Here is a 56962-nt window from a genome sequence, read left to right as displayed (position 1 = left end):
TTCTTGCCCTGGGGCTGGACCCAGAGCAGTTCGACATCGTGCGAGCCGGTGCCCGCGTACACATGGTTCTTGCCGACGGCCAGCGTCCCGGGCGCCAGTTCCGTACGGTCCGGCAGCAGCCCGAGCTGGATCAGTTTGAGCCGCTCCCCGCGGAAGACCGTCCAGGCGCCGGGCGCGGGGGTGCAGGCGCGGACGACGCGGTCGACGCGGAGGGCGGGTGCCGCCCAGTCCACCTGGGCGTCCTCGACGTTGATCTTGGGCGCGAGCGAGATGCCCTCGGCGGGCTGCGGCACGGGCTTGAGCGTGCCGTCCTCGATGCCGTCCATGGTCGCGACGAGCAGCCCCGCGCCCGCGAAGGCGAGCCTGGTCAGCAGATCGCCGCTGGTGTCGGTGGGCCGTACATGCTCGGTGAGCACCCCGTACACCGGCCCGGAGTCCAGCCCCTCCTCGATCTGGAAGGTGGCCGCGCCGGTCATCTCGTCCCCCGCCATGACCGCGTGCTGTACGGGTGCCGCGCCGCGCCAGGCCGGCAGCAGCGAGAAGTGCAGATTCACCCACCCGTGGACCGGGACATCGAGCGCGACCCTGGGCAGCAGCGCGCCGTACGCGACGACCGGGCAGCAGTCGGGCCCGATCTCCCGCAGCCGCGCCAGGAATTCCGCGTCCCGGGGCTTCGCCGGCTTGAGCACCTCGATCCCCGACTCCTCGGCGCGCTCGGCGACCGGGCTGGAGACGAGCCTGCGCCCGCGGCCCGACGGCGCGTCGGGCCGGGTGACGACGGCGACGACGTCATGCCGTTCCGAGGCGATGAGTGCGTCCAGGGCGGGTACGGCGACCTCGGGGGTGCCGGCGAAGACGAGCTTCATCGGTGGCTGACTGCCTCTCGTGCAGAAACGTGCGGTGACGAGCGACGCACCAGTCTATGGGCGTTGGCAGGCCTTGGGCGCAGGGGGCGTACGTCGGTGTGCGCGCCCCGCGCATATGCGCACACGCCCCCGCAGCGTGACCACAACGGCGGGTGGCGCGTTGTCAAGGGAGATTGACCAACGCGGGCCGCACCGGTGCGGCCCGGATCCTTTTCAACGCCGGTTCGAGAGGCTTGTTCATGGCCGACCACGCAACCCACGACGCACAAGCCCGTGCAAGTCTCCACCTGTTGGTGCGGGACATCGAGCGGGTCCGGCGGCAGGTGGACGCGCTGCGCACCCTCACCGCCCAGTTGGGCAACGTCTACCGCCCCCGCCGCTCCGGCCCGTCCACGGGCTTTGTCGTCTACGGCAGGGCCCCGGCGCCGACCGTCCGTCTCGCACAGGAGCTGCGGGACAGTGTCGAGACCCTGGTGACCGCGGCCGTGGACTTCGACCGCTCGCTGGGGTTCTCGTGGGACGCGGTGGGCTCCGCGCTGGGGGTCACGAAGCAGGCGGTGCACCGCCGTTACGGTACGCGCCGGGCCGCGCAGCAGCCGGGCTCGGCCGAGGCCGACCGTACGGACCGTACGCAGGAGACCGCGGCGGTGCCGACCGCCGTCACCGCGGTCCCCGCCGCGCGCTCCATGCCGCCACAGCCCGCGGCGGCTGCCGCTCCGGTGCTGCGCGAAGATCCCCGGCCATCGGCGTTCCCGGGGCCACGGGGCGGCTGAGGGGACCGAGAGGGCCGAGGGGGCTCGATGGCCGAGCGGCCGGGGCGGAACTTCGGAGCCTGCGGAGGCCTCGCAGGCTTCGGGGACTTCGGAGGCTTCGGAGCAGGGACCCCCGGCCGGGCTGCCGGGCCGCCGGGTCGGCATTGGCGCCGGCCGGAGGGGGTGGCGGCCGAAGCTATGCCACGCAGTATTCGTTGCCCTCCGGGTCCCGCATCACCCACCAGTGCCCGGCCGGCCCCTGGTCCACCTCTCGGACGCGGCTCGCGCCCAGGTCCACCAGCCGTGCCACCAGCTCCTCGCGCCCGCCGGGCTCGCTGTGCACATCGACATGCAGCCTGTTCTTGCCGGACTTGCCCTCGGGTACGTCCTGGAAGAGCAGCCGTCGGCCGCGCCCGATACCGCTGACCTCGTCGAACGGGTCCTCGGGGTGGCGGATCGCGGCGTACCCGCGGAAGATCCTGCGCCCGCGATGCTCGATGACCGCCTCTTCGCCGATCTGCCCGGCGGCCAGCAGGCGCTCGATCAGCGGGCTCGGGTCCTCCACCTCGTATCCCAGCGCCGCGGCCCAGAAGTCCGCGAGGGCGGGTGCGTTCGTACTGTCGATGACCAGCTTCCAGCTCAGTGCCATGTAACCACTTATATTGGTTACATGGATGCTGCCGCAACCACTTCCGTAGCCGCTTCCCCAACGAGGGGCCTGACGCTGCGCTCCCATACCGGCGTCACCTTCCGGTTCGACCCGGGAGCGCTGTGTCTGGAGCTGCTGACCACCGGCGGCCCCGGCCCCTACCGCCGGTACGAGGTGCTGCACGAGCCCGCCGATCTGGCGGACTGGGCGGACCGGTCGCGGCTGACACCGACACCCGCACTGGAGATCTCCGACAGCGAGGTGGCAGACGCGCGACGGCTGCGCGATGCGCTGTTCCGCCTGGTCATCGCCCACATTTCCGGCGAACCGCCCGAGCCCGGCCTGCTGCGGATCATCAATGAAGCCGCCGCCCACCCGTCACTGGCGCCCGCGATCGGGCCGGGCGGAGAACGACGGTGGACGGGGACCGCCACCGGCACCCATCTGCTCGCCACCGTCGCCCGGGACGCCGTCGAGCTGCTGACCGGGCCCTTCGCGCACCGTATCCGCACCTGCGCCTCCGACAACTGCCAACTCGTGTACGTCGACACCTCGCGCCCGGGCCGGCGCCGCTGGTGCTCCATGGAGCACTGCGGCAACCTCCACAAGGTACGGGCCCTGCGCGCCCGTACCTCCGACGAAGCCCACCCCTCCAAGGAGAGCTGACCGCGCCGGCGACGGCCGATGAACAAGGTCGCCTTCGGACACGCCCGAGGCTCGACTCTGAGACAGACCTTCCCGGTGCGCCGACGGCGTCAGCCGATGTCCGGCGGGTCGATCCGCACCCGTACGGGATCGCCGCCGCCCCGGGCCATGCGTGCCGCCTGCGCCGACTTCAGCGCGGACGCCAGAGCCGCGCCGCTCCCCGGGCGTACGCGCAGCAGCGCCCGCTCCCAGTGCTCCCCCGGCGGCGGGTCGCCCGGTCGGCGCGGCCGTCCCGGGTCGACGGGTGGAAGAGGTACAGGCCCCAGCACCTCGGCGTCCGGCGGGAGTCCGGCCGTGGCCAGGGCGGCCAGGAACGTACGGACCGCCTCCGCGCGGCCCGACACCGCGGCCATCCGGGACACCGGTGGGAACCCCAGCTCGGCCCGCTCCGCCAGCTCGCGCTGGGCGTGGCCCACCGGGTCCCAGCGCACCAGCGCCTGCACCGGCCGCAGGGTGGGTTCGGCGACCACGACCACCGTGCCGCCCTCCTCCTGCCCGCGTACCAGGGAGCCGGCGTGTATCCAGCGCCGCAGGGCCTCCTCGCCCGCCCGCAGATCCGGCCGTCCCAGCATCGCCCAGCCGTCGAGCAGCAGCGCGGCGGCGTAACCGCCCTCGGCCACCGGCTCGGCCCCGGGAGTACTGACCACCAGGGCGGGCCGGTCCGGTACGGAGTCGAGGACATGGTCCCGCCCGGACGTACGTACGGGAACGGCCGGGAAGGCCCGGCCCAGCTCCTCCGCCGTACGCCGCGCCCCCACGATCCGCGCCCGCAGCCGGACACTCCCGCACTCCGCGCACTGCCACCCCCCCGGTTCGTCCCGGCCGCACCAGCCGCAGCGCAACTCCCGCTCGCGGGGCGCCTCCAGCGGGCCCGCACACTGCCGGCAGCGGGCGGGTGTACGGCAGCGCTCGCACGCAAGCCGGGGCACATAGCCGCGCCGGGGCACCTGCACCAGCACCGGTCCGGTCTTCAGCCCGTCCCTGACGGCCTGCCAGGCGAGGCTGGGCAGCCGGGCCGCGCGGGCGGCCTCGTCCCGCGCCAGTTCGCCGTCGCCGACGGTACGGACGAGGGGCGCGGCGGTACGTATCCGCTCCCGGGTCGCCGTCAGGGGCAGCGCCCAGCCCGTCCCGACAAGCTGAGCCGCCTCGACCGTGCATGCCGTACCGCCCAGCAGAAAGCCGCACTTGTCGTGCGCGGCGCGCAGCAGCAGCACTTCGCGGGCGTGCGGCTGGGGCGCGTGCTGCTCGCTGTGGCTGTCGTCCCCGTCGTCCCAGATGGCCACCAGCCCCAGGTCATGGACCGGCGCGAACATGGCGGCGCGGGTCCCGACGACCGCCCGTACCGCACCGCGCCGTACGGCGAGCCACTCGCGATAGCGCTTCTCGGGCCCGGCCTCCGCCGTGAGCAGGGCATGCCGGCCGGTGCCCAGGAACGCCGTGAGCGCGGCATCGACCCGCGCGGCGGCCCTCCCGTCCGGTACGACGACAAGCGCGCCCCGCCCCGAGGCGAGCGCCGCCGCCACCGCCCGCGCCAGCTCGTCCGCCCAGTGCGGCCCGGGCAGCGCGGTCCACACGGCGCGCGGCGCACCGCCCCCGGCGAGCGCGTCCAGGAACGCCGCCCCGTTCGCGTACCGCTCCCATGTCCCCGCCTCCGGCGCGGCGGGCGGCGGCAACGGCTCGGGGGACGGCTTCGACTCGGCCCGCGCGTTCCTCGGTGGAATGGCGAGCTGGAGGACATCCGCGAGGCTCCCGGCGTACCGGTCGGCGACGGCCCGGGCGAGCCCGAGCAACTCGGCGCTGAGCACCGGCTCGGGCGACACCACATCGGCCAGCGCGGCCAGCGGCCCCTTGTAGTCGGACTCGGCCAGCCGCTCCACGACGAACCCGTCGATCAGCCGCCCGCCCTCGCGCCGCCCGCCCCGCACCTGATGCGCCCCGGCCCCGAACCGCACCCGCACCCGCACCCCGGGCCGCGCCGCCTCGTCCAGCTCCTCCGGCACGGCGTAGTCGAAGAACTGGTCGAGATGCAGCACCCCCTTGTTCACCACCACCCGCGCCACCGGCAACTCCCCCGCCAGCGCGGCCCCCCGCCACGTCCGCGGCTTCGCCCGCGGCACCTTCGCCTTCCGCACACTCTCCCGAATAAGCGCAAGCTGCTCCGGCTCCCCCTTCCCACCGGCCCTGTCATCGCTGCTCACAGCTCCATACCTACCAGACACCACCGACACACCCCCATGCCGAGAACCCTCGGCGACCGCGCGCATACGCAACGGCCCCGGACCGTCCTGCGGTCCGGGGCCGTTGTCAGCCGCTGTGGGGTGGGGCGGGTGGGTCAGAGGCCGGCGGCCTCGCGGAGGGCGTCTACGCGGTCCGTGGTCTCCCAGGTGAATTCGGGGAGCTCGCGGCCGAAGTGGCCATAGGCCGCCGTCTGGGAGTAGATCGGGCGGAGCAGGTCGAGGTCGCGGATGATCGCGGCCGGGCGGAGGTCGAAGACCTTGCCGATGGCCTGCTCGATCTTGTCCGTGTCGACCGTGGCGGTGCCGAAGGTCTCGACGAAGAGGCCGACCGGCTCGGCCTTGCCGATCGCGTATGCGACCTGGACCTCGCAGCGGGCGGCCAGGCCGGCCGCGACGACGTTCTTCGCGACCCAACGCATCGCGTACGCCGCCGAGCGGTCGACCTTCGACGGGTCCTTGCCGGAGAAGGCGCCGCCGCCGTGGCGGGCCATGCCGCCGTACGTGTCGATGATGATCTTGCGGCCGGTCAGACCGGCGTCGCCCATGGGGCCGCCGATCTCGAAGCGGCCGGTCGGGTTGACCAGCAGCCGGTAGCCCTCGGTCTCCAGCTTGATGCCGTCGTCGACCAGCTCCTGGAGGACATGCTCGACGACGAATTCGCGTACGTCGGGAGCGAGCAGTGAGTCCAGGTCGATGTCGGAGGCGTGCTGCGAGGAAACGACGACCGTGTCGAGACGGACGGCCTTGTCGCCGTCGTACTCGATGGTGACCTGCGTCTTGCCGTCGGGGCGCAGGTACGGGATGGTCCCGTTCTTGCGGACCTCGGAGAGGCGGCGCGAGAGGCGGTGCGCCAGGTGGATCGGGAGCGGCATCAGCTCGGGCGTCTCGTCGCAGGCGTAGCCGAACATCAGGCCCTGGTCGCCGGCGCCCTGCTTGTCCAGCTCGTCGTCCTGCTCACCGGTGGCCGCGCCCTCGACGCGCTTCTCGTACGCCGTGTCGACGCCCTGCGCGATGTCGGGCGACTGCGCGCCGATGGACACCGAGACGCCGCAGGACGCGCCGTCGAAGCCCTTCTTCGAGGAGTCGTAGCCGATCTCCAGGATCTTGTCCCGGACGAGCTGGGCGATCGGCGCGTACGCCTTGGTGGTGACCTCGCCGGCCACATGGACCTGGCCGGTGGTGATCAAGGTCTCCACGGCGACCCGGGAGGACGGGTCCTCCCGCAGGAGCGCGTCAAGAATGGTGTCGCTGATCTGGTCAGCGATCTTGTCGGGGTGACCTTCGGTCACTGACTCCGAGGTGAACAGACGGCGGGACACATCGCTCCCTGAGGTTGCAGCGGCTGCTGGCTGATCGTTGGCGGACCGACGGGGGGCTGCGCCCCGCGACGGTCCACGACCACTTTATCGGTCGTATGACGCCACGGGGCGAAGTGTCTCGTTCTGTGGGAGTCCCGTCGCCCGCGGCACTGCATTATGCGTTACGACGATCGACCCTGGCCAGAGCCCGCTACGCCGGATTAGAGCGGTTCTCTAGCGGCAATCAGGGCTGGTCCCGGGACCGCCACGGGATTCAAACGCGGTACGCGACGTGCAACAAAGAATTCACGCAAGCCCCGGTTCGGCCGCCCCGCCGCTCCGGATTCAGGCGCACCAGCCCGCCGGCCCGGGTGCCCCGCCGCTCCGGATTCAGGCGCACCGGCCCCCGACGCCGGGCGCCCTGCCGCTCCGGTCCCGCGCCCCGGCCTCCCCGCTCAGACTTCCGCCCCGGCGCCCGGCGTCCCGTCCAGTCTCGGTATCACCAGGTCCCAGACGACATCCGCGAGCGCCTCCTTCGGCCCGTACGGCACCGGCGTCTCCCCGCCGTCCGCGGCCAGCACCACCGCCTCGTTCTCCGCCGCCCCGAAGGCCTTGCGCTCCCCGACCTCGTTGACGACCAGCAGATCGCACCCCTTGCGCCGGAGCTTCTGCCGCCCATGGGCCAGGACATCGTCCGTCTCCGCCGCGAAGCCCACGATCACCTGCGCAGCGTGCGCGCGCTCGGCCGAGATCTCAGCGAGGATGTCCGGGTTACGGATCAGGGCCACCGGCGCGGGCTCCTCGCCGTCCTTCTTCTTGATCTTGCCTTCGGCGTACACCGCTGGTCTGAAGTCGGCGACCGCCGCCGCCATGACCACGGCGTCGGCCTCCGCCGCCGCCTTCAGGACGGCCTCCCTGAGCTGTACGGCCGTCCCCACATGGACCACATCGGCACCCGCCGGGTCCGCCATCCCCGTATTCGCCTCGATCAGGGTGACCCTGGCCCCGCGGGCCACCGCCGTACGCGCCAGGGCGTACCCCTGCTTCCCCGAGGACCGGTTGCCGAGATAGCGCACCGGGTCGAGCGGCTCGCGCGTACCGCCCGCGCTGACCACGACATGGCGGCCCGCCAGATCCGCTTCCCGTACCCCCCGTGCCAGGACGCGGCGGCAGATCTCGAAGATCTCCTCCGGGTCCGGCAGCCGGCCCTTGCCGGTGTCGACGCCGGTGAGCCGCCCCACCGCGGGCTCGATGACGACCGCCCCCCGGCGGCGCAGCGTCGCGACATTCTCCTGTGTGGCGGGGTGCTCCCACATCTCGGTGTGCATGGCCGGGGCGAAGACCACCGGGCAGCGTGCGGTCAGCAGGGTGTTGGTGAGCAGATCGTCGGCGAGCCCGTGCGCCGCCTTGGCCAGCAGATCCGCGGTGGCGGGGGCGACGACGACCAGATCGGCGGACTGCCCGATCCGTACATGCGGCACCTCGTGCACATCCGTCCAGACCTCGGTGGAGACGGGATGCCCGGACAGCGCCGACCAGGTCGCGGCCCCGACGAAGTGCAGCGCGGACGCGGTCGGCACGACCCGTACGTCATGGCCCGACTCGGTGAGCCTGCGCAGCAGCTCGCACGCCTTGTACGCGGCGATCCCGCCCGCGACCCCGAGCACGACCTTCGGCTTCTCCGCCTTCTCTTCCACCGCGTCCCCTCATCTCTCGTACGTATGACGCCCAAAGCGCCCGAACACCCGAGCCCCTGAACACCCGAGCACCGAGCCCCGAACACCCGCCCAAGGACATGACACACCACAGGCCCGGCAGCGCGCTGCCGGGCCTGTGGATAAAGCAGAGAAAGTACGACTTACCGGGTTACTGAGCCGGGCCCTCGATGGCCTCGGAGGTCAGAAGACCCGCGTTGATCTCGCGCAGGGCGATGGAGAGCGGCTTCTCGTGGACATGGGTGTCCACCAGCGGACCGACGTACTCCAGCAGGCCCTCACCGAGCTGCGAGTAGTACGCGTTGATCTGACGCGCGCGCTTGGCCGCATAGATCACGAGGCTGTACTTCGAGTCCGTGGCCTCGAGCAGCTCATCGATCGGCGGGTTGATGATGCCCTCGGGCGTCGTGATGGAAGAGGACACTCTCTAGCCTTCCGAAGAAAATTCAGGGAGAAAAACTCAGGGAGATCAGGGAAAAAGATCATTCAACTGCCATCAAGGCTAGCAGCTCACGCGCGACGTCCTCGACGGAGGTGTTGACCAGCGTCGTATCGAACTCCGACTCGGCGGCCAGTTCCACTTTGGCCGCCTCCAGCCGGCGTTCGATCACCTCGGGCGATTCGGTGCCCCGGCCGGTCAGCCGGCGCACCAGTTCGTCCCAGCTCGGCGGTGCCAGAAAGACCAGCCGGGAATCGGGCATCGATTCCTTGACCTGCCGGGCGCCCTGGAGATCGATCTCCAGCAGTACGGGCTCGCCCGCCGCCAGCCGGTCATGGACCTCGCGCCGCGGGGTTCCGTAGCGGTTGCCCGCGAACTCCGCCCATTCCAGCAGTTCACCGTTGGCGATCAGCTTGTCGAACTCCTCGTCCGAGACAAAGAAGTACTGGACGCCGTCGCGTTCACCGGGACGCGGTTTTCTGGTGGTGGCCGACACCGAGAGCCATACCTCGGGGTGGACCTTGCGCATATGCGCGACGACCGTGCTCTTGCCGACCCCTGAGGGGCCGGAGAGCACGGTCAGCCGCGGTCGTACTTCTGCTGCCATGCAGCGATTATCCAGGTTCCCGGGAGTCTCCGGGAACGTCAGGCGCCGGTGCCGCCGAACTCGCGCTCAAGGGAGGCGATCTGGTTGGAGCCGAGACCCCGGACACGCCGGCTCTCGGAGATGCCGAGCCGCTCCATGATCTGCTTGGCGCGGACCTTGCCCACACCGGGCAGGGATTCGAGCAGTGCGGAGACCTTCATCTTCCCGATGACGTCGTTCTCCTGACCCTGCTTGATCACGTCATGGAGGGAGGCGCCGGAGTGCTTGAGTCGATTCTTGACCTCGGCCCGCTCCCGGCGAGCCGCGGCGGCCTTTTCGAGCGCGGCTGCGCGCTGTTCAGGGGTAAGGGGCGGAAGAGCCACGCCTACGTCACCTCGGATGTCGAACTGTCGGATACGGACCGGTGAGGAACCTATTCGCCCCACACCAGGCGAGCAACGGGCAACGCACTGCACGTTGGCTCTCGACGGAGACTAGCGGCCAGGGCCGCTGGAGTCAGCGAGAACAGACGAAAAGTCCTGGTCAGCATCGATCAGGGGTGACATTTTGGGCATTTTGCCCAACTTTTTGGGCGGCGGGCGAGGTGAGCGGCCCGCCGCGGAGGCACGAGAGACCTGGCAGACAGGGCCTAGGCCGCCTCGACCGCGGTCCTCACCTCGTCCGCGAAGCGCTCCGCAGCCGCCCTAAGGGCACTGATGTCCGGACCGTGGCGCAGCACATCCCGGCTGACGCTCGGTACCACATTCCGGACCGAGGAGCCGAACAGAGCGGGCAGCCCGGCCGGGGTCGCACCCTGCGCGCCGATTCCGGGCGCGAGGAGCGGACCGTTGATCGCGAGGTCCGCACCGGCGTGGGCGAGAGTGGCGCCGATGACGGCACCGACCGAGCCGAGCGGCTCCGCGCCCGCGTTCTCGGCGGCCATGTGGTCGAGCATGAGCTGCGCCAGGGACCGGCCGTCGGGCGCGGTGGCGCGCTGCACCTCCGCGCCCTCCGGGTTGGAGGTGAGCGCGAGGACGAAGACGCCGGCGCCCGAGACCGCGGCGGCGTCCAGGGCGGGACGCAGGGATCCGAAACCGAGGTACGGGGAGACCGTGACGGCGTCCGAGAAGAGCGGCGAGTCCTTGTCGAGGTAGGTCGCCGCGTACGCGCCCATGGTCGAGCCGATGTCACCGCGCTTGGCGTCCATCAGGACCAGCGCCCCGGCCGCCCGCGCCTCCGCCACGGCCTTCTCCAGTACGGCGATTCCGCGCGACCCGAAGCGCTCGAAGAACGCGGACTGCGGTTTGAGCACGGCGACCCGGTCGGCCAGGGCCTCCACCGTCGTCCGGGTGAAGCGCTCCAGTCCCGCGACATCGTCGCCGAGGCCCCAGGCCCTGAGCAGCGAACCGTGCGGGTCGATACCGACGCAGAGCTGCCCGCGGGTGTCCATGGCGCGCCGAAGCCTGGCGCCGAAGGGTTCCTGAAGGTGTGCGCCGTACGGTCCCTCGGTCATGCGGTCACCTTCCGGGTGTCGGCGCCGACGGCCTCGGCGAGCGTGGCGTACGGGCTGGTCCTGAGCCGGGCCGCGAGCCCCTTGTGCAGGGAGCGGCTCCAGAACGGGCCCTCGTAGATGAAGGCGCTGAAGCCCTGGACCAGCGTGGCGCCGGCGAGGATGCGCTGCCAGGCGTCCTCCGCGTTCTCGATTCCGCCGACCCCGACCAGGGTGATCCGGTCGCCGACCCGCCCGTACAGCCTGCGCAGGACCTCCAGCGAGCGCGCCTTCAGGGGGGCGCCGGACAGTCCGCCGGTCTCGGCGACCAGCGCGGGGTCCGACACCAGGCCAAGTCCGTCGCGCGCGATGGTGGTGTTGGTGGCGATGATCCCGTCCAGGCCGAGTTCGACGGCGAGATCGGCCACCGCGTCGATGTCCTCGTCCGCGAGATCAGGCGCGATCTTGACCAGCAGGGGGACCCGGCGGCCGGTGACGGTACGGTCGGCCGCCTCCCGTACGGCGGTCAGCAGCGGCCGGAGGAGGCCGACGGCCTGGAGGGCACGCAGTCCGGGGGTGTTGGGCGAGCTGACATTGACCACGAGATAGTCGGCGTGACCGGCCAGCCGCTCGGTCGAGAGGACGTAGTCGGCGATCGCTTCATCCTCGGGGACGACCTTCGTCTTACCGATGTTGACGCCAACGACGGTCTTGAAGACCGCTCTGCGCGTTGCCAGCCGTGCCGCCACGGCGGCCGAGCCCTCGTTGTTGAAGCCCATCCGGTTGACCAGGGCGCGGTCGGCGACCAGCCGGAAGAGCCGTTGCCTGGGGTTTCCGGGCTGCGGCTCGCCGGTGACCGTACCGATCTCGACATGGTCGAAGCCGAGCATGGCCATGCCGTCGACGGCCACGGCGTTCTTGTCGAAGCCGGCGGCGAGCCCGAAGGGGCCGTGCATCCGCAGTCCGAACGCCTCGGTCCGCAGCTCCGGGAAGCGCGGCGCGAGGGCGGCGGCGACAAACGTATGCAGGACGGGGACCCGGGCCGCGAGCCGGATCCACCGGACGGCCAGATGATGGGCCCGCTCCGGGTCCATCCGCCGGAAGACCAGCCTGAAGAAGATCCTGTACACGGTTCAGTCCTCGCGCGCCGCGGTCAGGCGTTCCGCGTGCTCCTGGAGGGACCGGACACCGACCTCGCCATGGTTGAGCGCGTCAATGCCCTGCACCGCCGCGGCCAGCGCCTGGACCGTCGTCAAGCAGGGAACTCCGCGTGCCACAGCGGCCGTACGGATGTCATAGCCGTCCAACCGGCCGCCGGTGCCGTACGGAGTGTTGACGATCAGGTCGACCTCTCCGTCATGGATGAGCTGTACGACGGTCTTCTCGCCGGCCGGACCGACACCCTCGCTCTGCTTGCGCACCACGACGGCGCTTATGCCGTTGCGCTTGAGCACCTCGGCGGTGCCGGAAGTGGCGAAGAGTTCGAATCCATGGGCGACCAGCTCCCGCGCCGGGAAGATCATCGAGCGCTTGTCCCGGTTGGCCACGGAGATGAAGGCGCGGCCCTTGGTGGGCAGCGGCCCGTACGCCGCGGCCTGCGACTTGGCGTACGCCGTGCCGAAGGCCGAGTCGATGCCCATGACCTCGCCGGTGGAGCGCATCTCCGGGCCGAGGACGGTGTCCACCCCGCGCCCGTGGATGTCCCGGAAGCGCGACCACGGCATCACGGCCTCCTTGACGGAGATCGGCGCGTCCAGCGGCAGCGTGCCGCCGTCGCCATGGGCTGGCAGCAGTCCTTCGGCGCGCAGTTCCGCGACGGTGGCGCCCAGGGAGATTCGGGCCGCGGCCTTGGCGAGCGGTACGGCGGTCGCCTTGGAGGTGAAGGGAACCGTACGGGAGGCGCGCGGGTTGGCCTCCAGGACGTACAGGATGTCCCCGGCCATCGCGAACTGGATATTGATCAGCCCGCGCACCCCGACACCCTTGGCGATCGCCTCGGTCGAGGCCCGCAGCCGCTTGATGTCGAAGCCGCCGAGGGTGATGGGCGGCAGGGCGCACGCCGAGTCCCCGGAGTGGATCCCGGCTTCTTCGATGTGCTCCATCACTCCGCCGAGATACAGCTCCGTACCGTCGTAGAGCGCGTCCACGTCGATCTCGATGGCGTCGTCGAGGAAGCGGTCCACGAGGACCGGCCGGCTGGGGCTGAGCTCGGTGGACTCGGCGATGTACGAGGAGAGCCTGGCCTCGTCGTACACGATCTCCATGCCGCGCCCGCCCAGGACGTACGACGGACGGACCAGGACCGGGTAGCCGATCTCGTCGGCGATGGCCTTGGCCTCGGCGAAGGTGGTGGCGGTGCCGTGCTTGGGCGCGGGCAGTCCGGCCTCGGCGAGGACCCGGCCGAAGGCCCCGCGGTCCTCGGCGGCGTGGATCGCCTCGGGGGGCGTGCCCACGATCGGTACGCCGTTGTCCTTGAGTGCCTGTGCGAGACCGAGCGGGGTCTGTCCGCCGAGCTGTACGAGGACGCCCGCGACCGGGCCGGCCAGCGTCTCGACGTGCACGATCTCCAGGACGTCCTCCAGGGTGAGCGGCTCGAAGTAGAGCCGGTCGGAGGTGTCGTAGTCGGTGGAGACGGTCTCGGGATTGCAGTTGACCATCACGGTCTCGTAGCCGGCCTCGCTCAGCGCGAAGGAGGCGTGGACACAGGAGTAGTCGAACTCGATGCCCTGGCCGATCCGGTTGGGGCCCGAGCCGAGGATGATCACGGCGGGCCTGGTGCGCGGCGCGACCTCGTTCTCCTCGTCGTACGAGGAGTAGAAGTACGGCGTCTTCGCGGCGAATTCGGCGGCGCAGGTGTCGACCGTCTTGTAGACCGGGCGGATACCGAGGGCGTGCCTGACCTCGCGGACCACATCCTCGCGCAGCCCCCGGATCCCGGCGATCTGGGCGTCGGAGAAACCGTGCCGCTTGGCCTCGGCGAGCAGGTCCGGGGACAGCTCGGCGGCGCCGGCCAGCTCGTCCGCGTACTCCTTGATCAGGAAGAGCTGGTCGACGAACCAGGGGTCGATCCGCGTCGCCTCGAAGACCTCTTCGGGGGTGGCACCGGCGCGGATGGCCCGCATCACGGTGTTGATCCGCCCGTCGGTGGGCACCTTGGCGGTCTCCAGCAGGGCGTCCTTGGCGCCGGGGACGCGGAGGGCTGGGTCCTCGGCGAAGGAGAACTGGCTGCCCGCCTTCTCCAGCGAGCGCAGCGCCTTCTGGAGCGCCTCGGTGAAGTTGCGGCCGATGGCCATGGCCTCGCCGACCGACTTCATGGTGGTGGTGAGGCTGGCGTCGGCCGCCGGGAACTTCTCGAAGGCGAAGCGCGGCACCTTGACGACGACATAGTCGAGGGTGGGCTCGAAGGAGGCCGGGGTCTTCTCGGTGATGTCGTTGGGGATCTCGTCCAGGGTGTAACCGACGGCGAGCCGGGCGGCGATCTTCGCGATCGGGAAGCCGGTGGCCTTGGAGGCGAGCGCGGAGGAGCGGGAGACCCGGGGGTTCATCTCGATGACGATGACCCGGCCGTCCTCGGGGTTGACCGCGAACTGGATGTTGCAGCCGCCGGTGTCGACGCCGACCTCGCGGATCACCGCGATACCGATGTCCCGCAGGATCTGGTACTCGCGGTCGGTCAGGGTCATCGCGGGCGCCACGGTGATGGAGTCGCCGGTGTGCACACCCATGGGGTCGAAGTTCTCGATGGAGCAGACGACCACGACGTTGTCGTGCTTGTCGCGCATCAGCTCCAGCTCGTACTCCTTCCAGCCGAGGATGGACTCCTCAAGGAGCACCTCGGTGGTCGGCGAGAGCATCAGGCCCTGTCCGGCGATACGGCGCAGCTCGTCCTCGTCGTAAGCGAAGCCGGAGCCCGCGCCGCCCATGGTGAAGGAGGGCCGGACGACGACGGGATAGCCGCCGAGCGTCTCCACCCCCGCCACGGCCTCGTCCAGGGTGTGGCAGATCACCGAGCGCGCGGACTCGCCGTGACCGGTCTTGGCGTTGACGGATTCGACGACTTCTTTAAAGAGGTCGCGGTCTTCGCCCTTGTGAATGGCCTCGACCTTGGCGCCGATCAGTTCGACGCCGTACTTGTCGAGGGTGCCCGCGTCATGGAGCGCGATCGCGGTGTTCAGCGCGGTCTGGCCGCCGAGGGTGGGCAGCAGCGCGTCGGGGCGCTCCTTGGCGATGATCTTCTCGACGAAGTCGGGGGTGATCGGCTCGACATAGGTGGCGTCGGCGATCTCCGGGTCCGTCATGATCGTGGCGGGGTTGGAGTTCACCAGGATGACGCGCAGGCCCTCGGCCTTCAGAACGCGGCAGGCCTGGGTGCCGGAGTAGTCGAACTCGGCGGCCTGGCCGATGACGATCGGTCCTGAACCGATGACCAGGACGGACTGGATATCGGTGCGCTTAGGCACGCTGGTCCTCCATCAGGGATACGAAGCGGTCGAAGAGGTACGCGGCGTCATGCGGACCCGCGGCCGCCTCGGGGTGGTACTGGACGCTGAAGACCGGCCGGTCCAGCAGCCTGAGGCCCTCGACCACGTTGTCGTTGAGGCAGACGTGGGAGACCTCGGCGCGGCCGTAGGGGGTGTCGGAGACCCGGTCGAGCGGGGCGTCGACGGCGAAGCCGTGGTTGTGCGCGGTGACCTCGACCTTGCCGGTGGTCCGGTCCTGCACGGGCTGGTTGATGCCCCGGTGCCCGTACTTCAGCTTGTACGTGCCGAAGCCCAGCGCGCGCCCGAGGAGCTGGTTGCCGAAGCAGATCCCGAAGAGCGGGGTGCCGCGCTCCAGTACGCCCTTGACGACGGTGAGGTCGGCGGTGGCCGGGTCGCCCGGGCCGTTGGAGAGAAAGACCCCGTCGGGGGCGGTCGCGTACACCTCGTCGAGGGTCGCGGTGGCGGGCAGGACATGGACCTCGATGCCGCGCTCGGCCATCCGGTGCGGGGTCATGCCCTTGATGCCCAGGTCGAGCGCGGCGACGGTGAAGCGCTTGCGGCCTATGGCGGGCACGACGTACGTACGGTCGGTGGCGACCTCCGCGGACAGGTCGGCGCCGGTCATCTCCGGGCTCTGCCGGACCCGCGCGAGCAGGGCCTCCTCGTCCGCCAGCGCCTCGCCGGAGAAGATGCCGACGCGCATGGCGCCGCGCTCGCGCAGATGGCGGGTGAGGGCGCGGGTGTCGATGCCGCTGATGCCGACGACGCCCTGGGCGGTCAGTTCCTCGTCGAGCGAGCGCCGCGCGCGCCAGTTGGACGGGGTGCGCGCGGGGTCCCGTACGACATAGCCGGACACCCAGATCCGGCGGGACTCCGGGTCCTCGTCGTTGACGCCCGTGTTGCCGATGTGGGGGGCGGTCATCACGACGACCTGGCGGTGGTACGAGGGGTCGGTGAGGGTCTCCTGGTAGCCGGTCATGCCGGTGGAGAACACGGCCTCGCCGAAGGTCTCCCCCTCGGCCCCGTAGGCGCGGCCGCGGAAGCTGCGGCCGTCCTCCAGGACGAGTACGGCGGGAGACGCCTTGGCACGGGCGGTGCCCCGGGGGGAGGTGGTCATCGTGCGGGGCCTTCCGTCGGGGCGTGCGGGGCGGTGGTGGCGCCGGCCGGGGCCGTGACGCTCGGAACCTTCCGGCTCGGGGAGTCGACGCTCAGGGAGTTGACGGCCTCGACCCAGGCGGTGTGCTCGGCGGAGCGTTCGGAGCGGAAGCCCGAGTCGATCAGCCTGCCGCCGTGCTCCCAGGTGACGATCAGCAGACCGCCCTCGGCGAGGACCTTGCCCGCGATGCCCTTGTCGAGCCGGGCCTCACGGAGTTGCGCGGCCGGGATGAAGAAATCGTTCGCGCCGGGGCGTACGACATCGAGCCCCGCGTCCGTGAGCGTCAGCTCCGCCCGGCTGCGCGCGCCCAGGCCGTGCGCCACGATCCGGTCGAGCCACTGCCCCGCGGTCGTGGACCCGTGGTAGCGGCCCGCCGTCGTCAGCTTCGCCGTACCGAGGTCGTCGGGCGCGGTGGGCAGCTCGGGCAGATCGGACTGGAGGCTGCCGCGCCATTTCCAGCCCTGGCGCATCAGCCAGTACACCAGCGCGATGAAGAGCAGCAGCCCGGCGACCCAGCCGATCCGGGCGGCCCAGTCGGTCACCTCCGCCGACTTCTGCTCGGCGGCGAGCGGCCCGGCGAACGGCGCGGCCAACGGCCCGCTCAGAGGCAGCGAAACCCGGTGCGGGGAGAGGAGGTTCAGCATCGCAGTTGTCACACCAGATTCCCGTCGACGACCGTGGCGCGGCCCCGGAGGAAGGTGTGGGTGACGCGTCCTGGCAGCTCACGGCCCTGGTACGGGGTGTTGCGGCTGCGGGAGGCGAAGCCCGCCGGGTCCACGGGACCACGGTATGCCGGATCGACCAGAGTGAGGTTGGCGGGCTCGCCCACCGAGACGGGCCGCCCATGACCGGCGAGCCGGCCGATCCGCGCCGGACGGAACGACATCCGGTCGGCGACCCCCGCCCAGTCCAGCAGCCCGGTCTCCACCATGGTCTCCTGGACCACCGACAGCGCGGTCTCCAGACCGACCATCCCCATGGCGGCGGCGGCCCACTCGCAGTCCTTGTCCTCGTGCGGGTGCGGGGCGTGGTCGGTGGCGACACAGTCGATGGTGCCGTCGGCGAGGGCCGCGCGCAGCGCCTGGACGTCCGCCTCCGTCCGCAGCGGCGGGTTCACCTTGTAGACCGGGTCGTACGACCTGACCAGCTCGTCGGTGAGGAGGAGGTGGTGCGGGGTGACCTCGGCCGTGACGTTCCAGCCCTTGGACTTCGCCCAGCGCACCAGCTCCACCGAGCCCGCCGTCGAGAGATGGCAGATATGGACCCGGGAGCCGACATGGGCGGCGAGCAGCACGTCCCGCGCGATGATCGACTCCTCGGCGACGGCCGGCCAGCCGCCGAGGCCCAGCTCGGCGGAGACGACGCCCTCGTTCATCTGCGCGCCCTCGGTCAGCCGGGGCTCCTGGGCGTGCTGTGCGATCACCCCGTCGAAGGCCTTCACGTACTCCAGCGCCCGCCGCATGATCACCGCGTCGTCCACGCACTTGCCGTCGTCCGAGAAGACCCGTACCTGCGCGGCGGAGTCGTGCATGGCGCCCAGCTCGGCGAGGTTCTTGCCCTCAAGACCGACCGTCACGGCGCCGACGGGCTGCACATCGCAGTAGCCGGACTCCCGGCCCAGCCGCCAGACCTGTTCGACCACACCGGCCGTGTCGGCCACCGGGAAGGTGTTGGCCATGGCGTGGACGGCGGTGAAGCCGCCGACGGCGGCGGCGCGGGTGCCGGTGAGGACCGTCTCGGAGTCCTCGCGGCCCGGCTCCCGCAGATGGGTGTGCAGATCGACCAGACCGGGCAGCAGCACCCGCCCCTCGGCCGCCACGACCGTCGCGTCGCCCGCGTCCAGTCCGGTGCCGACCGCGCCGATGGTCTCCCCGTCGATCAGTACGTCCCGTACCTCGCCGCCGAGCACCCGCGCGCCCCGGATCAGGATCTTGCTCATGATTACTTGCTCTCCTCGGTACGGGAGTCGGTACGGGCGTATGAGTCGGTGCGCGCGTGCGTCTGGGAGTTGTGGGCCTGGGAGTTCTGGTTGACGGCGGGCTCGTTGCCGCCCAGCAGCAGATAGAGCACCGCCATCCGGATCGAGACCCCGTTGGCCACCTGCTCGACGGCCGTGCAGCGCTCCGAGTCGGCGACCTCCGCGGTGATCTCCATCCCCCGGTTCATCGGCCCGGGGTGCATCACGACGGAGTGCTCCGGCATCCGGGCCATCCGGTCGCCGCCGAGGCCGTAGCGGCGGGAGTACTCGCGCTCGGTCGGGAAGAACGCGGCGTTCATCCGCTCGCGCTGCACCCGCAGCATCATCACGGCGTCGGAGCCGGGCAGCACCCGGTCCAGGTCGTACGACACCTCGCACGGCCAGTGCTCGACGCCGATCGGTACGAGGGTGGGCGGGGCGACGAGGGTGACCCGGGCGCCCAGGGTGTGCAGCAGCAGGACGTTCGAGCGGGCGACCCTGCTGTGCAGGACGTCGCCGACGATGGTGACCCGCCGCCCTTCGAGGTCGCGCCCTATGCCCGTGTCCGCGCCGACCAGCCGGCGGCGCAGGGTGAAGGCGTCGAGCAGCGCCTGGGTGGGGTGTTCATGGGTGCCGTCCCCGGCGTTGACGACCGCGCCGTCGATCCAGCCGGAGGTGGCGAGCCGGTACGGCGCGCCGGACGCGGGGTGCCGGATGACGACGGCGTCGGCGCCCATCGCCTCCAGGGTCAGCGCGGTGTCCTTGAGGGACTCGCCCTTGGAGACGGACGAGCCCTTGGCGGAGAAGTTGATGACATCGGCCGACAGCCGCTTGGCGGCGGCCTCGAAGGAGATCCGGGTGCGGGTCGAGTCCTCGAAGAAGAGATTGACGACGGTACGGCCGCGCAGCGTCGGAAGCTTCTTGATGGGCCGGTCGGCGACCCGGGCCAGCTCCTCCGCGGTGTCGAGTATCAGGACGGCGTCGTCGCGGCTGAGGTCGGCCGCCGAGATCAGATGGCCGGGTGTGCGGGGGCTTGCCCCTGGCAGGCGCAGCATCGGGAGAGTGCTCCGGTCTTCGGGTGTGCGGGCGTACGGACGCGCCGGGGCGTCCGTACGGGGTCGGTACGAGCCGGAGGCGTCCTACTGCTCGCCGGACGCGGCAGGCCGCTGGAGGCCCAGCAGCACGGTGTCCCGGCCGTCCTCCTCGGCGAGCTGGACCTTGACCGTCTCCCGCAGGGAGGTGGGGATGTTCTTGCCGACGTAGTCGGCGCGGATCGGCAGCTCGCGGTGGCCCCGGTCGACGAGGACGGCGAGCTGGACGGCCCTGGGGCGGCCGAGATCGCCGAGCGCGTCGAGGGCGGCGCGGATGGTGCGGCCGGAGAAGAGCACGTCGTCGACGAGGACCACGAGGCGCCCGTCGACCCCGTCGCCCGGGATGTCGGTACGGGCCAGCGCGCGGGTGGGCCGCAGGCGCAGGTCGTCGCGGTACATCGTGATGTCGAGGGAGCCGACCGGGACCGGGCGTCCGGTGATACCGGCGAGTTTTTCGGCCAGCCGGCGGGCCAGGAAGACCCCGCGGGTCGGAATGCCGAGCAGCACCACGTCGTCGGCGCCCTTGGCGCGCTCGACGATCTCGTGGGCGATACGGGTCAGGGCCCGCGCGATGTCGGGTGCCTCCAGAACGGGGCGTGCCGCGCCCGGGCTGTCGGCCGTAGAGTCGGTCGTACCGGTGTCCATACGAAACGGACCTCCTTCTCCGCCTCACGGGACGGACTTTAAAGGACGTCGGAATTACGCCACTCAGGCTAGCAGGGCGTCCGCGGAACTCCTGGTGGCACCCCCTCGGAAGGCAGTCAGGAGGCGGCGGGAGGCCCCGCTCCGACCAGGGCCGGGGTCCCTCGGCTTGACGCATCCAAGTAACTCTGCGTAACCTCACAGTGAGTTACCAGACTTCGTCCGGGGAGCTATATGTCCAGCGAATACGCAAAGCAGCTCGGGGCCAAACTCCGCGCCATCCGCACCCAGCAGGGCCTCTCGCTCCATGGCGTGGAGGAGAAGTCCCAGGGCCGCTGGAAGGCCGTGGTGGTCGGTTCGTACGAGCGTGGCGACCGTGCCGTGACGGTGCAGCGCCTCGCCGAGCTGGCGGATTTCTACGGGGTCCCCGTGCAGGAACTGCTTCCTGGCACGACGCCCGGCGGAGCCGCCGAGCCGCCGCCGAAGCTCGTCCTCGACCTGGAGCGGCTGGCCCATGTGCCGCAGGAGAAGGCGGGCCCGCTCCAGCGTTATGCGGCGACGATCCAGAGCCAGCGCGGTGACTACAACGGCAAGGTGCTGTCGATCCGCCAGGACGACCTGCGCACGCTGGCCGTGATCTACGACCAGTCGCCGTCGGTCCTGACCGAGCAGCTCATCAGTTGGGGTGTCCTCGACGCGGACGCCCGCCGGGCGGTGGCCCACGAAGAGGGCTGACAAACCCGGCACATACCAGCAGAAACGTCACCTCCGGGGGGTGGGTCCGTATGCGCGTACGGACCCACCCCCCGGTGCGTCCGGCACGCCCGTACCCGGCACGCCCGTACCCTCAAGCGCCGGACGGGCCGCTGAGCCCGTCCGGCGCTTGAGGACACAGCACAGCGGTCCGCCTCACCTGTCCGGGGCTTCGACGCGGCGCAGACCCGGCTTGAGGTCCTTGAACCGGCCGAGCAGGCCGTTGACGAAGGACGGCGAGTCGTCGGTGGAGAACTCCTTGGCGAGCTGTACCGCCTCGTCGATCACGACCGCGTCCGGGGTGCCGTCCACCCACACCAGCTCATAGGTGCCGAGCCGTACGATGTTCCGGTCGACGACCGGCATCCGGTCCAGCGTCCAGCCCACCGAGTAGGTGGAGATCAGCTCGTCGATCCGGTCCGCGTGCTCCGCGTACCCCTCGACCAGCTCCATGGTGTACTCGCCCACCGGCGGCTGGCGGTCGTCGGTCCGGGCGTGCCGTATCCAGTCGGCGAGGACCGTCCGCACGGACGCCCCGCGCTGGTCGGCCTCGAAGAGAATCTGGAAGGCGCGCTTGCGGGCCTTGTTCCGGGCAGCCACGGTTAGCTGTTCACCCGGCCGAGGTACTCGCCGGAGCGGGTGTCGACCTTGATCTTCTCACCCGTGGTGATGAAGAGCGGGACACCGATCTCGTAACCGGTCTCCAGTGTGGCCGGCTTGGTGCCGCCGGTGGAGCGGTCGCCCTGGACGCCGGGGTCGGTGTGCTGGATGGTCAGCTCGACGGCGGCGGGCAGCTCGACATAGAGCACCTCGCCCTCGTGGGTGGCGACGCTGGCGGTGAAGCCCTCCAGCAGGAAGTTGGCGGCGTCGCCGACGGCCTTGCGGTCGACCATGAGCTGGTCGTACGTCTCCATGTCCATGAAGACGAAGTACTCGCCGTCCATGTACGAGAACTGCATGTCGCGGCGGTCAACGGTGGCCGTCTCGACCTTCACTCCGGCGTTGAAGGTCTTGTCGACGACCTTGCCGGAGAGCACGTTCTTCAGCTTGGTGCGCACAAAGGCCGGGCCCTTGCCGGGCTTGACGTGCTGGAACTCGACGACGGACCAGAGCTGGCCCCCGTCGAGCTTGAGCACCAGGCCGTTCTTGAGGTCGTTCGTGGAAGCCACGGTTGCGGAATCTCCTGGACTGAAGCTGGTGGACGACCACGGGTGTGCGCGGCGCCGGGGCACACGGCGGTGCCTGGGCACCAGGCCCTGTCCGACGGACAGAACCTAGAGCGCGAGCAGTTCCTTGGTCGTGATGGTGAGTAGCTCGGGTCCGCCGTCCGCCTCGGGGCGGACGACGAGCGTGTCATCGATCCGGACACCGCCCCGGCCCGGGAGGTGGACCCCCGGTCCGACGGTGACCGGCACACAAGCGTCCAGTTTACCCATGGCGGCGGGGGCGAGCTGCGGGTCCTCGTCGATTTCCAGTCCGACGCCATGTCCCGTACGGGGTGCGAGCCCCTCGCCGTGCCCCGCGGCCTCCAGCGGCTGCCGGGTCGCGCGGTCCACATCGCGGTAGCCGGCGCTCGGTACGAGAGCCTCCCGACCTGCCCGTTGTGCCGCGAAGACCAGCTCGTACAGCTCGATCTGCCAGTCGGCGGGCGAGGTCCCGATGACAAACGTACGGCCGATCAGACAGCGGTAGCCGCGGTAGTCGGCGCCGAGGCTGACGGAGAGGAAATCACCCTCCTCGACCCGCCGGTCCGAGGGATGGTGGCCGCAGCGGCCGGAGTTGGGGCCGGTGGCCACGGCGGTCGGGAAGGCCGGGCCGTCGGCGCCGTGGTCGACGAGCCGCCGCTCCAGCTCCAGCGCGAGATGCCGTTCGGTACGGCCCACGAGGATCGATTCCAGCAGTTCTCCCAGCGCCTGGTCGGCGATCTCGGCCGCGATCCGCAGACAGGCGATCTCGCCCTCGTCCTTGACGATCCGCTGCTGTTCGACGGCGCAGCCCAGATCCGCGAGCCGCAGCCGGGGCGCCACGGAGCCGATGGCCCGGTGCCTGGCGACGGTCAGATGGTGCTCCTCGACGGCGAGCGACTCGACGGCGGACGGGGTGAGCGCGCCCGCGGCGGCCACCGCGGGGTCGCCGGTGGCGGTGGCCAGGACGGTGAGCCTGAGCTGGTCGTCGACCCGTCCGTCGGTGTTCCCGCCCGCGTGGGTACGGGGGCAGAGCAGCGTGTCCTCGTCCGGGCCGAGCAGCAGGACGGCACCGTGCGGCGCCCCGCCCGCGAGATAGCGGACGTTCGCGGGCCGTGAGATCAGTGCCGCCGCGTTGCCCGCCGCGGAGCACCGGTCGCGCAGCCGGGCGCGGCGGGCAGCGAACACGTCTGACATGAACCGAGCGTATGAGCGGGCGCGTGGCCCGGCCGGTTCAGCGCGTCCGACCGGGGGTCGGGTACGGACGGCGGCCCCGGGGCCGCTCGCCACCCGGATCACGTGCCCGGGCCGCTCACGCCCTCGCTCACACCCCCGGGTCGCTCAGCTGACGGCCCCGATCGCACCTCCGGCCGCTCAGCGTCCCGTACCGCTCAGCAGCTCATGTCCGTCACCAGCTCGGCGGGCTGGCCAGCGAGCGGGCCAGGACATCGTCGAGCGCCCGGGCGGTGGTCTCCACGTCGTACTTGGAGTTGTCGATGATGGGCAGCCCCGACCCGTACCAGCCGGCCATCCGGCCATGGATGCCGGCCACCTCCTCGTCGGAGAGCCGCCGGTTGCCGCTGCGCTCGGCGTTGCGCTCCAGCACAATCTCCAGCCCCGGCAACAGCACCACCGGCAGCAGCCCGGGGCCGACATGGCGTTTCCAGCCGCCGAGCCCGACGACGGGCCGGTCGGGGAAGACGGCGTCGTCGAGGATGCAGGAGATGCCGTTGGCGAGGAAGTTCCGCGCGGCGAAGCCGCAGGTGCGGCGGGCGAGACGGTACTGCGCCTCGGAGTGGTCGTTCCAGCCGCTCTGCGGGTCGGCGAAGCCCGAGCGCACCCACTCGCGGACATCGTCGAGGCTGATGTGCGCGGTGGGTACACGGCGGCTCGTCGCCCAGTGGCGGGCCACGGTCGTCTTGCCCGCGCCGGCCGGGCCGATCAGCAGGACCGCGAGGGTCGCCGTCCCGGTGCCGCCGCCGGGGGCCGGCGGCGGGGCCGGGATCGGTACGGGACCGCCGGGCGGGAGCTGGATATGGCCGGTGGAGTCCGGGGGCGGCGGCGCGGCGGGCGGCCCGGGCGGCGGCACGGGCGCGTGCTGCGGTCCCGGCGGGTGAGCGGCGCCCGGTGGAGGCGGGGGGCCCGGCACCCGGTGCGGTCCCGTCCAGCCCGGGGCAGGCGGGTGCCCCGGCGGCTGCGGGGCCCCGGGCCCGGTCGGCGGGCCGGGAGGAGGAGCCTGGTGCGCCCATCCGCCTGCGTGCTGCATCCGGTGCCACTCCGTCTCGTACGACTGACGCTGTCGGCGGCCCCGCGGGCCCTGCGTTACCGAACGGTACCGCTCCCGGCCCCCGTTCGTCCTCCATCGCCGGACGGGGTGATGTTCAGCCGCTGAGTTCCTCCGCGATGGCCCGCAGTGCCAGGCGGTACGAGCCGATGCCGAAGCCCGCGACCGTACCGCTGGCCACCGCCGCGACCACCGAGGTGTGCCGGAACTCCTCACGTGCGTACGGGTTCGAGATGTGCACCTCGATCAGCGGCGCGGTCCGCTGCGCCGCCGCGTCCCGCATCGCGTACGAGTAGTGCGTGAACGCGCCCGGGTTGAGAACGACCGGAATCTCCCCGTCGGCGGCCTCGTGCAGCCAGCGGATCAGCTCGCCCTCGTCGTTCGTCTCGCGTACGTCCACATCGAGGCCCAGCTCCTTGCCGAGCGCCCCGCACGCGTCCACCAGCCCCGCGTACGACGTCGCCCCGTAGATGTCGGGCTCGCGCGAGCCGAGCCGCCCGAGGTTGGGCCCGTTGAGTACGAGCACCCGCCGGGTCACGCCGACACCTCCCCGTACGCCGCGAGCAGCACCGCCGGGTCGGGCCCCTCCAGCACGGTCGGCTTGGCGAGCCCGTCCAGCACGATGAAGCGCAGCAGGTCGCCACGCGACTTCTTGTCGACCCGCATCGTCTCCAGCAACTTGGGCCACTGGTCGCCGCGGTAGGTCAGCGGCAGCCCGACGGACTCCAGCACCGAGCGGTGCCGGTCGGCGGTCGCGTCGTCCAGCCGCCCGGCCAGCCGGCCCAGCTCCGCCGCGAAGACCATGCCGACCGAGACGGCCGCGCCGTGCCGCCACTTGTACCGCTCGTTCTTCTCGATGGCGTGGGCGAGGGTGTGGCCGTAGTTGAGGATCTCGCGCAGACCGGACTCCTTGAGGTCGTTGGAGACGACCTCGGCCTTGACCCGGATCGAGCGCTCGATCAGCTCGGCGGTGTGCGCGCCCGCGGGCGTACGGACGCCCTCGGGATCCGCCTCGACCAGTTCGAGGATGGCCGGGTCCGCGATGAAGCCCGCCTTGATGACCTCGGCCATGCCGCTGACGTAGTCGTGGACGCCCAGCGAGTCCAGCGCGGCGAGATCACAGAGGACCCCGGCCGGCGGATGGAAGGCGCCGACGAGGTTCTTGCCCTCGGCGGTGTTGATGCCGGTCTTGCCGCCCACCGCCGCGTCGACCATGGCCAGCACGGTGGTCGGTACGGCGATCCAGCGCACCCCGCGCAGCCAGGACGCCGCCACGAACCCGGCAAGATCGGTGGTGGCGCCGCCGCCGACCCCGACGATCACATCGGTACGGGTGAAGCCGGTCTGCCCCAGCGCCTTCCAGCAGTACGCGGCGACCTCGGCGGTCTTGGCCTCCTCGGCGTTGGGCACCTGGATGGCGACGGCCTCGTACCCCTGGTCCGCGAGGTCCTGGCGCAGCGCCTCGCCCGTCCCGGCGAGCGCCTCGGGATGGATGACGGCGACCCGTACGGCCTTCGGTCCGATGAGGGCGGGCAGCTCCCCCAGCAACTGTCGGCCGACCAGCACCTCGTACGGATCGTGCCCCGCCGTGCCGCCGACCTGGATACGGGTGACTGCCTGGTCCGTCATACCTGCTTCTCCTTGCCGGGGGTGGGGGTCTCGGCGGCCGCCGGGGACTCGGCGGACTCAACGGGCTCCTGCTCGGAGTGCCGCTTCAGACCCAGTGCGTCGAGGACCGCGTCCGCGACCTCCTCGGGGGTCCGGTCGTCGGTCGCGACCACCGCGCGCGCCACATCGGTGTAGTGGTGGCGCCGGGCGTCCATCAGCTCTTTCCACTGCTTGCGCGGATTGACCGCGAGCAGCGGACGCGCGGTGTTCAGCCCGACGCGCTTGACCGCCTCGCCGACCTCGACCGACAGGAAGATGACGGGCAGGCCCTTGAGCAGTTCACGGGTGGAGGCGTCGAGGACCGCGCCGCCGCCGAGCGCGAGAACGCCCGGGTGCTCGGCGACCGCCGTCCGTACCGCTTCCCGCTCCAGCGTCCGGAAGTGCTCCTCGCCCGCCTCGATGAAGATGTCCGAGATGGGCCTGGCCTCGGCGGCGACGATATCGGCGTCGCTGTCGCGGAACCCCGTACCGAGCCACTCGGCGAGCAGTTCGCCCACGGTGGTCTTGCCGACGCCCATCGGCCCGATCAGTACGACGACCGGTCCGCCCGGCCCGCCCGCCGGCTCCGCCGCGCTCATCGGATCTGGAGGTTGTCGAGGTACGAACGGACATTGCGGCGCGTCTCCGGAACGCTGTCGCCGCCGAACTTCTCGGCGACCGCGTCCGCGAGGGTCAGCGCCACCATGGCCTCGGCGACAATGCCCGCGGCCGGCACGGCACATACGTCGGAGCGCTGGTGATGGGCCTTCGCGGCCTCGCCGGTGACCACATCGACGGTGGCGAGCGCCTTGGGCACGGTCGCGATGGGCTTCATCGCGGCCCGTACGCGCAGCAGTTCACCGGTCGTCAGCCCGCCCTCGGTGCCGCCGGAGCGGCCGGAGGCGCGCTTGATGCCCTCGTCGGTCGCCACGATCTCGTCGTGCGCCTGGGATCCGGGCACCCGCGCCAGCCCGAAGCCGTCGCCGATCTCGACGCCCTTGATGGCCTGAATGCCCATCAGGGCGGCGGCCAGCCGTGCGTCGAGCCTGCGGTCCCAGTGGACGTGCGAGCCGAGGCCGACCGGCACGCCGTACGCCAGGACCTCGACGACTCCGCCGAGGGTGTCGCCGTCCTTGTGGGCCTGGTCGATCTCGGCGACCATCGCCTTGCTGGCGTCCGCGTCGAGGCAGCGCACCGGGTCCGCGTCGAGCCGCTCCACATCGGCCGGGGTGGGGTACACACCGTACGGAGCCTTGGCCGCGGCCAGCTCCACGACGTGGGACACGACCTCGATCCCCGCGGTCTCCTTCAGATACGAGCGCGCGACCGCGCCGAGCGCGACCCGCGCGGCGGTCTCCCGGGCGCTGGCGCGCTCCAGGACCGGCCGGGCCTCGCCGAAGCCGTACTTCTGCATGCCGGCGAGATCGGCGTGACCGGGCCTGGGCCGGGTCAGGGGCTCGTTGCGGGCCAGCCCGGCGAGTACGCCGGGGTCGACCGGATCGGCCGCCATGACCTGCTCCCACTTGGGCCACTCCGTGTTGCCGACCATGATCGCGACCGGAGATCCCATGGTCAGGCCGTGCCGTACGCCGCCGAGGAAGGTGACCTCGTCGCGCTCGAACTTCATCCGCGCGCCGCGTCCATAGCCGAGGCGCCGCCGGGCGAGATGGTCAGCGACCATGTCCGTCGTGATCGGCACACCGGCGGGAAGACCCTCCAGCGTCGCCACGAGTGCGGGTCCGTGCGACTCCCCCGCGGTCAGCCAGCGCAACCTGCTCAACGGTGCTCCTCTTGCTCGCGCCCTCGACTGTTAGGGCCTGTCTTCTGGATCTGGCTGGGCTCGCCAGACCCAGAAGACAGACCCTGATGGCGCGACCGGTGCGCGGCCCTGGCCCGCCATGTCCGATCCTCCCACGCCCGACGGGACGATTCGCCCTCCCGTCCAGCGACCGGACAGCGGGCAGGCAGGACAGACGATCGGCGGACAGAACCTAGCGGGCTTCGAGCGCCTGTTCGCCGGCCTTCCGCATCAGCGCGAGGGGCGCGGGCGAGCGGCCTGTCATCAGCTCGACCTGGAGCACCGCCTGGTGTACGAGCAGATCGAGGCCGGAGACGACAGGGCCACCGCGCCCCGACCAGGCCGCGGCGAGCCCGGTGGGCCAGGGCTCGTACAGCACGTCGAAGAGGGTGCCGGGCCGCTCGGGCACCCGCGCCGCCAGCTCGTCGGTGGTGCCCGCCGGGGTGGTCGCGATCACCAGGGGCGCGTCGAAGGCCGCGGCCGCGTCCTCCCACGCCTCCGTACGGACATCGACCCCGAGGCGCTCGCCCCAGCCGCGCATCTCGGCCGCGCGGGCCTCGCTGCGTACATACGCGGTGACCGGTCCCGTACAGATCCTGGCGAGAGCGGCCAGGGCGGACGAGGCAGTGGCGCCCGCGCCCAGGACCGCGGCCGAGCCGACCGTACGGACCCCCCGCTCGTGCAGCGCGGCGATCATGCCGGGGATGTCGGTGTTGTCACCGGTGCACCGGCCGTCGTCGCCGAACAGAACCGTGTTGACCGCCTCGACCGAGGCCGCGGTGTCCGTGACCCCGTCGAGCAGCGGGATCACGGCGCGCTTGAGCGGCATGGTCAGCGAGAGTCCGGCCCAGGAGGCGTCGTCGCGCAGCGTCCCGAAGAAGCCGGGCAGCCCGGCCTCGTCCACCTCGAACCGGTCGTAGGACCAGTCCGAGAGGCCGAGACCGGCATACGCGGCCCGGTGCAGCACCGGCGACAGCGAGTGCGCGATGGGCGATCCGAGGACCGCCGCCCGCCTGTGTGGGGTCACCGCTTCGGGCTCTCCTTCTGGCTTTCCTTGAGGTACTCGTTCCGGTTCCGCTCGTGCTCTTCGTTGGTCTCGGCGAAGAGCGTCTTGTCCTCGGTGACGGACACGAAGTAGTACCAGGGACCCGGTGTCGGGTTGAGCGCCGACTGGAGCGCTTCGGCGCCGGGGTTCCCGATGGGCCCGGGCGGAAGGCCCTTGATGGAGTAGGTGTTGTACGGGTCCTTGATCCTGCGCAGATCGTCGACCGCACCGAGGTCGAGCTTGCTCTGGCTCTTGATGTAGTTGACCGTGGAGTCGAATTCGAGCCGGCCGACCGTCTCGGTGTTGTCCGGTTCGAGGCGGTTGTAGACGACCCGTGCGACCTTGTCGAAGTCGTGCTTGTACTTGCCCTCCGCCTGGACGAGGCTCGCGACGGTGATCACCTGGAGCGGCGACGTCAGACCGAGCTTGTCGGCCTCGTCCGCCAGATCCACCTTGCTGTACTCGGAGTTGGCGCGGGCGACCATCTTCTTGAGGATGGTCTCCGGCTTCGTGCCCTTGGCGACCGGGTAGCTCGCCGGGAACAGGAAGCCCTCCAGCGGGTCCTTGATGTCCTTGGAGCCCCTCGCCCAGTCCGGCAGACCGAGGTTCTTCGCCTGCGCCTTGGCGACCGCCGCCGTGGTGCCCTTCTTGAGCCCGAGCCGCTTGTCCATCTGCTCGTAGACCCAGACGTTGCGCTTGCCCTCGGGGATGATCAGGTCGTTGTGGCTGGCCGGGCTGAGCATCAGCTTCACGGCCTGCGCGGCGGACATGCCCTTCTTCAGGGTGTAGACGCCCGCCTGGATCGAGTTGCCCTGGGGGTTCTGCCGCTGGGCGGCGACGAACGCTCCCGCACTCTTGACCACTCCGCCCTTGACCAGGATGGACGCGATCTCGTAGCCGCCGGCCCCCTGGGGGATCTCCACCTGGACCGAGCTGGTGCCGGTGCCCACGAAGTCCTCGGGCGCGCCGAACTTGGACTGGTAGAACTGGTACGCCACATAGCCCGCGCCGCCGACCCCGCCGACGAGCACCACGCTCAGGAACAGGCAGGCGACGCCGTTGTGGCTCTTCTTCTTGGTCCTGCGCTCCCGCCCGCCGTTGCCCCTGCGGCCGCCGTCCTGCCCCTCGTCGTCACCGTCGTCCTCACCGGTGAAGAAGGGGTGGCTCTCCTTCTCCTGGTCGTCCTCCCACTCCTCGGCCGGCTCGGGCTCGGCCTTGCGCTGGGCCGGCGGCCTGGGCGGGGGGTAGGCGTCGGTGGTGCCGTAGTCGTCCTCGCCCTCGCCATAGCCGACGCCGTGCGCGCCGTCGTAGGGGACGGCGGGATTCGAGGCGTACGGCATGGAGGCCTGCTGGCCGGTGTCCCAGCCGCCGTTGTACTGCGGATCGTTGTACTGGGGCTGCTGGGGCTGCTGCTGCTGAAGGTGCTGGGGCTGCTGCTGCTGAAGGTGCTGCTGGGCCTGGTGCGGGTGCTGGACGTGCTGCTGCTGGTCGTACTGCTGAGGATGCTGCACCTGATGGGGGTGCTGTTGCTGCTGGTGGGGGTGCTGGTGGTGCTGAGGCTGCTGCTGGGGATCGGCGTACTGCTGGCCGCCGTAGGCCTGCTGCCCGGGATGCTGCTGCTGCGCTCCCGGCTGCCCGTACTGCTGCGGCTGCTGCTGAGGCGCGTACTGCTGCTGGTACGGGTCCTGTCCGCCCCCGTACTGCTGCTGAGGCTGCGCGTGCTGCTGCGGGTACTGCTGCTGCGGCTGCCCACCGTACGGAGCGTGGCCGCCCGCGGGCTGCTGTGCTCCCCACCCCGGATCCCCGTACAGGGGGTCCTCGGGGTGCCACGGTTCGGAGCCGGGGCCCCGGCCATAGTCAGTCATCGATCCCCTAGAGCCGCGAGGCGGCGGCCGCTGAGCGAGTGGCACGGCATCCGTTTCGCCTCTTCGTTGTGCGGTGGCTGTTCGAACACCACCGCATCGCGCGGAACGTTACCGTATCGCGATCAGATGACCACTTCGACGCCCTCACCGGGTGGCTCACCAGAGACCCGTTCGGCCTCCAGCGCGCTCTGGAGGATGACAACCGCGGCCACTTGGTCGATCACCGACCGGCCCTTCTTGGATTTCACGCCCGAGGCGCGCAGTCCCTGACCGGCCGTCACTGTGCTCATCCGCTCGTCGACCAGTCGTACCGGCAGGGGCGCGATGCCTCTGGCCAGCTCCTGTGCGAACAAACGTACCTTCGCCGCGGCCGGTCCCTCACCCCCGCTGAGGGACCGCGGCAGCCCGACCAGCACCTCGACCGGTTCGTACTCCTCGACGATCTGGCGCAGCCGCCGGTGGGCGGCCGGGACATCGCGTCCCGGCACGGTCTCCACCGGTGTGGCGAGGATCCCGTCGGGGTCGCACGAGGCGACCCCGATCCGGGCGTCCCCGACATCGACCGCGACCCGGCGACCGCGTCTCATGAGAGGTCGGCGACCAGGCGTTCCACGGCGGCCACGGCGTCCCCGATGGCGTCGGGGTTCTGGCCGCCTCCCTGGGCGACGTCCGGCTTGCCGCCACCGCCGCCGCCGAGGGTCTTGGCGGCGGTACGGACCAGATCACCGGCCTTGAGTCCGCGCCCGCGGGCGGCCTCGTTGGTGGCGATGACCGTCAGCGGGCGGCCGTTGGCCGTGGTGAAGAGGGCCACGACGACCGGCCGGCCGCCGGCGCCCTGGTCGAGCCTGCCGCGGACATCGAGGACCAGTCTGCGCAGGTCGTCGGCCGAGGTGCCGTCCGGGACCTGCCCGGTGACCAGGGCCGTGCCCCGGACGTCGACGGCGCTCTCGGCGAGCCCGCCGGCGGCGGCGAGGACCTTCTCGGCCCGGAACTTCTCGATCTCCTTCTCGGCGTCCTTCAGCTTGGCGAGCATGCCGGAGATCTTCTCGGGCAGCTCGTCCGAGCGGCCCTTGACCAGCTCCTGGAGCTGGGCGACGACCGTGTGCTCCTTGGCCAGGAAGTTGTACGCGTCGACGCCGACGAGAGCCTCGATACGCCGTACCCCCGAGCCGATCGACGACTCGCCGAGCAGCTTCACCAGGCCGAGCTGGGCGGTGTTGCGGACATGCGTGCCGCCGCACAGCTCCTTGGAGAAGTCGCCGATGGTGACGACCCGGACCCGCTCGCCGTACTTCTCGCCGAACTCGGCGATGGCGCCCTGCCGCTTGGCCTCGTCGATGCCCATGACCTCGGCGTGCACGTCCAGCTCGCGGGCGAGGACCTCGTTGATCTTCTGCTCGACGTCGAGCAGGACCGTGCCCGGTACGGCGGAGGGCGAGCCGAAGTCGAAGCGGAAGCGGCCCGGCGAGTTCTCGGAGCCGGCCTGGGCGGCCGTCGGGCCGAGGGCGTCGCGCAGCGCCTGGTGGGTGAGGTGGGTGGCGCTGTGGGCGCGGGCGATGGCGCGGCGGCGGTGCAGATCGATGGCGGCGTAGGCGGAGGCGCCCACGGTCACCTCGCCGACCTGCACGGTTCCCTTGTGCACGGACACACCGGGCACCGGTTGCTGGACATCACGCACCTGGACGACGGCGCCGGTGTCCAGTCTGATCCTGCCCTGGTCGGCGAGCTGGCCGCCGCCCTCGGCGTAGAAGGGGGTGCGGTCGAGGACGATCTCGACCTCGTCGCCCTCGGTGGCGGCGGGCGACGGGACTCCGTCGACGAGCAGCCCGACGACCGTGGCCTCGCCCTCGGTGGCGGTGTAGCCGGTGAACTCGGTGATGCCGCCGGTGTCGGCGACCGCGCGGTAGGCGGAGAGGTCGGCGTGCCCGGACTTCTTGGCCCTGGCATCGGCCTTGGCCCGGTCGCGCTGCTCCTTCATCAGCCGGCGGAAGCCGTCCTCGTCCACGGAGAGGCCCTGTTCGGCGGCCATCTCCAGGGTGAGGTCGATCGGGAAGCCCCAGGTGTCGTGGAGCAGGAAGGCCTTGTCGCCGGAGAGGACCGTGCCGCCGGCGGCCCTGGTCTCGGTGACGGCGGTGTCGAGGATGTTGGTGCCGCCCTTGAGGGCCTTGAGGAAGGCGGCCTCCTCGGCGACGGCCACGGTCTCGATGCGCCTGCGGTCGGTCTCCAGCTCCGGGTACTGCTGCCCCATCGTCTTGATCACGACATCGGCGAGTTCGGCGACGACCGGTTCGGTGGCGCCGAGGATCCGCATGTTGCGGATGGCGCGGCGCATGATGCGGCGCAGCACATAGCCGCGCCCCTCGTTGCCGGGGGTGACTCCGTCGCCGATGAGCATCACGGACGTACGGATGTGGTCGGCCACCACCCGCAGGGCGACATCGGTGGCGTGGTCGGCGCCGTAGTGCACCCCGGTGAGTTCGGTGGCCCTGTCCATGACGACCCGCAGGGTGTCGGTCTCGTACATGTTCTGTACGCCCTGGAGGATCATGGCGAGACGTTCGAGACCGAGGCCGGTGTCGATGTTCTTGGACGGCAGGTCCCCGAGGATCTCGAAGTCCTCCTTGGAGGTGCCCTCGCCGCGCTCGTACTGCATGAAGACCAGGTTCCAGATCTCCACATAGCGCTCGTCGTTGACGGCGGGGCCGCCCTCGGCGCCGAACTCCGGGCCGCGGTCGTAGTTGATCTCCGAGCAGGGGCCGCAGGGGCCCGGGACGCCCATGGACCAGAAGTTGTCCTTCTTGCCCAGCCGCTGGATGCGCTCGGCCGGTACGCCGATCTTCTCGCGCCAGATCTGCTCGGCCTCGTCGTCGTCGAGGTAGACGGTGATCCAGAGGCGCTCGGGGTCGAGTCCGTACCCGCCGTCGGCCACGGAGCTGGTGAGCAGCTCCCAGGCGTAGGTGATGGCGCCTTCCTTGAAGTAGTCGCCGAACGAGAAGTTCCCGCACATCTGGAAGAAGGTGCCGTGCCGGGTGGTCTTGCCGACCTCTTCGATGTCCGGCGTACGGACGCACTTCTGGACGCTGGCGGCGCGCGGGGCGGGCGGCTTGACCTCGCCGAGGAAGTACGGCTTGAAGGGCACCATGCCCGCCGGGACCAGCAGCAGAGTCGGGTCGTCCGCGATGAGCGACGCCGAGGGCACGACAAGATGCCCGCGCTCCTCGAAGAAGCTCAGCCAGCGGCGGCGGATTTCAGCCGACTCCATCAGTGGTCCTCATTCCGGTCGTACGGGTTGTAGGAGTGCGTCGTGCGCGGACGCTCGGTGTGCTTCGTGTGCTCGGCCCGGTCGGTGTACTCGATGGCGGTGAGCCGCCGGGGCGACGGGAGCGCTCGACCCGCCGGTGCCTCCAGGCCCAGTGCCTCGCCCAGCTCGGCCTCGCGCCGCAGCATGCCCGCCCTTACATCAACGGCGAACTCCCTCACCTTGTGCCCGGCGTCGATCGCTTTGTTCGCGGCCTGGGCGGCGAGGCTCTCGGGAGTGAGCTGTCTGAGCTTGCGGTGGACCTTGGTGGTGGCCCAGACGCCGGCTGCGGCGCCCGCGGTGAACCAGAACGTACGGCGGAGCATCGCTGCCTCAGCCCTTCCTGTTCCTGCGCCGGGCGGACGGGAGCGTACGGCCCGCGACCACCCTGCGGCGGGCGGCCGGCTCGGCGGCCCCGGTGTCGGCGGCGGGCGTCGCCCTGCGTCCCATGGCCTGGCGTACGCCGTAGCCGAACGCCGCGACCTTGACCAGGGGGCCGCCGAAGGTGGAGGCGACCGTCGTGGAGAGCGCCGACGCGTTGGAGGTGACTTCCTGGACGTCCGTCGCGATGGCGTCGACGCGGTCGAGCTGGGTCTGCGCGGAGCGGACCGTCGCGGAGGCGTCCGCCAGCAGCGGCACCGCCTGCTCGGTCACCTCGGCCACCAGCCGGGTGGTCGCCCTGAGCGTCTGGGCCAGCCTCACCAGCACCACGGCCAGGAAGGAGACCAGGATGGCCCAGAACACGGCCACCAGGATCCCGGCAACCTCTCCACCGGTCACGCCGCACCGCTCCCTGATCTGTCGACGGCCTTCTGTAAAGAAGCTCGCGTAAAGAGCTCGAAAGAAAGCGACTGGAAAGTCGTCCTCCGACCCTATCGCGCCGGGGGTCGCGTCCCGTACCGCATTAGCGGCCCGCAGGGCGCACAAGGGGCGCGCGGAGCGGGAGTTGCGAAGAAGGATTGTACGGAGTGCGGCGGGGTGAGTACTCTGCGTGTCCCATGCGACGGTCCTTCCGCTCCGGTTCCTCCGCCGACGCCCCTCCCCCGGTTCCCGGCAATCTCCCCGCCGAGCTGAACCGCTTCGTGGGGCGTGAGGAGGAGCTGTCCGGGCTGGCACAGCATCTCGACCGGTCCCGGCTGGTCACGGTGGTGGGGGTCGGCGGTGTGGGCAAGACGCGGCTGGCGCTGCGGGCGGCGGAGGGACTGAAGAAACGCTACTGCGACGGTGTCCGGCTGGCCGAACTCGGCGCCCTGCGCGACCCGGAGCTGCTGGAGCACTCGCTGGCCGAGGCGCTCGGGCTGACGGACCAGAGCGGCAGGCCGCCGCGCAGGGTGCTGATCGAGCATCTCGCCGGGCGCCGGGTGCTGCTGGTGCTGGACGGTGTCGAGCAGCTCGTCGACGCGTGTGCGGAGCTGGTACGGGAACTGCTGCGCCGGGCGCCGGAGTTGAGGGTGCTCGCCACGGGCCGGCGCCCGCTGCGGATCGACGGTGAGCTGGTCTTCGCGCTCGCCCCGATGCCGGAGCCGGACGCGGTGCTGCTGTTCACCGACCGCGCGGCCGCCGGATCTCCCGGTTTCCGGCCGACCGGTCCGCGCGAGGCCGCCGTACGGGAGCTGTGCCGGCGCCTCGACGGGATCCCGCTGGCGGTGGAGCTGGCGGCGGGCCGGCTGCACGCCCTCTCGGTCGAGCAGATCCTCGACCGGATGGGAGACCGTTTCCAGGTGCTGACCGAGGGGCGGCGGGGCGCTCCGGCGCGCCACCGGACGCTGCGGACCGCGATCGGCTGGAGCCATGAGCTGTGCACTCCACGGGAGCGGCTGCTGTGGGCGCGGCTGTCGGTGTTCGCGGGGCCCTTCGATCTGGAGGCGGCCGAATATGTGTGCGGCGGACATGAGTTACCGGCGGAGAGTGTGCTCGATGTGCTCTCCGGGCTGATCGCGCAGTCGCTGGTCGTCCGCGAGGAGACACCGGCCGGGGTGCGCTACCGGATGCTGGACACGGTCGCGGCGTACGGCGCGGAGTGGCTGGACGCGCTGGAGGACACCGCACGGATGCGGCGCAGGCACCGCGACTGGTACGTGGGGCTCGCCACCTGGTACGAGCTGGACTGGTTCAGCCCACGCCAGGACCGGGTGGCGGCCGGTGCGGAGAGCGCGCTGCCCAATTTGCGGGCCGCGCTGGAGCTGTGTCTGGAGACGCCCGGCGAGGCGCATCTGGGCCAGCATCTCGCGGGCACGCTCTGGTTCTACTGGGTCGGCTGCGGAAAGCTGGCCGAGGGGCGGCACTGGCTGGGCCGGGCGCTCGCCCTGGACTCCGGGCACGACGAGGCGCGGCGCAAGGCGCTGTGGGTGCTGGGATATGTGGCCGTCCTCCAGGGTGACGACACGGCTGCTGTGGGCGCGCTCCACGAGTGCCGGGAGGAGGCGGTCCGTACGGACAACGCGTTGGCCCGCGCGTACGCCGTGCACCGGCTGGGCTGTCAGGCGCTGCTCTCGGACGACATGCCCCGGGCCGAGCGGCTGCTGCGCGCGGCGATCGACGCGTACCGGGAGCTGGGGGAGCTCAACAGCAATGTGCTGATGGGCCAGACCGAGCTGGCCATGACGCGGGTCTTCCAGGGCGATCTGGACTCGGCCGTCGCGCTGTGCACGGAGGTCCGGGAGATCTGCGAGGACAGCGGCGAGCGCTGGTCACGCGCGTACGCGCTGTATGTGCTGGCGTACGCGGCCTGGGCCCGGGGCGAGCACTCCGAGGCACGCGCGCTGGCCGCGGAGTCCATCGCCATCCACCATCTCTTCAACGATCTGGTGGGCCTGGTGCTCGCGGTCGAGCTGATGGCCCTGGTGACGGCGGGCGAGGGCGATCCGGCGGAGGCCGCGGTGCTTCAGGGCGCGGCTTCGGGGCTGTGGGAGTCGGTCGGCCCGGCGCTGTTCGGATCGGGGTATTTCAGCGGACCGCGGATGCTCTGCGAGCGGCAGGCGGGCAAGGCGCTGGGGGCGCGGAGGTACGAGGGGTACGAGCGGGAGGGCCGGGGGCTCTCACCCGACGCGGCCGTGCGCCGGGCGCTCGCCGGGCGCCCCGGTCCCGCGCCGGTGCCACGTCAGGCGTCCGGGGCGCGGGGGCCGTCCCGTACCACGCGAAAGCCCGCCTCCTCCCCCACCGGAAAGGGCGGGAAGGAAGCGGGCTGAAGCGTGTCCGGCTGGTCTTCGCGATCAGCGGGCGTAGTACTCGACGACGAGCTGCTCGTCGCAGATGACCGGGATCTCCTTGCGCTGCGGGTCACGGTCCAGGCGGAAGGCCAGGGCCTTCAGGTTGACCTGGAGGTAGCGCGGGGTCTCGCCGTCGGTGTCGTAGCCACCCTCGCGCGCGACCTGGAAGGGGACCTTGTCGCGGCTGCGCTCGCGGACCATCACGACATCGTCGGGACGGACGCGGAAGGACGGCTTGTCGACCTTGCTGCCGTTGACCTCGATGTGGCCGTGGACAACCATCTGGCGGGCCTGGTAGATGGTGCGGGCGATGCCCGACCGCAGGACCAGGGCGTCGAGGCGGCGCTCCAGCTCGACCACCAGGGCCTCGCCGGTCTTGCCCTCGGCCTTCTTGGCGCGGTCGTACGCGCGGGCCATCTGGCGCTCGCTGATGTCGTACTGGGCGCGCAGACGCTGCTTCTCCAGCAGACGGACCTTGTAGTCACTGTTCTGCTTGCGTCCACGTCCGTGCTCACCCGGCGGGTAGGGACGGGCCTCGAAGTACTTGACAGCCTTGGGCGTCAGCGCGATACCGAGCGCACGCGACTTCTTGACCTTGGGACGCGACTGGTTAGGCACGTTCTCCAGACCTCCGTTGTAGGTTAGGTTAGGCTCACCTTACTCAAGGAGATCGCATGTCTCGCTCCGGGAACACCACGCGCATCACAGACAGCCTCGACGCGCAGGGCACCGATTCGACGGAGGTCCGATCAGCTCATGGTCAGCCGCGTCCCAGCGGGCTTGAAATCGATCGGATGCCGTCAGCAGCCGAACGCACACGAACTCTCGTACAGGGTACATGCTCGGCGGTGCTGCTCGTCCCGCGCCCGGACGGGGCCCAGCCCTTCCAGCTCCTGCCCTTTACCCGGACCGTGGGGCCGGACGGCGGGGTGTTCCTGGTCTTCCCGGCCGGGGCCGCCACCGTACGCGCAGCCACGCGGACCCGGGACGGCGAGGTGACCGGCGTACTGGAGCTGACGGATGTCGCACCGGTCTCCGTGCCGCACCGGATCCGGGCCCGTGCCCGGCTCTCGGGCCCGCTCACCGCGGGTCCCGGCCCCGCGGAGGCCGGGCGCACGACGCTCTGCCTGGAGGTCCATGAGGCGTACGTGGACGATCTCTGGGGCGCGGAGCCGGTGGCGCCGGAGGACTTCGCGGCGGCCGTGCCCGACCCGCTGGTGGAGCACGAGGCGGAGCTGCTCCAGCATCTGCACGCCGCGCACAGCGTCGAGGTGCGGACGCTGGGCGGGCTGCTCGGCGAGCGGTCGGAGGTGCTGTCCGGGGCCGGGGGCACGGCCGTACCGGTCGGGCTCGACCGCTTCGGGCTGCGCGTGCGCTTCATCGGCGACCGGTGCTTCGACGCACGCTTCGACTTCCCGGAGCCGGTGCGCGATGTGACCGGGCTGCGGCGGGCCATGCTGGCGCTCTTCGACGCGGCCTCGCGCTGAGAGACCCGTAACGGACCGGACGACCCTGCGCCCGGCCGGCTCAGGTGCCGTCGCCGCGCAGGCGCTCGCGCACCTTGTCGACCACGTCCGCGTACCGCGCCTCCGCGCCGTACCGCGTGGGCTCGTAGTAGCGCCTGCCCCGCACGGCCTCCGGCGCGTACTGCTGAGCGGCGATACCGCCCGGGACGTCGTGCGGATAGACATAGCCCTGGGCATGCCCGAGCTTGGCCGCGCCCTTGTAGTGGCCGTCGCGCAGATGGGCCGGGACCGGGCCCGCGAGTCCCTTCTTCACATCTTCCAGCGCCGCCGAGATCGCGGTCGTCGCCGCGTTCGACTTGGGGGCGAGCGCCAGCGCGATGGTGGCCTGGCTCAGGGTGAGGGCGGCCTCCGGGAAGCCGATCATGGCGACGGCCTGGGCGGCGGCGACCGCGAGCGGCAGCGCCGTCGGGTCCGCGAGACCGATGTCCTCGCTGGCCGAGATCATCAGCCGCCGGGCGATGAACCGGGGGTCCTCCCCCGCGTCGATCATCCGGGCCAGATAGTGCAGCGCCGCGTCCACGTCGGAGCCGCGGATCGACTTGATCAGCGCGCTCGCCACGTCGTAGTGCTGGTCGCCCTGGCGGTCATAGTTCACCGCGGCCCGGTCGACCGTCTCCTCGACGGTGCTCAGGGCGATCTCCTGCTCGCCCTTGTCGAGCGCGGCGCCGGCCGCCGCTTCCAGCGCCGTCAGCGCGCGGCGGGCGTCGCCTCCGGCGATCCGCAGGAGATGCGCCTCGGCGTCCTCGGGCAGGGTGAGGGTGCCGCCGAGCCCGCGCTCCTCGGTGAGCGCCCGCCGCAGCAGCCCGCGCAGATCGTCGTCGGTGAGCGGCTCCAGGGTGAGCAGCAGGGAGCGGGAGAGCAGCGGGGAGATCACCGAGAAGTACGGATTCTCGGTGGTGGCGGCGATCAGCGTGACCCAGCGGTTCTCCACGGCGGGCAGCAGGGAGTCCTGCTGGGCCTTGCTGAAGCGGTGGATCTCGTCGAGGAAGAGGACGGTGTCCTTGCCGAAGCCTCCGGAGGCGCGGCGGGCGCCGTCGATGACGGCCCGTACCTCCTTGACGCCCGCGGTGATCGCGGACAGCTCCACGAAACGCTTGTTGGTCGCCTTGGAGACGACATACGCGAGGGTCGTCTTGCCCGTGCCGGGCGGGCCCCAGAGAATCACCGAGGAGGGTCCGGCGGGGCCGCCGCCGCCCTCTCCGACCAGTCGGCGCAGCGGCGATCCCGGCTTCAGCAGATGTGCCTGGCCGACGACTTCGTCGAGGACGCGCGGGCGCATCCGGACGGCCAGGGGGCTGCTGGACGGATCCTTCTCCTGGCGTTCTTCCGCGGCTGCGGTAAAGAGGTCGGGCTCCACGCGTGAAGCCTATGCCAGGCCACTGACAACGCAGGTCCGGGCGGTGATCGCGGAGGTCGCGCGGCCTCGCGGCCGGTCCTCTCGCGGCCCTCCGGGCCCGGGCGCGGTCAGCTCGTCCAGAAGTCCCACCAGCGGGTCAGGATCAGCATTCCGATGATCCCGATGTGCAGCGCGGGCAGGACCCAGGTGAACTCACCGAAGAAGCTCCGCAGCGCGCCCGGCGCGGGCAGCACTCCATGGCGGACATTGTGGGAGGTCACGTACCAGAACATGACGATCGTGGCGACCCAGGCCAGACAGCACCACAGGCAGAGCGAGTTGATCTCGTACAGCGACTGGTACTGGAGCCAGGTGCAGAATCCGACACCGAACAGCGTGCCCGCGTTCAGACCAAGCCAGAACCAGCGCCGGTAGCGTGCCCCCGCCAGCAGTCCCACACCGATGGCGATCACCACGCCGTAGGCCACCAGCCCCAGCATCGGGTTCGGGAAGCCGAAGACCGAGGCCTGCTCGCTCTTCATGATGTTGCCGCACGAGACCACCGGATTCAGGCTGCATCCCGGGGTGAAGCTGGGGTCCTCAAGCAGCTTGAACTTGTCGATCGTGATGACCCACGCCGCCAGCAGCCCGGCGGCGCCGGTGATCACCAGCAGCAGCGCGAACGCCCGGCTCCCGCCGACCGTGCCGGCGGCGCTCCGTTCCTCCCGCTCGGAGGACACGTCGTCCAGTGCCGCACTCGTCATATCCGCCGTTCCCTCACTCCGGTGCCGTGGGGCACGCCGTCGTCCGCGGGCGGCGCGGACTCATTGTGCCGCACGAGTCTGTGGGTCCGGGGAGGGGCCGAACGGCCCCTCCCCGGACACTCAGCCGCGCAGCCGCCGGGTCAGCTCGGCCACCAGGGCGTCGAGCGCCACCGGCTCCTGCTCCCCGCTCTCCATGTCCTTGAGCTGCGCCACGCCCTCGGCGAGATCGCGCTCGCCCGCGACGATCGTGTAGCGGGCGCCGGACCGGTTGGCGTTCTTCATCGCGCCCTTGAGGCCCTTCCCGCCGTACGAGAAGTCCGCGGCGACGCCCGCCCTGCGCAGCTCGGTGACGACGCCGAAGAGCGTCCGCCTGGCCTCCTCGCCGAGTGGGACCGCGAAGACACTGGTGGAGCCCGGCAGATCGAGCGTGATGCCCTCGGCCTCCAGCGCCAGCACCGTACGGTCCACTCCGAGCGCCCAGCCGACGGACGGCAGCGCGGGGCCGCCGATCATCTCGGAGAGACCGTCGTACCGGCCGCCGCCGCCGACCGCGGACTGCGCGCCGAGACCGTCGTGGACGAACTCGAAGGTGGTGCGGGTGTAGTAGTCGAGGCCGCGTACGAGCCGCTCGTCGTCCTCGTACGCCACCCCCGCGGCGGTCAGCAGCTCCCTGACCTCTTCGTGGTACGCCTTGCACGCGTCGCACAGGAAGTCACGGAACAACGGCGCCCCGACAAGCTGCTTCTGGACGTCCGCGCGCTTGTCGTCGAGGACCCGCAGCGGGTTGATCTCGATACGGCGGCGGGTGTCCTCGTCCAGGTCGAGATTGCGCAGGAAGCCCTGGAGCGCCTCGCGGTAGACGGGCCGACAGGCCTTGTCGCCGAGGGAGTTGAGGAGGATACGGAAGTTCCGCAGGCCGAGCGAGCGGTACGCCTGGTCGGCCAGGATGATCAACTCGGCGTCCAGCGCCGGGTCTTCGGCACCGATCGCCTCGGCACCGACCTGCGAGAAGTGGCGGTAGCGGCCCTTCTGCGGGCGTTCGTAGCGGTAGTACGAGCCGGAGTACCAGAGCTTGACCGGCAGATTCCCGGCCTTGTGCAGATTGGCCTCCAGCGCGGCGCGCAGCACGGAGGCGGTGCCTTCGGGGCGCAGCGCCAGCTTGTCGCCGCCCTTGGTCTCGAAGGCGTACATCTCCTTGGAGACGATGTCGGTGGACTCGCCGACACCGCGGGCGAACAGCTCGACGTTCTCGAAGCCGGGTGTCTCGACATAGCCGTAACCGGAGTTCCGCAGCGGCGCGGAGATGGCCTCGCGCACCGCGAGGAAGACCGCGGAGTCCGGCGGGATCAGGTCGTAGGTGCCCTTGGGGGCCTGGAAAGTACTCATGAAGATCCGGTATGTCACATTCCTCGTCGCGGAGCGGCGGCCGGGCCGTCTCCGTCGCCGGCGGCGCCCGCTTCCCTCAGATAGGGGTTGGCGGCACGCTCCCGGCCGATGGTCGTCTGGGGGCCATGACCCGACAGCACCACGGTCGAGTCGTCGAGCGGCAGGCACACCCGGCTCAGCGACTCCATCATCTCGGCGTGGTCGCCGCCGGGCATGTCGGTGCGTCCGATGGAGCCGGCGAAGAGCAGATCGCCCGAGAAGAGGACCGGGGGGATGTCAGCCCCGCCGGCCGACTCGGGCGTTCCGTACGTCACCGACCCCTTGGTATGGCCGGGCGCGTGCGCGACGGTGAACTCCAGGCCCGCCAGCGGCAGTCGGGCGCCGTCGGCCAGCTCCCGTACGTCGTCGGGCTCCCCCACGGTCAGCTCGCCCATCAGCGGCATTCCTATCGAGCGGCCGAGGGCCTTCTCGGGGTCGCTCATCATGTAGCGGTCCGCGGGGTGGATCCAGGCCGGTACGTCATGTGCTCCGCACACGGGGACGACCGAGGCGACATGGTCGATGTGCCCATGGGTGAGGATGACGGCGACGGGCTTGAGCCGGTGTTTGCGTACCGTCTCCTCGACCCCCCGCGCGGCCTGGTGGCCCGGGTCGATGATCACGCATTCCTCACCCGCGGCGGGGGCGACCAGATAGCAGTTGGTCCCCCAGGCCCCTGCGGGGAACCCGGCAATGAGCACGATCGTCCTTAGGTGTCGTCCGCCGGCCCGGATCGTCCGTCGGTGGAATGCGGCAGATCAGAGCCTACCGGCGCTGCTCATTACACAGCCAACCCGGATACCGTACGACCCAGCCAGGCGATCAGGATCAGTCACACAGGATCACTCACACACGAGGAGAAGACCCGGTGGTCAACAGCGATCAGCGGCGGCGGCAGCTCGCCCGGGAGAAGTTCGAGCGGCAGCAGCAGCGCCGGTCGGAGGCGAGGAAGAAGGCGAAGCGGCGCAACGCCGTGGTCGCGGCGGTGCTGGCCGTGGTGGTCATCGGCGGCGCCGCCGCATGGGCCTCGGGCGGTCTGACCGGCGGCGACACCGCGGACAAGGCCGCCGCGCCGTCGGCAACTCCCAGCGCCGAGCCGTCGCCGTCGCCGACCGAGAGCAGCGCGCCCGAGCCGAAGATGACGATCGACAAGTCGGCGAAGTACACGATGTCGCTCAAGACGAGCCAGGGCGACATCGCGATCGACATGGACGCCAAGAAGACACCGCACACGGTGAACTCGTTCAAGGCCCTCGCCGACAAGGGCTACTTCGACAACACGAAGTGTCACCGGCTGACCACCGAGGGCATTTTCGTGCTCCAGTGCGGCGATCCGAAGGGCGACGGGACCGGCGGCCCGGGCTACACGATCCCTGACGAGAATCTGACCGCTCTCGGCAAGGCGGGCGCCGACGGCACCGTCACCTACCCCCCGGGGACGGTGGCGATGGCCAATACCGGCCAGCCGCACTCCGGCGGCAGCCAGTTCTTCCTGGTCTACAAGGACACCAAACTCCCGCCCAGCTACACCCCGTTCGGGACGATGGACGAGGCCGGGCTGAAGACCGTGGAAGAGGTGGCCAAGGCCGGTGTGGAGGGCGGTACGGGCGACGGCGCGCCCAAGAAGGCCGTCACCGTGGAGAAGGGCACGGTCGACAAGGCGTGACCCTCTGAATTTCGGCCGTGCTGAGTGCGGACAGCCGGGTGGCCGGTCGCCTAGATTGGCGTTGTGGAGGGCGGGCGCAGCCCGTCCCAGGAAACTGTGGATGATGCCCGGGGCCATTCCCCTTGTGGGCATCAGGTGGAGGAGGCGCTGTGAGCAGCGACCCGTGGGGCCGTGTCGATGAGACGGGCACCGTGTACGTGCGGACGGCCGAGGGCGAGCAGGTCGTCGGATCGTGGCAGGCAGGCTCTCCGGAGGAGGCTCTGGCCTATTTCGAGCGCAAGTACGAGGGCCTGGTCGTCGAGATCGACCTCCTCGAACGGCGAGTGAAGACCACCGATCTGTCCGCCAAGGACGCGGCGGCGGCCATCGAGCATCTTCGCGGACAGATCGACGAACACCACGCCGTGGGTGATCTCGACGCGCTGCGCAAGCGGCTCGACGGGCTGGTCGCCACGGTCGACTCGCGCCGTGAGGAGCGCAAGGCGCAGCGGGCCAAGCAGACGGACGAGGCCCGCCACGCCAAGGAGGCGCTGGTCACCGAGGCTGAGCAGCTCGCCCAGAGCGATCAGTGGCGGTCGGCCGGCGAGCGGCTGCGGGCGCTCGTGGACACCTGGAAGGGCCTGCCGCGGCTGGACCGGAAGTCCGACGACGAGCTGTGGCACCGCTTCTCGCACGCGCGCTCGGCGTTCTCCAAGCGCCGCAAGGCCCACTTCGCCGCGCTGGACGCGCAGCGCGAGGAGGCCCGTAAGGCCAAGGAGAAGCTGGTCGCGGAGGCCGAGTCGCTCTCCGGCTCCACCGACTGGGGTGCGACGGCCGCGCGCTACCGCGAGCTGATGACGGAGTGGAAGGCGGCGGGCCGCGCCCAGCGCGAGGCCGAGGACGATCTGTGGAACCGCTTCCGCGGCGCCCAGGACGTCTTCTTCGCGGCGCGCGGCGAGGTATTCGCCGAGCGCGACGCCGAGCAGACCGAGAATCTGAAGCTCAAGGAGGAGCTGGCGGTCGAGGCCGAGCGGCTGGTGCCGGTCACGGACCTCAAGGCGGCCAGGGCGGCGTTCCGGGCGCTCAATGAGCGCTGGGAGGCGATCGGCCACGTACCGCGCGACGCCAGGCCGAAGGTCGAGGCCCGGATGCACACGGTGGAGCGGGCTCTCCAGGAGTCCGAGGAGAACGAGTGGCGCCGTACGAACCCGGAGGCACGCGCCCGTGCCGAGGGTCTGACGGGCCAGCTCCAGGCGGCCGTCGACAAGCTGCGTACGCAGATCGACGCGGCGCGCGCGGCGGGCAACAACGCCAAGGCGGACAAGCTCGCCAAGGAGCTGGAGGGGCGGCAGGCGCTGCTGGACCAGGCGCTGAAGGGCCTCCAGGAGTTCGGCGGCTGATCCTCGCGGCACATGTGTACGCCTGAGGGCGCCTCGTACCTTCCGTACGAGGCGCCCTCAGGCGTTCGTTGTGTCCATGCCCGTGTCTTAAGGCCTATGCCCGTGTCTCTACGGCCTGCGCGGTCGTGCCTACGGCCTGCGTGCCGAGGTGACCCGGTAGACGTCGTACACGCCCTCCACGCCCCGTACCGCCTTCAGCACATGCCCGAGGTGCTTCGGGTCGCCCATCTCGAAGGTGAAGCGCGAGGTGGCGACGCGGTCGCGGGAGGTCTGGACGGCCGCGGACAGGATGTTCACATGCTGGTCGGACAGGACCCGGGTGACATCCGACAGCAGCCGGGACCGGTCCAGTGCCTCGACCTGGATGGCGACCAGGAAGACCGAGGACTGGGTCGGCGCCCACTCGACGCCCAGGATCCGTTCGGGCTGCTGGGAGAGCGAGTCCACATTGACGCAGTCGGCGCGGTGTACGGAGACACCATTGCCGCGGGTGACAAATCCGATGATCGGGTCACCGGGCACTGGCGTACAGCAGCGGGCGAGCTTCACCCAGACGTCCTCGACGCCCTTGACCACCACGCCCGGGTCGGCGTTCGAGCGGCGCTTGGTGCGCCCGCGCGAGGGCGGGGCGCTCTCGGCGATGTCCTCGTTGGCCGCCTCCTCGCCGCCGAGGGCCTGCACCAGCTTCTGTACGACGCCCTGCGCGGCCACATGGCCCTCGCCGATCGCCGCGTACAGCGAGGAGATGTCGGGATAGCGCATCTCGTGCGCCAGCGTGACCAGCGAGTCCCCGGTGAGGATCCGCTGGATCGGCAGGTTCTGCTTGCGCATGGCGCGCGCGATGGCTTCCTTGCCCTGCTCGATCGCCTCGTCGCGGCGCTCCTTGGAGAACCATGCCCGGATCTTGTTCCTGGCCCGGGGCGATTTGACGAAGCCCAGCCAGTCGCGCGACGGGCCGGCCCCGGACGCTTTGGAGGTGAAGACCTCCACCAGATCGCCGTTGTCGAGCGTCGATTCGAGCGGTACGAGCCGCCCGTTGACCCGAGCCCCTATGGTCCGGTGGCCGACCTCCGTATGCACGGCGTACGCGAAGTCGACCGGGGTGGCACCGGCCGGCAGCGCTATGACATCGCCCTTGGGCGTGAAGACGAAGACCTCGTTGCGCGAGAGGTCGAAGCGCAGGGACTCCAGGAACTCGCTGGGGTCCTCCGTCTCCTTCTGCCAGTCCAGCAACTGGCGCAGCCACGCCATGTCATTGACGGTGTCCTGGCCGGCGCCCTTGCCCGCGTGCCTCGGCACATCCGTACGGACCTTGGAGGCTCCGGCGACGGCCTCCTGCTTGTACTTCCAGTGCGCGGCGATGCCGTACTCGGCGCGGCGGTGCATGTCGAACGTGCGGATCTGCAGCTCGACCGGCTTGCCGTTGGGCCCGATGACCGTCGTGTGGAGCGACTGGTACATGTTGAACTTGGGCATCGCGATGTAGTCCTTGAACCGTCCGGGGACCGGATTCCACCGGGCGTGGACGGTGCCGAGCGCCGCGTAGCAGTCGCGGACGGTGTCGACCAGGACACGAATACCCACCAGGTCATAGATCTCCGCGAAGTCCCGGCCGCGGACGATCATCTTCTGGTAGACGCTGTAGTAGTGCTTGGGTCGGCCGGTGACGGTGGCCTTGATCCGGGCCGCGCGCAGATCGGACTGGACCTCGTCGGTCACTATGGCCAGATATTCGTCACGCTTGGGCGCGCGCTCGGCGACCAGCCGGACGATCTCGTCGTACATCTTGGGGTAGAGGATCGCGAAAGCGAGGTCCTCCAGCTCCCACTTGATGGTGTTCATGCCCAGCCGATGGGCCAGGGGCGCGTAGATCTCCAGCGTCTCGCGGGCCTTCTTCTCCTGCTTGTCCCGCTTGAGGTAGCGCATGGTGCGCATGTTGTGCAGCCGGTCGGCGAGCTTGATGACCAGGACGCGCGGGTCCTTGGCCATGGCGACGACCATCTTGCGCACGGTCTCGGCCTGCGCGGCCTCCCCGAACTTGACCTTGTCCAGCTTGGTGACGCCGTCGACCAGCAGCGCGACCTGCTCGCCGAAGTCACGGCGCAGGGTGTCCAGGCCGTACTCGGTGTCCTCGACGGTGTCGTGCAGCAGGCCCGCCATCAGAGTGGCCGGGTCCATGCCCAGCTCGGCGAGGATCGTGGTGACCGCGAGGGGGTGGGTGATGTACGGATCGCCGCTCTTGCGCTTCTGGCCGCGGTGCCAGCGCTCGGCGACCTGGTAGGCGCTCTCGATCTGGCGCAGCGTCGCGGTCTCGATCTTGGCGTCATTGCCGCGTACGGTCCGCAGGAGCGGTTCCAGGACCGGGTTGTACGGGGAGGAGCGCTGCACCCCGAGCCGGGCGAGCCGGGCCCGTACCCGGTTGGAGGAGCCACCCGAACGAGGGGCGGCCGTGGCGCCGGGCTTGGGGGCACTCAGCGGAGCGGCGGGCCTGTCCGGCGCGGGCCGCGCGGCGGGGGCGGGCTCCAGGGGCTCGGTGGGCCGGGCGTGCGTGATCTCCGTCGGGGTCCGCGCGGCCTGCTTCTCGGCCTTCTCGGCGGCGGTCGCCGCGGCGCCGGCGTGCGGCATCGCTGTCGCCGCCGCGGCCTGCTCGGTGTGGTGATCGGGCGTCGCGGCGGCCAGTGGCTGGATCTCTTCTGGCAAGAGCGCTCCTCATGCGGATCCAGGTCCCCCGGTCAGGCCCGGACCTCCATGGTATCGACCTCGGGCGTACCTCTCGCCCCAGGACCAGGGCTCCTCCGAACGCGGGACGGGCACCCGGTTGTTCCCGGGTGCCCGTCTGTTCGTACCGAGGTCGTGCGGTGTTGTCCAGAAATTCCGCGCCGTGACTGGTCAGAGCTTGATCAGGGCGTCCAGCGGGGCGCCGCGAAGCTCTGGTTCCAGCCGCGGCCTGCCGCCCAGGAAACCCAGTTCCATCAGGACCGCGACGCCCACCACCTCGGCGCCGGCCCGCCGGACGAGCTGGACCGAGGCCTCGGCCGTACCGCCGGTGGCGAGCACATCGTCGATGACGATGACCCGGTCCGACGCGTCCAGGTCCTCGGCGTGGACCTCCAGCTCGGCCGAGCCGTACTCCAGGTCGTACGCCTGCGACAGCGTGGCACCGGGGAGCTTGCCCGCCTTGCGTACGGGGATGAAGCCGAGGCCGGCCTTGACCGCCACCGGGGCGGCCAGGATGAATCCCCGGGCCTCCAGGCCGACGACCTTGGTGGCGCCGTGCCGCGTGCACAGCTCGGCGAGAGCGTCGGTCAGCGCCGTGAACGCCTTCGGATCGGCCAGCAGCGGAGTGATGTCCTTGAACATCACTCCGGGCTTGGGGTAGTCCGCGACATCACGGATACGGCTGAGCAGCAGCTCCCGGAGGCTGTCGTCCGTCATCTGCGCCTCCCGGACGGGCGGCCACCGCCGCCGCGGCCACCACGGCCCCGGGGACCGGCCGCCGCGGCCGCGGCCGGGGCCGCCTCACCGGGCTCGGTGTCCTCTTCGGTGTCCGCGTCGGCCGGACCGTCGGCCGTCTCGCCCTTGGCCGCCGCGGCGGCCCGCTTGTTGAGCACCCGCTTCTTCAGCGCCCTGATCTGCGGGTCGCGTTCCTTGAGGTCGGCGACGAGCGGGGTGGCGATGAAGATCGAGGAGTACGCACCGGCGGCGAGGCCGACGAAGAGCGAGAGCGAGATGTCGTTCAGCATGCCGGCGCCGAGGAAACCGCCGCCGATGAAGAGCAGACCGGCGACCGGCAGCAGCGCGACCACGGTGGTGTTGATCGAACGGACCAGGGTGCCGTTGATCGACCGGTTCGCGACCTCGCTGTAGGTCCAGCGGGTCTGTTTGGTGATGTCCTTCGACCCCTCCTTGAGACTGTCGAAGACGACGACGGTGTCGTAGAGGGAGTAACCGAGGATGGTGAGCAGACCGATCACCGTACCGGGCGTGACCTCGAAGCCGACGAGGGCGTACACACCGACGGTGATGGTGAGGTCATGGATCAGGGCGATCAGGGCCGCGACCGCCATCCGCCATTCGAAGGCGATCGCAAGATAGATCACCACCAGGATCATGAAGATCCCGAGACCCGTCCACGCCTTGTTGGCGATCGTCTCGCCCCAGCTCGGTCCGACCAGGTCGGCGTTGATCTTCGCCTCGTCGACATTGAGGTCCTCGGCGAGCTGGGTCTTCACCGCGTCGGCCTGCTTGGTGTCCAGTTCGGTGACCTGGATCCGCAGTCCGCCGTTGCCGAGCTGCTGGACGATCGCGTCGTGCCCGGAGGCCTTCTGGGTGTCCGACTGGGCCTGGGCCACCGAGACGCTGGTGCTCGGGACGGTGAAGACGGCACCGCCCTTGAACTCGATGCCCATGTTGAGGCCGCGTACGGCCAGGCCGACGATGGCCGTGATGGTGATCAGGATCGAGATCGCATACCAGAACTTCCGCTTGCCGACGAAGTCGTAGCCGACCTCGCCACGGTAGAGCCTGGCGCCGAGTGCGCCGAGTCGCGACATCTCACGCCTCCTTCGGTTCGGTGGGGGCGCTTGCACGGCGGGAACGGCGCAGCGGCGGCTTGGCGCCGAGCCGCTGGGGGTCGAGACCGGACCAGGAATGTCCGCTGGCGAAGAACTTCTTCTGGGCGAGGAGCGTCATCACCGGCTTGGTGAAGAAGAACACCACGACCACGTCGAGGACGGTGGTCAGACCGAGGGTGAACGCGAAGCCCTGGACCTTGCCGACGGTGACCAGGAAGAGCACCGCGGCGGCGAGGAACGACACGAAGTCGGAGACCAGGATCGTACGGCGGGCGCGCGGCCAGGCGCGCTCGACGGCCGGCCGGAGCGTACGGCCCTCGCGGATCTCGTCCCTGATCCGTTCGAAGTAGACGATGAACGAGTCAGCGGTGATACCGATGGCGACGATCGCTCCGCAGACCGCGGGCAGGTTCAGCGCGAAGCCGATGCCCGGGCCGAGCAGGGCCATGATCGTGTACGTCATGATCGCCGAGGCCGCGAGGCTGAGGATGGCGATCAGCGACAGACCGCGGTAGTAGGTCACCAGATAGATGACCACCAGGGCGAGGCCGATCGCGCCGGCGATCAGACCGGCGTGGAGCTGCTCACCGCCGAGCGCGGCGGTGACGGTGGTGACGCTCTGCTCCTCGAAGGTCAGGGGCAGCGCGCCGTACGACAGGATGTTGGCCAGGTCCTGGGCGGACTGCTGGGTGAAGCTGCCGGAGATCTCGGCGCTGCCGCCGAGGGTCTGGCTCACCGAGGGCGCCGAGACGACATTGCCGTCGAGGACGATGGCGAACTGGTTCATCGGCGGCTGCTGCTGGGAGAGCTTGCCGGTGATGGACTGGAACTTCTTGGTGCCGCCACCGGTGAAGTCCATGGTGACGATCCACATGCCGCGCTGGGGGTCGAGCACGCCCTTGGCGTCGTCGACGTCCGTGCCCTCCAGCTCGGCGGGGCCGAGGATGTACTTCTCCCACTGGTCCCCGGAGTTCTTGCCGCAGGCCACGATGGTGTCCTTGGGCGCGGCTCCCTGGTTGGCCTTGGTGCGCTGGGCCTCTTTGGTGCAGTCCAGGTCCGTGAACTTCTTCTCCAGCGCGGCGGTGGCCGGGTCCGCGGACGGTGTCGCGGAGGGGTCCGGGGTCGCCGGGGCGCTGGGCGAGCCGGAGGCGGAGCCGCTCGGGGTGGGGCTGGCCTTCTTCAGGGCGTCGGTGACGGCCCGGCCCTGGGTGGTGGCGCTCGACGAGGGCGTCGCCGACGAGGAGGGCTCGCTCGCCTTGTCCCCGCTGGCCGAGGTGCTCGGCGAGGGGCTGCCCGAGGGGCTGGGAGAGCCGCTCGCGGTCGGTGCCGGAGCGGTCTGGCCCCCGGCCGCGACGGTCAGCACCGGCCGGAAGTAGAGCTGGGCGGTGGTACCGACCTGCTCCCGGGCCTGCTTCTCGTTCGTCCCCTTGGGGATGTTGACGATGATGTTCTCGTCACCCTGGGTCTGGACCTCGGCCTCCGAGACACCAAGACCGTTGACACGCCGCTCGATGATGCTGACGGCGGTGTCCATATTGGTCTTGTTGATCGCGTTCGGCTTGCCCGGTGTGTTCTTCGCCTGGAGCGTGATGCTCGTACCGCCGGCGAGGTCGATCCCCAGACGTGGCGTGACATGACCGGACCAGAACATCCCGCCCGTGAGGGCGACCATGGCAATCAGGAACAGTGCCAGGGTGCGGCCCGGCCTGCCTGGGGACCCCGCTTGCCTTCGGCCCTTATTAGGTGCTGCCACCTTCTCGATTCTCCCTGTCCAACCGCCCCACGCCGGGTGTGCGCCGGAGCGGCCACGAAGTGTTGTGGGGACCAGCCCCCGCGGAATTCAGCACGGACCATGCTCCTCGGGCCGCGGTACGGCCCGCCGGCGCGGCCTGACTACTTCGCGCCGCCCTCGCCGTCGGCCTTGTCTCCGGCCTTGCCGGACGTGTCGGCCGCGTCGTCGGACTTCGCGCCCTTGGTGTCCTTGACGTCCTCGGCGGCGTCGTCAGCGTCGGCCCCTGACTTGGCGGCCTTGGCGTCGTCGTCCGTCCCGGTCTCCTTGACCAGATCGATCTTGCCGTCGTCCGTGGCGGCGGTGGCGTCGGCGTCGATCAGCGAGGAGGCGTCGTCCGGCACGACCGTACCGTCGGCCGCGAGGTCGTCGTCGCCGTGCACGATGCGGTTGTACTCGTCGTCGTCCAGGACCGCCCCGATGGCGTTCTTGGCGTAGACGGCGTGAACACCGGGAGCGACCTCCAGGAGGACCGTGTCGTCGTGCACCTCCTTCACGGTGGCGTACATGCCCCCGATGGTGCGGACGCCGGTGCCGGGCTGCATGTCGTTGCGCATCTGCACAGCGGCCTGCTGCTTCTTCTTGGCGGACCGGGTCATCAGGAACATGGCCCCGATGAGCACGATGAAGGGGAGGAGGGTCACGAGACTCACGGGAGGGAACTTCCTTCGCACGACCGCGCTGTCGAGCGGCCTGTTATATACGGGGGTGGGCACGCCGACCTGTAGGGGCGGCATCGGCGGAGTCTAAGCGAGTCCGCGTCGTTGGAACAACGCCCGGCACCGTACGCGGGTTCCTGGCCGGGCGTGCGGCTTCGCGTCACGTCCCGAACAGCCCCTGTTGTCCGCCCGCGCCCGGTGCGCGCTCCGGTGGTACGAGCCCGAGGTGGGCCCAGGCGGCGGGGGTGGCGACCCGGCCGCGGGGGGTACGGGCGAGCAGGCCCTCCCGTACCAGAAAGGGCTCGGCGACCTCCTCGACCGTCTCGCGCTCCTCCCCCACGGCCACCGCCAGGGTGGAGAGGCCGACCGGTCCGCCGCCGAAGAGCTTGAGGAGGGCCTGGAGCACGGCACGGTCGAGCCGGTCGAGGCCGCGCGCGTCGACCTCGTACACCGCGAGGGCCACGGCGGCCACCTCGCGGTTGATCTGTCCGTCGGCCTTGACCTGGGCGTAGTCCCGTACGCGGCGCAGCAGCCGGTTGGCGATCCTGGGGGTGCCACGGGAGCGCCCGGCGATCTCGGCGGCGCCCGCGGGGTCGATCTCCAGGTCCAGGAGTTGGGCGGAGCGGTGGATGACGCGCTCCAGTTCGGCGCTCTCGTAGAACTCCATGTGGCCGGTGAAGCCGAACCGGTCGCGCAGCGGGGGCGGCAGCAGTCCGGCCCGGGTAGTGGCGCCGACCAGGGTGAAGGGCGGCAGCTCCAGCGGGATGGCGGTGGCGCCGGGCCCCTTGCCGACGATCACATCGACCCGGAAGTCCTCCATCGCCATGTAGAGCATTTCCTCGGCGGGCCTGGACATCCGGTGGATCTCGTCCAGGAAGAGGACCTCGCCCTCCTGGAGGGAGGAGAGGATCGCGGCGAGATCGCCCGCGTGCTGGATGGCGGGGCCCGAGGTGATCCGGATCGGGGCGTTCATCTCGGCCGCGATGATCATGGAGAGGGTGGTCTTGCCCAGTCCCGGGGCTCCGGAGAGCAGGACATGGTCGGCGGTGGCGCCGCGCGCCAGGGCCGCCTTGAGCACCAGGTCGAGCTGCTCGCGGACGCGCTCCTGGCCCACGAACTCGTCCAGCGACTTGGGCCGCAGGGCCGCCTCGACGGCTTGGTCCTCGCCGTCCGCGGAGGCGCGGACGAGCCGCTCCGCCGCGGCGTCGGGCGTCTCGCCGCCGGTGTCGTCCCAGTTCACTCTCTGTCTCATCTCGGGGTAGGGCCTTGCGGGCAGGTCCTCGGGGGCCGGACGCTGTCCGGCCCGGGCGGAGCGCGCTCCGGCCGGCTAACGCGTTCTGTTCAGGCTCTGGAGCGCGGCGCGCAGCAACTGCGGTACGGGGGGCTGCGCGCCCTGCGCCAGGGCGGCCTCGGCCTGGGGCGTGACCTGGGTGACCGCCTCGTCGGCCTGGCGGGGTGCGTAGCCGAGGCCGATCAGAGCGGCGTGCAGTTGATCGTGCCAGGCGGCGGGGGCCATGGCGGCGGCGCCCTGGCGGCCGATGACCGTACCGAGCGGTTCGCCGAGCCGGTCCTTCAGCTCCAGCAGCAGCTTCTGGGCGCCCTTCTTGCCGATGCCCGGGACGGCCGTGAGCGCCTTCTCGTCGCCGGTGGAGACGGCGATGCGCAGGGCGTCGGGGGTGTGTACGGCGAGCATGGCCTGCGCCAGCCGGGGTCCGACTCCGCTGGCGGTCTGGAGCAGTTCGAAGACCTGGCGTTCGTCGTCGTCCGCGAAGCCGTAGAGGGTGAGCGAGTCCTCCCGTACGACCAGGGACGTGGCGAGCTTCGCGGGGCGGCCGATCTGGAGGGAGGCGAGGGTGCCGGGGGTGCACTGGACGGCCATGCCGACACCGCCGACCTCGATCACGGCCGTGGTCGGGGCGAGCGCGGCGACCGGGCCGCTGACGAACGCGATCATCGCGGGGCCTTCCGTACGGATGCGGTGGTGGGGCCGGCGGCGGGGACTCGGGAGGCGCGGGCCGCCGCCTGTGCCTGCTGGAGACGGTTGATGGCGGGCGCACGCCACAGATGGCAGATGGCCAGGGCGAGGGCGTCCGCGGCGTCGGCAGGCTTCGGCGGGGCGTCGAGGCGCAGCAGCCTGGTCACCATCGCGCCGACCTGGGCCTTGTCCGCCCGGCCGCTGCCGGTGACGGCGGCCTTGACCTCGCTGGGGGTGTGCAGCGCGACGGGTATGCCGCGGCGCGCGGCGCAGAGCATGGCGACGGCGCTGGCCTGGGCGGTGCCCATGACCGTACGCACATTGTGCTGCGCGAACACCCGCTCCACCGCGACGAGTTCGGGCCGGTGCTCGTCGAGCCAGGCGTCGATGCCGCGCTCGATGGCGACCAGACGCTCGCCGGTCTCGGCGTCGGCGGGCGTACGGACCACACCCACCCCGAGCATCGTCAGCGGGCGTCCCGCGGAGCCCTCGACGACACCGACACCGCACCGTGTCAGTCCGGGGTCAATGCCCAGCACCCGCATCGCGCCCTCCCCTCACTTCACTGCGTGGTCGCCGTGGTCGCCCCTGTGCCGCCACGGATCAGCGCTGCTCAGCACAGTATCGGTCGGCACTGACAACGCGACGGGCCGGCGGAGTGGTGTCCCCGCCGGCCCGTTCGCCGAAGCTCCGTCAGGAGCCCTGTCAGGAGCCCCGTGTCAGGCGTCGACCTTCTCCATGACGTCGTCCGAGACATCGAAGTTGGCGAAGACGTTCTGGACGTCGTCGCTGTCCTCCAGCGCGTCGATCAGCTTGAAGATCTTGCGCGCCCCCTCCTCGTCCAGCTCGACCTGCATGGTCGGGACGAAGGTGGCCTCGGCGGAGTCGTAGTCGAGACCGGCCTCCTGGAGCGAGGTGCGGACCGCGACCAGGTCGGTGGCCTCGCTGAGCACCTCGAAGGACTCACCGAGGTCGTTGACCTCCTCGGCGCCCGCGTCCAGGACAGCGCCCAGCACGTCGTCCTCGCCCAGGTCACCCTTGGGGACGATCACAACGCCCTTGCGGTTGAAGAGGTACGAGACGGAGCCCGGGTCGGCCATCGAGCCGCCGTTGCGGGTCATCGCGACGCGGACGTCGGAGGCCGCGCGGTTGCGGTTGTCGGTGAGGCACTCGATCAGGACGGCGACACCGTTCGGGCCGTACCCCTCGTACATGATCGTCTCGTAGTCCGCGCCACCGGCCTCAAGACCGGCGCCGCGCTTGACGGCCGAGTCGATGTTCTTGTTCGGCACGGAGCTCTTCTTCGCCTTCTGGATGGCGTCGAAGAGGGTCGGGTTGCCCTCGACATCGGCGCCGCCGGTGCGGGCCGCGACCTCGATGTTCTTGATCAGCTTCGCGAAGAGCTTGCCGCGCTTGGCGTCGATCACGGCCTTCTTGTGCTTCGTCGTAGCCCATTTAGAGTGGCCGGACATCTGCCTGTCTCCTTCGCGTAACCGGTTCTGCCTCTGCTCGGCAGAGATCCTACCGGGACTGGCTCGCCCGCCCGTCACCCAACCGCCACCCCTCAAGGAGCGCTGACGCGCGCACCTTCTGATGCGTCCCGGACCATCTCCGTGAAGAGGCGGTGCAGTCGGTGGTCGCCCGTGAGTTCCGGGTGGAACGAGGTCGCCAGCGCGTTGCCCTGCCGTACGGCGACAACGTGCCCTCCGTAGGAGGCGAGCACTTTCACCTCCGCGCCCACCGACTCCACCCAGGGCGCACGGATGAAGACACCCTCCACGGGACCGCCGTCGACGCCGTCGACCTCCACGGCCGCCTCGAAGGACTCGTTCTGCCTGCCGAAGGCGTTCCTGCGGACGATCATGTCGATACCGCCGATGGTCTCCTGGCCCGAGCGGGGATCGAGGATCTTCTCGGCCAGCATGATCATCCCGGCGCAGGTGCCGTACACGGGCATCCCGTCCCGTACCCGGGCGCGCAGTGGCTCCAGCATCCCGAAGAGCGCGGCCAGCTTGGACATGGTGGTGGACTCGCCGCCCGGGATGACCAGGCCGTCGACCTCGGCGAGTTCGTCCGGGCGCCGGACGGTCCTGGCCTCGGCGTCCGCCGCGGCCAGGGCGCCCAGATGCTCCCGGACGTCGCCCTGGAGCGCCAGGACGCCGATCACAGGGGTGCGCGTGCTCATGCGGGCGTTACCAGCCGCGCTTCGCGTAGTGCTCGGACTCCGGCAGGGTGTCGATGTTGATACCGACCATGGCCTCACCCAGATTCCGGGAGGCGTCCGCGATGATCTTGGGGTCGTCGTAGAACGTGGTGGCCTTCACGATGGCGGCGGCGCGCTTGGCCGGGTCGCCCGACTTGAAGATGCCGGATCCGACGAAGACGCCCTCGGCGCCGAGCTGGCGCATCAGCGCCGCGTCCGCGGGGGTGGCGACACCGCCGGCGGAGAAGAGCACCACGGGCAGCTTGCCGAGCGCGGCGACCTCCTTGACGATCTCGTACGGGGCGCGCAGCTCCTTGGCGGCGGCGTACAGCTCGTTGTTGTCGAAGCCGCGGAGCCTGGCGATCTCGTTCTTGATCTGGCGCAGGTGACGGACCGCCTCGACGACATTGCCGGTGCCGGCCTCGCCCTTGGAACGGATCATGGCCGCGCCCTCGGCGATCCGGCGCAGGGCCTCGCCGAGGTTGGTGGCACCGCAGACGAAGGGGGTGGTGAACGCCCA

53 protein-coding genes (2 of these 53 only partly in view) are annotated in these 56962 nt (G+C 70.8%); 7 read left to right on the top strand and 46 right to left on the bottom strand.

The window, feature by feature from the left end; all coding sequences use genetic code 11:
- On the bottom strand, window positions 1–866 hold the 5' portion of the coding sequence (fmt, locus tag ACFU9P_RS22025) for a methionyl-tRNA formyltransferase (protein WP_384083362.1). 79 nt of this gene lie to the left of the window's left edge; only the first 866 of its 945 coding nucleotides appear in the window; the start codon lies at window positions 864–866; its stop codon lies beyond the left edge, outside the window.
- Window positions 867–1105: 239 nt separating this feature from the next.
- Here fmt and ACFU9P_RS22020 point away from each other — a divergent pair, with 239 nt between their 5' ends.
- A complete protein-coding gene (locus ACFU9P_RS22020) occupies window positions 1106–1639 on the top strand; it encodes a hypothetical protein (protein WP_384083359.1) in 534 nt (177 codons plus the stop codon).
- 175 nt (window positions 1640–1814) lie between these two features.
- Here ACFU9P_RS22020 and ACFU9P_RS22015 read toward each other — a convergent pair whose 3' ends face one another.
- Window positions 1815–2267 carry a VOC family protein gene (locus tag ACFU9P_RS22015; protein WP_376386292.1) on the bottom strand — a complete coding sequence of 151 codons (453 nt, stop codon included), beginning with the start codon at window positions 2265–2267 and terminating at the stop codon, window positions 1815–1817.
- Window positions 2268–2288: 21 nt separating this feature from the next.
- Here ACFU9P_RS22015 and ACFU9P_RS22010 point away from each other — a divergent pair, with 21 nt between their 5' ends.
- The gene (locus tag ACFU9P_RS22010; RefSeq protein ID WP_384083356.1) at window positions 2289–2933 is read left to right on the top strand and encodes a CGNR zinc finger domain-containing protein; all 645 of its coding nucleotides are present in this window, start codon (window positions 2289–2291) and stop codon (window positions 2931–2933) included.
- 89 nt (window positions 2934–3022) lie between these two features.
- Here the strand turns inward: ACFU9P_RS22010 and ACFU9P_RS22005 are convergent, their stop codons facing one another.
- From ACFU9P_RS22005 to pyrR, 14 genes are all read right to left on the bottom strand, one after another.
- A complete protein-coding gene (locus ACFU9P_RS22005; RefSeq protein ID WP_384083353.1) occupies window positions 3023–5236 on the bottom strand; it encodes a primosomal protein N' in 2214 nt (737 codons plus the stop codon).
- A 68-nt stretch (window positions 5237–5304) separates the two neighbouring features.
- Entirely contained in the window at window positions 5305–6528 is a 1224-nt protein-coding gene (gene metK, locus ACFU9P_RS22000) for a methionine adenosyltransferase (protein WP_384083350.1), read from the bottom strand.
- A gap of 434 nt (window positions 6529–6962) precedes the next feature.
- Window positions 6963–8204, bottom strand: coding sequence for a bifunctional phosphopantothenoylcysteine decarboxylase/phosphopantothenate--cysteine ligase CoaBC (gene coaBC / locus ACFU9P_RS21995; RefSeq protein WP_384083347.1), 1242 nt, complete (start codon window positions 8202–8204; stop codon window positions 6963–6965).
- 169 nt (window positions 8205–8373) lie between these two features.
- Window positions 8374–8646 (bottom strand): DNA-directed RNA polymerase subunit omega, encoded by a 273-nt coding sequence (gene rpoZ / locus ACFU9P_RS21990; protein ID WP_003970369.1) that lies wholly within the window; start codon window positions 8644–8646, stop codon window positions 8374–8376.
- A gap of 58 nt (window positions 8647–8704) precedes the next feature.
- Window positions 8705–9268, bottom strand: a complete 564-nt coding sequence (gmk, locus tag ACFU9P_RS21985) for a guanylate kinase (protein WP_046501948.1) — start codon at window positions 9266–9268, stop codon at window positions 8705–8707.
- 38 nt (window positions 9269–9306) lie between these two features.
- Window positions 9307–9630: an integration host factor gene (locus tag ACFU9P_RS21980; RefSeq protein ID WP_046501951.1), complete on the bottom strand. Its 324-nt coding sequence runs from the start codon at window positions 9628–9630 to the stop codon at window positions 9307–9309.
- Between the two features lie 266 nt (window positions 9631–9896).
- Entirely contained in the window at window positions 9897–10760 is an 864-nt protein-coding gene (gene pyrF / locus ACFU9P_RS21975) for an orotidine-5'-phosphate decarboxylase (protein ID WP_384083343.1), read from the bottom strand.
- The gene (locus tag ACFU9P_RS21970) at window positions 10757–11866 is read right to left on the bottom strand and encodes a quinone-dependent dihydroorotate dehydrogenase (RefSeq protein WP_384083340.1); all 1110 of its coding nucleotides are present in this window, start codon (window positions 11864–11866) and stop codon (window positions 10757–10759) included. The genes pyrF and ACFU9P_RS21970 overlap by 4 nt, the downstream gene beginning before the upstream one ends.
- A gap of 3 nt (window positions 11867–11869) precedes the next feature.
- Complete coding sequence (gene carB / locus ACFU9P_RS21965) at window positions 11870–15196, bottom strand: carbamoyl-phosphate synthase large subunit (RefSeq protein ID WP_384083337.1); 3327 nt, start codon at window positions 15194–15196, stop codon at window positions 11870–11872.
- Window positions 15189–16334 carry a glutamine-hydrolyzing carbamoyl-phosphate synthase small subunit gene (gene carA / locus ACFU9P_RS21960; RefSeq protein ID WP_384083334.1) on the bottom strand — a complete coding sequence of 382 codons (1146 nt, stop codon included), beginning with the start codon at window positions 16332–16334 and terminating at the stop codon, window positions 15189–15191. The genes carB and carA overlap by 8 nt, the downstream gene beginning before the upstream one ends.
- Window positions 16331–16984, bottom strand: a complete 654-nt coding sequence (locus ACFU9P_RS21955) for a hypothetical protein (RefSeq protein ID WP_384083509.1) — start codon at window positions 16982–16984, stop codon at window positions 16331–16333. Before ACFU9P_RS21955 ends, carA begins: the two co-directional genes overlap by 4 nt.
- A gap of 41 nt (window positions 16985–17025) precedes the next feature.
- Window positions 17026–18312, bottom strand: a complete 1287-nt coding sequence (locus tag ACFU9P_RS21950) for a dihydroorotase (protein ID WP_376386265.1) — start codon at window positions 18310–18312, stop codon at window positions 17026–17028.
- 2 nt (window positions 18313–18314) lie between these two features.
- Window positions 18315–19385: an aspartate carbamoyltransferase catalytic subunit gene (locus ACFU9P_RS21945; protein ID WP_376386263.1), complete on the bottom strand. Its 1071-nt coding sequence runs from the start codon at window positions 19383–19385 to the stop codon at window positions 18315–18317.
- Window positions 19386–19469: 84 nt separating this feature from the next.
- Entirely contained in the window at window positions 19470–20066 is a 597-nt protein-coding gene (gene pyrR / locus ACFU9P_RS21940; protein ID WP_376386262.1) for a bifunctional pyr operon transcriptional regulator/uracil phosphoribosyltransferase PyrR, read from the bottom strand.
- 231 nt (window positions 20067–20297) lie between these two features.
- On the opposite strand from pyrR, the gene bldD reads away from it, so the two are divergent.
- Window positions 20298–20798: a transcriptional regulator BldD gene (gene bldD, locus ACFU9P_RS21935; protein WP_030355502.1), complete on the top strand. Its 501-nt coding sequence runs from the start codon at window positions 20298–20300 to the stop codon at window positions 20796–20798.
- Between the two features lie 174 nt (window positions 20799–20972).
- On the opposite strand, the gene nusB is transcribed toward bldD, so the two are convergent.
- From nusB to ACFU9P_RS21865, 14 genes are all read right to left on the bottom strand, one after another.
- Window positions 20973–21416 (bottom strand): transcription antitermination factor NusB, encoded by a 444-nt coding sequence (gene nusB / locus ACFU9P_RS21930; protein ID WP_376385966.1) that lies wholly within the window; start codon window positions 21414–21416, stop codon window positions 20973–20975.
- A 2-nt stretch (window positions 21417–21418) separates the two neighbouring features.
- Window positions 21419–21985, bottom strand: coding sequence for an elongation factor P (gene efp / locus ACFU9P_RS21925; protein ID WP_046501979.1), 567 nt, complete (start codon window positions 21983–21985; stop codon window positions 21419–21421).
- Window positions 21986–22090: 105 nt separating this feature from the next.
- Window positions 22091–23197 (bottom strand): aminopeptidase P family protein, encoded by a 1107-nt coding sequence (locus ACFU9P_RS21920; protein ID WP_384083329.1) that lies wholly within the window; start codon window positions 23195–23197, stop codon window positions 22091–22093.
- 211 nt (window positions 23198–23408) lie between these two features.
- Complete coding sequence (locus ACFU9P_RS21915) at window positions 23409–24266, bottom strand: AAA family ATPase (RefSeq protein WP_384083326.1); 858 nt, start codon at window positions 24264–24266, stop codon at window positions 23409–23411.
- Between the two features lie 115 nt (window positions 24267–24381).
- Window positions 24382–24822 (bottom strand): type II 3-dehydroquinate dehydratase, encoded by a 441-nt coding sequence (aroQ, locus tag ACFU9P_RS21910; protein WP_376385972.1) that lies wholly within the window; start codon window positions 24820–24822, stop codon window positions 24382–24384.
- Entirely contained in the window at window positions 24819–25913 is a 1095-nt protein-coding gene (gene aroB, locus ACFU9P_RS21905) for a 3-dehydroquinate synthase (protein ID WP_384083323.1), read from the bottom strand. Before aroB ends, aroQ begins: the two co-directional genes overlap by 4 nt.
- Window positions 25910–26530 (bottom strand): shikimate kinase, encoded by a 621-nt coding sequence (locus ACFU9P_RS21900; RefSeq protein ID WP_384083321.1) that lies wholly within the window; start codon window positions 26528–26530, stop codon window positions 25910–25912. The genes aroB and ACFU9P_RS21900 overlap by 4 nt, the downstream gene beginning before the upstream one ends.
- Window positions 26527–27711, bottom strand: coding sequence for a chorismate synthase (aroC, locus tag ACFU9P_RS21895; RefSeq protein WP_384083318.1), 1185 nt, complete (start codon window positions 27709–27711; stop codon window positions 26527–26529). The genes ACFU9P_RS21900 and aroC overlap by 4 nt, the downstream gene beginning before the upstream one ends.
- Before the next feature lie 211 nt (window positions 27712–27922).
- Window positions 27923–28756, bottom strand: a complete 834-nt coding sequence (locus tag ACFU9P_RS21890) for a shikimate dehydrogenase (RefSeq protein ID WP_376385980.1) — start codon at window positions 28754–28756, stop codon at window positions 27923–27925.
- A complete protein-coding gene (gene mltG / locus ACFU9P_RS21885; protein WP_384083315.1) occupies window positions 28753–30639 on the bottom strand; it encodes an endolytic transglycosylase MltG in 1887 nt (628 codons plus the stop codon). The genes ACFU9P_RS21890 and mltG overlap by 4 nt, the downstream gene beginning before the upstream one ends.
- Window positions 30640–30761: 122 nt before the next feature.
- Window positions 30762–31226, bottom strand: coding sequence for a Holliday junction resolvase RuvX (gene ruvX, locus ACFU9P_RS21880; RefSeq protein ID WP_384083312.1), 465 nt, complete (start codon window positions 31224–31226; stop codon window positions 30762–30764).
- Window positions 31223–33901 (bottom strand): alanine--tRNA ligase, encoded by a 2679-nt coding sequence (gene alaS / locus ACFU9P_RS21875; RefSeq protein ID WP_384083309.1) that lies wholly within the window; start codon window positions 33899–33901, stop codon window positions 31223–31225. The genes ruvX and alaS overlap by 4 nt, the downstream gene beginning before the upstream one ends.
- Window positions 33901–34263: a DUF6167 family protein gene (locus tag ACFU9P_RS21870; RefSeq protein ID WP_384083306.1), complete on the bottom strand. Its 363-nt coding sequence runs from the start codon at window positions 34261–34263 to the stop codon at window positions 33901–33903. The genes alaS and ACFU9P_RS21870 overlap by 1 nt, the downstream gene beginning before the upstream one ends.
- Window positions 34264–34270: 7 nt before the next feature.
- The gene (locus tag ACFU9P_RS21865) at window positions 34271–34717 is read right to left on the bottom strand and encodes a DUF948 domain-containing protein (protein WP_376385990.1); all 447 of its coding nucleotides are present in this window, start codon (window positions 34715–34717) and stop codon (window positions 34271–34273) included.
- A gap of 218 nt (window positions 34718–34935) precedes the next feature.
- Here ACFU9P_RS21865 and ACFU9P_RS21860 point away from each other — a divergent pair, with 218 nt between their 5' ends.
- Window positions 34936–37125, top strand: coding sequence for an ATP-binding protein (locus ACFU9P_RS21860; protein WP_384083302.1), 2190 nt, complete (start codon window positions 34936–34938; stop codon window positions 37123–37125).
- Between the two features lie 24 nt (window positions 37126–37149).
- Here the strand turns inward: ACFU9P_RS21860 and rpsD are convergent, their stop codons facing one another.
- Window positions 37150–37764, bottom strand: a complete 615-nt coding sequence (rpsD, locus tag ACFU9P_RS21855; protein ID WP_376385993.1) for a 30S ribosomal protein S4 — start codon at window positions 37762–37764, stop codon at window positions 37150–37152.
- A 176-nt stretch (window positions 37765–37940) separates the two neighbouring features.
- Between rpsD and ACFU9P_RS21850 the strand changes: the two genes are divergently transcribed.
- A complete protein-coding gene (locus ACFU9P_RS21850; RefSeq protein WP_384083298.1) occupies window positions 37941–38633 on the top strand; it encodes a DUF2470 domain-containing protein in 693 nt (230 codons plus the stop codon).
- A gap of 40 nt (window positions 38634–38673) precedes the next feature.
- Here ACFU9P_RS21850 and ACFU9P_RS21845 read toward each other — a convergent pair whose 3' ends face one another.
- The 4 genes from ACFU9P_RS21845 to ACFU9P_RS21830 all read right to left on the bottom strand — a co-directional run bounded on the left by ACFU9P_RS21845 (window position 38674) and on the right by ACFU9P_RS21830 (window position 42898).
- Window positions 38674–40029 (bottom strand): replication-associated recombination protein A, encoded by a 1356-nt coding sequence (locus ACFU9P_RS21845; RefSeq protein WP_384083295.1) that lies wholly within the window; start codon window positions 40027–40029, stop codon window positions 38674–38676.
- A gap of 107 nt (window positions 40030–40136) precedes the next feature.
- Window positions 40137–40772: a vitamin K epoxide reductase family protein gene (locus ACFU9P_RS21840; protein WP_384083292.1), complete on the bottom strand. Its 636-nt coding sequence runs from the start codon at window positions 40770–40772 to the stop codon at window positions 40137–40139.
- Between the two features lie 120 nt (window positions 40773–40892).
- Window positions 40893–42158, bottom strand: a complete 1266-nt coding sequence (hisS, locus tag ACFU9P_RS21835; protein WP_376386001.1) for a histidine--tRNA ligase — start codon at window positions 42156–42158, stop codon at window positions 40893–40895.
- A 14-nt stretch (window positions 42159–42172) separates the two neighbouring features.
- The gene (locus ACFU9P_RS21830) at window positions 42173–42898 is read right to left on the bottom strand and encodes an MBL fold metallo-hydrolase (protein ID WP_384083289.1); all 726 of its coding nucleotides are present in this window, start codon (window positions 42896–42898) and stop codon (window positions 42173–42175) included.
- A 167-nt stretch (window positions 42899–43065) separates the two neighbouring features.
- Here ACFU9P_RS21830 and ACFU9P_RS21825 point away from each other — a divergent pair, with 167 nt between their 5' ends.
- Together ACFU9P_RS21825 and ACFU9P_RS21820 are read left to right on the top strand one after the other, a co-directional pair.
- The gene (locus tag ACFU9P_RS21825) at window positions 43066–43863 is read left to right on the top strand and encodes a peptidylprolyl isomerase (protein ID WP_376386005.1); all 798 of its coding nucleotides are present in this window, start codon (window positions 43066–43068) and stop codon (window positions 43861–43863) included.
- A 149-nt stretch (window positions 43864–44012) separates the two neighbouring features.
- On the top strand, window positions 44013–45242 hold the full coding sequence (locus ACFU9P_RS21820; protein WP_376386007.1) for a DUF349 domain-containing protein: 1230 nt from the start codon (window positions 44013–44015) through the stop codon (window positions 45240–45242).
- Between the two features lie 129 nt (window positions 45243–45371).
- On the opposite strand, the gene ACFU9P_RS21815 is transcribed toward ACFU9P_RS21820, so the two are convergent.
- The 11 genes from ACFU9P_RS21815 to pdxS all read right to left on the bottom strand — a co-directional run.
- The gene (locus ACFU9P_RS21815) at window positions 45372–47942 is read right to left on the bottom strand and encodes a RelA/SpoT family protein (protein WP_376386009.1); all 2571 of its coding nucleotides are present in this window, start codon (window positions 47940–47942) and stop codon (window positions 45372–45374) included.
- Between the two features lie 189 nt (window positions 47943–48131).
- Complete coding sequence (locus ACFU9P_RS21810; protein ID WP_376386011.1) at window positions 48132–48677, bottom strand: adenine phosphoribosyltransferase; 546 nt, start codon at window positions 48675–48677, stop codon at window positions 48132–48134.
- On the bottom strand, window positions 48674–49795 hold the full coding sequence (secF, locus tag ACFU9P_RS21805; RefSeq protein WP_376386013.1) for a protein translocase subunit SecF: 1122 nt from the start codon (window positions 49793–49795) through the stop codon (window positions 48674–48676). The genes ACFU9P_RS21810 and secF overlap by 4 nt, the downstream gene beginning before the upstream one ends.
- Before the next feature lies 1 nt (window position 49796).
- Entirely contained in the window at window positions 49797–51569 is a 1773-nt protein-coding gene (gene secD, locus ACFU9P_RS21800; RefSeq protein ID WP_376386015.1) for a protein translocase subunit SecD, read from the bottom strand.
- A gap of 140 nt (window positions 51570–51709) precedes the next feature.
- Entirely contained in the window at window positions 51710–52258 is a 549-nt protein-coding gene (yajC, locus tag ACFU9P_RS21795) for a preprotein translocase subunit YajC (protein WP_384083283.1), read from the bottom strand.
- Window positions 52259–52424: 166 nt separating this feature from the next.
- Window positions 52425–53504, bottom strand: a complete 1080-nt coding sequence (gene ruvB, locus ACFU9P_RS21790) for a Holliday junction branch migration DNA helicase RuvB (protein WP_376386031.1) — start codon at window positions 53502–53504, stop codon at window positions 52425–52427.
- A gap of 87 nt (window positions 53505–53591) precedes the next feature.
- Window positions 53592–54218, bottom strand: coding sequence for a Holliday junction branch migration protein RuvA (ruvA, locus tag ACFU9P_RS21785; protein ID WP_376386019.1), 627 nt, complete (start codon window positions 54216–54218; stop codon window positions 53592–53594).
- Complete coding sequence (ruvC, locus tag ACFU9P_RS21780) at window positions 54215–54784, bottom strand: crossover junction endodeoxyribonuclease RuvC (RefSeq protein ID WP_384083280.1); 570 nt, start codon at window positions 54782–54784, stop codon at window positions 54215–54217. The genes ruvA and ruvC overlap by 4 nt, the downstream gene beginning before the upstream one ends.
- 174 nt (window positions 54785–54958) lie before the next feature.
- Window positions 54959–55711 carry a YebC/PmpR family DNA-binding transcriptional regulator gene (locus ACFU9P_RS21775; RefSeq protein WP_376386023.1) on the bottom strand — a complete coding sequence of 251 codons (753 nt, stop codon included), beginning with the start codon at window positions 55709–55711 and terminating at the stop codon, window positions 54959–54961.
- Between the two features lie 92 nt (window positions 55712–55803).
- Complete coding sequence (pdxT, locus tag ACFU9P_RS21770) at window positions 55804–56424, bottom strand: pyridoxal 5'-phosphate synthase glutaminase subunit PdxT (protein WP_384083277.1); 621 nt, start codon at window positions 56422–56424, stop codon at window positions 55804–55806.
- A 7-nt stretch (window positions 56425–56431) separates the two neighbouring features.
- Window positions 56432–56962, bottom strand: the 3' portion of a protein-coding gene (gene pdxS, locus ACFU9P_RS21765) for a pyridoxal 5'-phosphate synthase lyase subunit PdxS (RefSeq protein ID WP_376386027.1). Its footprint extends 384 nt past the window's final position; only the last 531 of its 915 coding nucleotides appear in the window; its start codon lies beyond the right edge, outside the window; the stop codon is at window positions 56432–56434.

The organism is Streptomyces sp. NPDC057617 (assembly GCF_042800555.1).
Classification (GTDB): Bacteria; Actinomycetota; Actinomycetes; order Streptomycetales; family Streptomycetaceae; genus Streptomyces.
Note: the sequence above shows the minus strand (reverse complement) of the source record. Positions and strands in the feature narration are given on the sequence as shown.

Bases quoted from the DNA above. Each gene is read 5' to 3' on its own strand.
- ACFU9P_RS21840 (WP_384083292.1), bottom strand. From the start codon at position 40,772: ATGACGAGTGCGGCACTGGACGACGTGTCCTCCGAGCGGGAGGAACGG.
- ruvA (WP_376386019.1), bottom strand. From the start codon at position 54,218: ATGATCGCGTTCGTCAGCGGCCCGGTCGCCGCGCTCGCCCCGACCACG.
- ACFU9P_RS21850 (WP_384083298.1), top strand. From the start codon at position 37,941: ATGCCGTCAGCAGCCGAACGCACACGAACTCTCGTACAGGGTACATGC.
- ACFU9P_RS21915 (WP_384083326.1), bottom strand. From the start codon at position 24,266: ATGCAGCACGCAGGCGGATGGGCGCACCAGGCTCCTCCTCCCGGCCCG.
- pdxT (WP_384083277.1), bottom strand. From the start codon at position 56,424: ATGAGCACGCGCACCCCTGTGATCGGCGTCCTGGCGCTCCAGGGCGAC.
- ACFU9P_RS21950 (WP_376386265.1), bottom strand. From the start codon at position 18,312: ATGAGCAAGATCCTGATCCGGGGCGCGCGGGTGCTCGGCGGCGAGGTA.
- ACFU9P_RS21920 (WP_384083329.1), bottom strand. From the start codon at position 23,197: ATGTCAGACGTGTTCGCTGCCCGCCGCGCCCGGCTGCGCGACCGGTGC.
- ACFU9P_RS21900 (WP_384083321.1), bottom strand. From the start codon at position 26,530: ATGAGCGCGGCGGAGCCGGCGGGCGGGCCGGGCGGACCGGTCGTCGTA.
- pyrR (WP_376386262.1), bottom strand. From the start codon at position 20,066: ATGGACACCGGTACGACCGACTCTACGGCCGACAGCCCGGGCGCGGCA.
- mltG (WP_384083315.1), bottom strand. From the start codon at position 30,639: ATGACTGACTATGGCCGGGGCCCCGGCTCCGAACCGTGGCACCCCGAG.
- ACFU9P_RS21870 (WP_384083306.1), bottom strand. From the start codon at position 34,263: ATGCTCCGCCGTACGTTCTGGTTCACCGCGGGCGCCGCAGCCGGCGTC.
- ACFU9P_RS21945 (WP_376386263.1), bottom strand. From the start codon at position 19,385: ATGCTGCGCCTGCCAGGGGCAAGCCCCCGCACACCCGGCCATCTGATC.
- ACFU9P_RS21860 (WP_384083302.1), top strand. From the start codon at position 34,936: ATGCGACGGTCCTTCCGCTCCGGTTCCTCCGCCGACGCCCCTCCCCCG.
- ruvC (WP_384083280.1), bottom strand. From the start codon at position 54,784: ATGCGGGTGCTGGGCATTGACCCCGGACTGACACGGTGCGGTGTCGGT.
- gmk (WP_046501948.1), bottom strand. From the start codon at position 9,268: ATGGCAGCAGAAGTACGACCGCGGCTGACCGTGCTCTCCGGCCCCTCA.
- ACFU9P_RS21775 (WP_376386023.1), bottom strand. From the start codon at position 55,711: ATGTCCGGCCACTCTAAATGGGCTACGACGAAGCACAAGAAGGCCGTG.
- ACFU9P_RS22010 (WP_384083356.1), top strand. From the start codon at position 2,289: ATGGATGCTGCCGCAACCACTTCCGTAGCCGCTTCCCCAACGAGGGGC.
- bldD (WP_030355502.1), top strand. From the start codon at position 20,298: ATGTCCAGCGAATACGCAAAGCAGCTCGGGGCCAAACTCCGCGCCATC.
- ruvX (WP_384083312.1), bottom strand. From the start codon at position 31,226: ATGAGACGCGGTCGCCGGGTCGCGGTCGATGTCGGGGACGCCCGGATC.
- ACFU9P_RS22020 (WP_384083359.1), top strand. From the start codon at position 1,106: ATGGCCGACCACGCAACCCACGACGCACAAGCCCGTGCAAGTCTCCAC.
- secF (WP_376386013.1), bottom strand. From the start codon at position 49,795: ATGTCGCGACTCGGCGCACTCGGCGCCAGGCTCTACCGTGGCGAGGTC.
- ACFU9P_RS22015 (WP_376386292.1), bottom strand. From the start codon at position 2,267: ATGGCACTGAGCTGGAAGCTGGTCATCGACAGTACGAACGCACCCGCC.
- hisS (WP_376386001.1), bottom strand. From the start codon at position 42,158: ATGAGTACTTTCCAGGCCCCCAAGGGCACCTACGACCTGATCCCGCCG.
- ACFU9P_RS21810 (WP_376386011.1), bottom strand. From the start codon at position 48,677: ATGACGGACGACAGCCTCCGGGAGCTGCTGCTCAGCCGTATCCGTGAT.
- ACFU9P_RS22005 (WP_384083353.1), bottom strand. From the start codon at position 5,236: ATGCGCGCGGTCGCCGAGGGTTCTCGGCATGGGGGTGTGTCGGTGGTG.
- aroB (WP_384083323.1), bottom strand. From the start codon at position 25,913: ATGACGGACCAGGCAGTCACCCGTATCCAGGTCGGCGGCACGGCGGGG.
- pyrF (WP_384083343.1), bottom strand. From the start codon at position 10,760: ATGACCGAGGGACCGTACGGCGCACACCTTCAGGAACCCTTCGGCGCC.
- carA (WP_384083334.1), bottom strand. From the start codon at position 16,334: ATGACCACCTCCCCCCGGGGCACCGCCCGTGCCAAGGCGTCTCCCGCC.
- alaS (WP_384083309.1), bottom strand. From the start codon at position 33,901: ATGGAGTCGGCTGAAATCCGCCGCCGCTGGCTGAGCTTCTTCGAGGAG.